This window comes from Candidatus Kryptoniota bacterium, assembly GCA_036567965.1.
GTDB lineage: Bacteria > Bacteroidota > Ignavibacteria > Kryptoniales > JAKASW01 > JAKASW01.
Genome location: DATCTN010000031.1, coordinates 1 through 57,671, shown reverse-complemented (window position 1 = coordinate 57,671; position 57,671 = coordinate 1). Strand labels below are relative to the sequence as shown.

Sequence of the window (57,671 nt, the reverse complement as noted above, 5' to 3'; positions counted from 1 at the left end):
ATTGCTGCCACCACAATCTCTTTCTTCATTTTGCAACCTTATTTTGTGCCGACTGTACCATGTTATATACTTCGTTAGCATTCTCGATTCTCTCGAGCGCGAATAAGTTTATTCTGCTCATTCCCCACAACGGACGATTTATGTAAGGCATGCCGGGATTCACACCGAAAGTGATTGTACCACGATGGTCGCCGTATAAGTCCAGGGACATTTCGGGAAGGCTTTTCAGGTTCAGGGCCTTCAATGATTGCCCGCCGAATCCGGTCAGTATGAGTACGCGCTGATCTGTCAACGCGCAGACGGTTTTCTTCCTGATCAAAACGTCCGAATATCAAATAGATTCCGAGAACAACAAAGATTCCACCGAACCCCAGGAAGAAAGCGGGCGCGCCTCCCTTATAAGCCGTATACTCCCAGAAGAATGCGAACCCTCCCCATGTCAAACTGAAAGGGATGAGGTAAGCATCAGATTTCCTGAGGAGGAATCCTCTCTGCGGTTTCCCTGTCCATACTATACTCTCCGTGGATAGAAGGAACGGCATGATCGCCTTTTGTTCCTCGTACTGCATTTGTCCTCCTTTCAATTCCTCCATTATGCAGCGGGTAAAACATGCGAGCTATCACTCGATCATGCGCCGGAGAGACTTCTTTCGCGCAATTAGCCCGCCGTCCCAGGTAAATTTAGTCGACCAAAATTTCACTCACAAACGCGCGTCACGTTGGTCAGGCACTTTCGGAGTCAACGAACCCGGCACATCCTTGGCGAGGTGTACCAGGTCGCCTGAGAAATGCGACAATCGGAAATGGCAATAATTGCTTTAGGCCGCTGTCAGTCAGAGGTAAGTGCGCTGTTTGTACGAACTAATTTACGCACGAACTCGACAAGCCGACCGCTCGCAACCGACGCGGAAATATCTTTGGGAAGGTCCGCGGCCATCCACTCCGTCCTCCAAACGTTCGCACGTCCAGGAGCAATCGGCTCGTATTTGCCCTGTGTTTCAATTTCAACATAATCAGCAACAGCGCTCACGTATACTGAAATCTCCGCTTCTCCGGGCGCGTGATCACGTGGCTTCGTGTCCTTAAATCTCTTTGCGAAAACTCTTCCGTCCAACACGTACGCCATCCAGCCTTCCGAGCCATCGGCAATACTAAGTTCGTTCTCATCGGGACGTTTCAGCTCATCTTTGTACCACACAATCCCGTCTTTCTCCTGAGTCGGTGCAGGACTGAAGTGCTTTCTCCCGATCCCTCCTTCACCTATCGGAAAGAAGAACGTCCCTCCTTTGTGAACCCTCGTAACCTCCCAAGGCGCGACACTGATATTCGAATCGGACTCATTGAGCATCCAGTATGTCATAACTAATTTTCCGCTCCCACCTGCGGTAATACTTTTTTTGAATTGCAGACGCGTCTGAGGATCCATCCCGCTTGAAAGCAAAATCGAATCTCCGGACGATACGACTGCATACGGCAGGTTGTCGAGCGCTGCCGGCGGAGGCCAGTTCCATATCGATTGTGGACTCGGCCATAAAGTGGAGCCGTAATTTTCCGGATGAACATCCTTGCCGGTGAGAAACTCATAGTCGGCAAGTTTGAAAGATACCGTTCTTCCACCGACTGTTGGATCGATCGTAATGCTGACGGGGCCCGAGACTATGTTGTAATGGCCCTTATCTGATGACACAACCGCAGCTCCATGTGACTGAGCAAATAGTTGACTTGCGGCAACGAAAATGGTTGCTGCAGTGAAACACGTCCGGTTTCTCATATTCGTTATCCGTTTTGGGTGAGCATGCAATGAAACGGATCTGAAGTCGCATAATTCATAACGCGGAATCGGCCCCTTTTGCTTTTGCGATCACTGTACCCCTGCGTGACTCCCGATTGATTCGGTCGAAGCAATAAACGATATTGGCATGCGGCCGGAGTAGGTTCCACAATGCTGAGAAGTTATCTCAAGAGCCGCTGAAGTTCAACGTGAAAAAACTTCAAGATGAGTAATTCAGAGACCCGACGAATGTCCGGAAAGTTGATAAGCGACGGCAATGGAGCGCGCTGGAATCTGCGACGCGGTATACTATGCAATCCGCAGGGTGAACTGGAAATCAGAAACACGAGGAGAGGTCGTATGAGGAGGTTGGATGTTGTTATCCAAACCGTGCTAGTTGCATTGATATTCCCGTTTGCGTTACGGGCGCAGACTGTAGATGATATCGTCTCGAATGCAATCATGGCACGGGGAGGAGCGGCAACAATAAGCGGAGTCCAAACGGAAAAACTCGCAGGGACTATATCTTTCGGCACTCAAAGGGAAAACGTCTTCGAAGTTGATCTGAAGCGTCCGGGCAGAATAAGGCAGCGTATTGAATTTAACGGGAAAGATTTCATAAGCGCCGCGGATGGTGTGTCCGGGTGGATCATAAATCCGTTCCAGGGCGACACGGTCAGGCCCATGACAAAGGATGAGGTGAAGAATTCCGCAAGCAGTGCCGAACTTGACGGCCCTTTTCTCAACTATAAAGAAATAGGAACGAGCATAAAACTTGCGGGGCGCGAGAACGTAAAGGGCCACGACGCGTACCGTCTGAACGTGACCATGAAAGACGGCTCCGAGCGGAGCGATTTGATAGACTGTAATACATTTCTTGAGCTCAAATGGGAGGGGAACGTCCTGTCGGACGGGAAAAGATACAAGGTCGAGTCTTATTTCAAAGACTACAGGAACATCAAAGGCATCATGATCGCCTTTGCGATTGACTCGGACACTCCCGGAACCGCACGGAGTCAGAAGATCAGGTTTAAGAGTGTGGAAGTGAACGGCGCACTTCCCGATTCCCTCTTCGCGCCGCCGCAACACAGATGAAATCACTAATGGACTAGGAACCCCGCAAGGATTACGGTGGATGAATCCCGATATTTTTTGCCTCTCTGAAATTTTATCAGTAACCTAGCCGGTGATTGCCGATCTCCGGGAGCGACCATGGCGGCGTGCGGATCCGCCCGACGAGTCGTTCTCCACAGCCTTCGCATAGCATACTTCTCTCCATTTTCCAAGTCTCAGCATGTCCAATTTGGTTACGACCGCTCGGCGGAATCGGGAAACCGTACGCGAATATGCTGCGAATAAACTCCAGCGTATGTGAAAAGCGCGCATTATCCCCATTTCTTACCTACCCGCCACTATTTAAGGAGAAATTTGCTCGTTACTAAACATTAAGAAACAGGAAGAAACTTGACTTAACATTAGAAAACCCTTATCTTACCTGCGTGGCATTGGCAGCTTAGCAAGAAAGGAGTCGTGTCATGTCAAGAATCGTTTTTGCCGACATTCTTCCCGGGCTTCAGAACAAGGATGAGTTCTTCGACCGGATCTTCCATGAGTCACATCCATGGGGCCGGATATTTAGTCTTACCTTGCTTTTCATCGTACTTACATTTTTCTACGGCGTCGTGATGGGCTGCTACAGCGGACCTCTCCAGGCGCTAACGGCGGGAATCAAGGTCCCTGCGATGTTCCTCCTATCGCTCTTGATTTGTTTTCCGGCTTTCTTTGTCCTGCAATTCATAATGGGTTCCACGATGAGGCTGTCGCACATGACTGTCATCATCCTGTCCGGATATGTCCTCATGGGTGCGATCATGGTATCGTTCACACCAATTGTGATCCTGTTCGTGCTTACGGGCGGCAATTATTATTTTCTTCAACTTTTACACGTCACCATTTTCTCGCTCTCAGGAATATTTGGAATGAAGATGGTCTTGGACGCGTTGAAGTTTTCGTGCGAACAAAAAAATATTTATCCGAAGACGGGTGTTGTTGTATTCAGATTCTGGGTTGTGATTCTCGCATTTGTCGGGATTCAGCTCGCATGGAACCTTCAACCATTTCTCGCGGAGAAGACAGAAGGATACAACCTGTTCAGAAAGTACAAGGGAAATTTCTACACCGCGGTGATTTACTCGTTACAACAGCTGACTAATTCGTCGGAGACCGGGAAGGTGTCCCCGGAACCGAACGGACATTACTTCCCTGACACCACAAAAGCAGTTAAATAAAATGTCGAAAGGGTTGACCGTGCCTGACGAGGAAATAATGACATTGGAAGACGTCGCGCGGTATTTGAAGCTGACGCCTCAAACTATCTATACGTGGGCACAGGAGAAGAAAATTCCGGCTGCGAAACTCGGGAAAGAGTGGCGATTCAAAAAGTCTGTCATCGACGAATGGTTCAACCAGCATATAGATGAGAAGTTTGGGCAGATAGTATCCAAAGCCGTCCTCGAGAGAAAAGACAAGGCTGAAAATCGATAACATCAGGTACAAAGGTGAAGGACCGGTATTTTGCGGGTAACAGCTCGGACTGGAAGATTCGAGTACACTAAAAGGCACGCGGGCTCTTCAAGCTGAAGGAAGTGAGCTCGACTGCTACCTGACTATTGTTCTGGGCATAGAAAATAATTGGGGTTAGAAGCTCCGCCCACCCTAGTTGTACGGTTTCAGCATTTTCAGCCGCTTCCACGGCAAACCAAGAAGTCGGAAGGCGGGGCTCGTCTCCTAACCCTCTTGCGCGCACTCATGGACGATAATGGGATACATTTGGTATTGCGGCCGCTTTCAACTTAATTCACTACCAATTCGGTAGCGTTCCCCCAATTCCGCCGTGAAGCTAAGAGTGATGGCCCTATGAATAGGTGATTCCAACTTCTTTTATTTCCGCTACCCTCACATCGGTGCACTGCAGTTTAGTCTCATCAAATATCGCTAAGTTTATTCCGCCCACGTTGAGTGAGCTCGCATACTCCACTCCATTGTAGCCCTTTGACTTTATGAATTCGCAAATATACTGTGATGGGAGATAGTCAAGTTCTGAATCGTATCTTCTAATTGGCTTTGACAACTCCTTTTCTAGCTCCTGAAGAAATTTCTCGTATAGCACATACTTCATAGGATCGGGTATCTCGAATGGGCTGACACCCTTGGTTTGTCTGAGTCTAATCACCTTGATGTCTTCCTTCAACTTGAATTCTGCCAAGGTGACAAAGTCGAGGTAAGAGGCTCTTACTTCGTAGACGGTTGTCTTTTCGTCGGTCGCTAGATACAGATACGGAATTCCTTTCGGATTAGCACGCCCTGCTTTGGACTGTTCACTCGGCGGTTTGCCCATATCTGATGCCGAAAAACCCTTGTTAGTAGAAATCCGCGCCCTGTAGAATATTTTTCCCGTGGAGTAGGTATGGGATTTGTTTTGTAGAATTTCATTTAAGAGGTCAACATCAATGTTGCTGCGAATAAAAAATCTGTTTTGGTTTACTATTTCACTCTTAAAATTCTTCCACGTATCCAGCAAAGTGCGGGAACCGTCACCAATCCTCGCCTTATTTATTACCGCACCATCAAAAATTCCCGCGGTTACCGCCTCTCCAGAGAAGATACCTCTTAGCAGTTCTTGAGCCCCATCGCCGGGCAAACTAAACGTATTCCAATCAGCCTGAATGGACTTGCCTAGAAGTGCGCTCCCTCCTGAGTCGGGTTGATAGAGGTTAACCAATGGCTGAAATTTCTCGGCAAGCTCTCTCACATCGATGAGTTTCACGCTTTTTGAGTTACAATAGTCGCAGTCGCCGCTTTCGGTTGAGTTGTACTCAACGTGAGAACGAAGCAGGATATCCTGAAAGCAATTGGGGCAGCAGTGCATCCCTAGGTAGTACTTAGATAGTCGTACACGAGTTCAAAATGATTTTGGATTGACAACTTCTTGACACTTCCTAATCCGGGGTAATCCTCATTTCTGCGCAGCCTCCGGAACTCCTGACAAGCTGCTGTCCTAAGTTGAACGCGGTCTATGAAAGTCACTAGTTTCTCCAAAGCTTCTCCGAATTTTCCGGGCACATCAGTTGTGTCCTCGTTACTGTCTGAGACAAAATGACGAATCCGAAACTCATCTTCCTTGTTCTTATACGTCAGATGTATTGCTACAGCATACGGCAAAAATCCAGATTCACTGAATTCTCTTCCGATCGTGACAAAGTCTGAAAATCCCGCATATCCTTCCTCAACGTAGAAGAGATGCTCATCACTAAAAAATTCGTCTGGCTCAGCCAAGTAATCAGCGTTGGTTCTCTGAACCCTGAATGGGTCAGAGAGGGTCGCTATGGGAAGCTTTGCTTTCTTTATTTCCCGAATGAATCTCTTACTAGTTATGGAGTCGCTAAGAACCACATACTTAACTTCTATCTTACCTATAAGAGTGAAAAAGTCCTCTTCTCGCTGAGGAAGTCCGTCACAGATAATAGTGAAGCCATCGGTCTTCATTTGCCCAATCATAGAAAGCGCCTCATTAAACCGAGTCTTCCCATTTATTACGAGGGCCGGTTGGTAATTCCGATATGAGCTCAGACAAGGACTAACGACTGCTGCAATCACTTCCTTTATGCCGTTAAACTCACCAACTTGAGGATTCAGTATAAGGTTGAAATTGTGCCCACAATCCCGCAATGATTCTATCGTTTTGATTAGGGTGAACGAGTTCTTAACCGGCTCAATTATCGGCGATATAAAACCCTCAGATTTGAGGGGACCCCCGAGATCTCTCAAAGCTATTAGTTCATATTGTTTACCCCGTAGGTACGGAAAGTACATTAATCTTCAGTTAAGGTTGATTTTCTCCCGAAGAACGTCGTGCAATCTCAAGTACTCTTCCTCATCAAAATCCAGACACCACCCGATGTACTTGAGTTGTGGAGGCAGACTTCGCGAGATGAAATAAGACTTTTGTTTTATCGTTCGCTTCTTGAGCTCACCGATAACCAAGTCATGCAGCTTATCAATTGGAATTTTGAGTATAAGATCCTGACACGTCCTATAATAACGTATAGCTGAAGTAGCCGGGACAAAATGGTAGTATTTTTTCACAATGTTCGTGAATTCATCTTTTCGAAGACACTTCATCATGGTATGCTGGTCTAAATGGCAACTCTCTTTTGCCTTACGAATGGTAACCAACTTGAAGTCCTTCGTCAACACGATTAAGCCCACGTCCTCACCAATTATTCTAAGGTATCTATCTTTCAGGCTATAGTGCGTTACTAGATAAGTTTCCTTGAACACCTTTCTATAGTCGGCTAGCTGGTGTGAAATCTTGGTCGGACTATCCAATTCCGTTTTGATCTCGAAAACTCTGCTCGTGCCGTTAAGCAACACAATGTCAGCTATCGATCTGCCTACTCGGAATTCATTCAAAAGCGTAGTTGAATTCACGCTATATTTCCCCAAGAGAATCTCATTCGCAATAATGTTCTTGTAAACGTACTCGCTCCTATATGCGCTCTTCAAGGTATTGTAAACATGAGCAAAGTATTGTCTAAAAGTAGGGCTGTTCCCATGGTTGTCAAGCGTTGAATCGTACTTTTTCCACTTTGAAACAACGTAGTTCTTGTCCCCGGCTCTGACAAGTTTATCGAACGTGGAATTAGATAAGATGATCGCGTAACTCCTAAGCCGGTCGGCGTCTCGCTTAATCTGTCTCAAGCGCCCTTTGCCACTTTTGATTTTCAAAACTCTTATGGGCATGAAACCAACAGAAGTCTTTTGGTATGGACAGTTAGCATGCCTTTACTCCGATTGCTGCCACAATTTAGGCTGAGCAAATTTCACTTGCAAACTTAGAGTGTTTTCTCACTGATCGTCCCCTCTTCTCCGTATCCTTGCAACTAAATCCTGAGCCCGGTAACTTGTCACGCAGACGGTCTCCGTGCGACCGTTCAAGAACTCAGGGCGGCCGGTCAGGTGGCGGAAATCAGTCAAAATTGATTCGCCCTCTTTCTTTTCAATAAAGTTGCGCCCTCATCTGTAAATCATTATATAGGGACCTATCAGCGATGAGAACCTCGAGCTCAAGTCGTATTGTGATCCAGATTGCGCTCCTGATTTGGGCGACAAGTACAGTGAGCGCTCAGGAAAAATTCGTCCTGACTCTCGATAAAGCTGTCGCGATTGCGCTCGAGAAGAACAGGGATGTTTTGATTGCCGACCAGGAGCGGTACAAAGCGGACGCGCAGGTTGCAGAGGCAAGATCGGGTGCATTCCCTCACCTTTCGGTCTCCGCGCAGTACATGCGGAACATCAATCTCCCGGTCATATTTCTTCCGGCAAACTCGCCGCCGTTCAATCCGACAAGTTCCACCATTTCATTTGCGATTGGATCAAACAATTCCTACCAAACCGGTGCCACCTTGACTCAGGCGCTTTTCAGCCGGCAGATCGGAGTCGCCCTCGACATCGCAAGCAATTACAAGGATTTCTCAGAGGCATCTTTCGACGAGGCGAAACAATCGGTAGTTCTCCAGGTGAAGAAAGCTTTTTACGGCGTCCTCCTGATGCAGAAGCTGGTCGAAGCAAACAAGCAGGGACTCGATGTGGTCAAGGCGAACTACCAGAATGTCCAGGCGCTGTACAATCACGGCAACGCAGCGGAGTTCGATTTGCTTCGCGCGGAAGTACAAGTGGCAAACACGGAGCCGGCCGTGATCTCCGCCGAAAACAACCTCCTCCTTTCGGTCAACGGACTCAAGAGCCTCCTCTCGCTGCCCCTCGACAGCAACGTCGTGATAGAAGGCGACTTTACATTCGCGGAAGTGCCGCAACAGGTTCTCGACGAGGGCGAACGCGAGGCGGTGACGACAAATCCCATGCTGCAGGAGCTTTCTTTCCAGGAGGCGATGCTGGATGAGAACGTTAGCGTCGAGCAGGCGGCTTACTTCCCTTCCGTATTTGCCTTCGGCTCCTACCAGTTCCAGTCCCAGGATAATACTTTTCAATTCAGTAATTACCTCTGGGCAAAGATTTTTAACGTCGGCGTCACTGTATCGTGGTCGATATTCGACGGGCTCGCTACGCCCGCTCGTGTTGAGCAGGCACGAGTTGAGTTGAAGAAGATCCGGTACACCAAACTGAAAGCGCAGGAAGGGCTTGCAATTCAGATCCAATCGGCCCGGTTGAAGATGGATGAATCGAAGAGACGAATCGAAGGGCAGGAGAAGAACATCGAGCAGGCGAAAAAAGCTGTGAGCATCGCGCAGACGAGATTCAAGAGCGGAGTCGGGACACAATTGGAACTCCTAGACACGCAGGTCGCCATGACGCTCGCAGAAACGAATTACGCGCAGGCGATTTACGATTACCTGGTCGCGAAGGCTGATTGGGATTTCGCAATCGGTAAGAGCAAATGAACCTTCCACAAGAAGACAGGTCAGATGAGCGTGAGTGCAATTAGTTTAAGTCGAACCATGAATAGATCATCGAGCTACAACTATTCGAACCGAGATACAGGAGGTTGAACTTGACGAGAAGAACAGACTACTCAAAAAGCATTTCGATAATACTCCTTCTCACAGCCATGATGGCTTCCGGGTGCAGGAAGTCTCAAAAAGACGACCAGTCGCTGAATGCAGGTTCCGCCTCGGCAATTCCTGTGGACGTTGCCGAGGTTCAGCGTCAGACAATATCCGTCGTCAAGCAATTCTCCGGAACGCTCGAGGGCGAGGAACAGGCAAATATAGTCGCGAAGATTTCTGAGAGAATAACTTCGATAGGCGTGCATGTAGGAGACGCAGTGAAGGCGGGCCGGGTGTTGATCGAGCTTGATAAGAGCGGCGCATCTTCCCAGTTCTATCAGGCGCAGGCAGGATTCAACAACGCGCAGAAAACATACGATCGAATGAAAGCCCTGTATAACGAGGGAGCAATTTCGCTGCAGTCGCTCGATGGCGCACAGACAGCGTATGAGGTTTCGAAAGCAAACTTCGAGGCGGCAAAGAGCGCTGTCGAACTCACGACTCCGATACCGGGAGTTGTCACCGCTGTTAACGTGAGTGTCGGCGACCTCTCGACTCCGGGGGGAGTCCTGATCACAGTCGCAAAGATCGGCAAGATGAAAGTCGATTTTGACGTCAACGAGGTCGACGTGTCGAGTCTGTCGGTCGGATATTCAATACAGGTCTATTCCGAAGCCAGACCGGATGTGAACGTTACAGGACAAGTGGTCCAGGTTTCCAAATCGGCGGATGTAAGGTCGCGCACGTTCCAGCTGAAAGCGGAATTCGACAATACGAAGGACAACTGGTTCAGGCCGGGGATGTTCTGCCGGGTGAATGTGTCGCTTTCATCCCGGGCAAGAACGCTCGTTGTTCCTGCAGCAGCTGTCCAGAGCGACGGAATAACCACGCGTGTGTTTGTCGTGCGAGGAGGAAGATCCTTCCAGCAGGTCGTCAATCCCGGGATAACCGACGGAAAGTATTTCGAGATCCTCGAGGGACTTTCGGATCACGACACGGTAATCACTACCGGCGCGACAAACGCTCGCGACAGCGGCTATGTGAACATATCGAACAAATAGAAATACGACACGGATGAAACAATTTCATATGTATCAATACCGTGAATCCGACCGACCGGTATTATGAGAATGATCCAGAGGAGCGATTCTTATCCATAAGGGATTAACTTCATGAAACTTGCTGATACATCGATAGAACGACCCGTGTTTGCCACGATGATGATCCTTGCACTTATAGTGCTCGGATTGTTCTCTTTCGTCAAGCTGAACATCGACCAGTTCCCCGACATCGACTTCCCTTACATCACCGTGACAAGTGTCCTCCCCGGCGCGGGGCCTGAGCAGATGGAGACCGATGTCACGAAAGAAATCGAGGACGCCGTCAACACCATCGGCGGGATCGACCATATAACTTCGATCTCGCGGGAAGGTGTGTCGTTCGTGATAATCCAGTTCAAACTCGAGGTAGAAGGTAAACAGGCCGCCCAGGACGTGCGCGAGAAGATCGCGGCTATACGTGCGGATTTACCTACAGATCTCGAAGATCCTGTTATCCAGAGAATCGATCCTGCGAGCCAGCCGATGTTCACACTTACCGTGTCAGGTCCGAGATCGCAAAAAGACATCACCACATTCACGAAGAACGTGATCAAGAAGCGCCTCGAAAATGTTCCCGGAGTCGGACGCGTTGACCTCGTCGGGGGAGCGGAGCGCGAGATTCAAATCGAAACGGACGCCTCAAAGCTTCAGGCGTACAACCTTTCAATACAGGATGTCATACAGGGTGTGGCCGCGTCGAACATGGAAGTCCCCGCGGGAAATCTGATTCAGGGACCGCGGCAACTTCTTCTCCGAACGATGGGCAAATACACCAACGTCGCAGACTTCAACAAGGTGATCGTTGCGACGCCCGGCGGAAAGGTCGTCCATCTCTCGGACGTCGCCGAGGTTATCGACGGCGTGAAAGAGCAAACAAGTCTGACACGGGTAAACGGAAAAATTGCGGTTGGTCTCAGCATCATCCGGCAATCCGGAAGCAATACGGTGCGCGTAGCGGAGGCGATCCAGAAACAACTCGTCAGCCTGCAGAAAGAAATCCCGCCCGACCTGAAGATCACTATCGCACGAGACAACAGCACGTTCATCGTGGAAGAAGTGAATGACGTACTCTTCGACATCCTCTACGGCGGACTTCTCGCCATCATAGTGGTCTATTTGTTCCTGGCGAACTTCCGATCGACACTTATCAGCGCAATTGCGCTTCCGACTTCAATTATCGCGAGCTTCATAATCATGTACGCGTTGAGTTTTACATTGAACATGGTCTCGCTTCTCGCGCTTTCGCTCGCGGTCGGACTTCTGATAGACGACGCGATCGTGGTTATAGAAAACATATTCAGGCATATGCAGCAGGGCGAGACACCGATAGAGGCCGCAAAGGCTGCCACCGCCGAAATCGGGCTCGCTGTCATGGCCACTACTTTTACGATCGTTGCCGTGTTTATCCCGATAGCATTTACGCCGGGTCTCGTCGGGCGGTTCTTCTACCAGTTCGGAATTACAGTTTCTGTCGCGGTGCTGGTATCCCTGTTTGTAGCGTTTACCCTTACGCCAATGCTCTCCTCCCGCTGGTTGAGCAAGGCCGATGAGGAACTCACCAACGAAGGCTCTGTCCTCAGGAAAATACTTTTCTATTTCAACCACTTTTTCCAGATCCTCAGCGAGCGATACAGAAAAGGAATAAGATGGTGTCTCGGTCATCGGAAAACTGTAGTCTTCGGATCGGTTGCAATCTTCGTGGCGAGCGTTTTCATAATGGGCATGCTGGGCACATCCTTCTTCCCCGAGACCGACGAAAGCGAGTTCAACATCACTGTTCACGCCGCACCCGGGAGCTCGCTGCAACAGACAAGCGATATCTCGGCACAGATTGAAAGCGTGCTGAGGAGACAGCCCGAAGTGATCAATGTTCTTACGACTATTGGAGCCGGAAACGATCCTGTGACAACGGGAAACATACTTGTAAAACTGGTGAAGAAGAACCAACGCAAGCGCGGCATCGCGCAGGTAATGAGCGACCTTCGCAGAGAGCTGCGGGCAGTGGCAGGCGTTAACCTTTCACTCGGGACACAAAGCGGACCGGGCGGGAACCAGAAGCCGGTAATCATGAGCGTGCGAGGCGACGACATGTCTACACTGAAACTCGTGGCAGACCGCGTGGAAAGCATCGTTCGTAATACTACCGGCGCAGTGGACATTGAGAATAGTCTCGAGACGACGAAGCCCGAGGTGAGAATCAGAATCGACCGCGAGAAAGCGTCCGATCTCGGAGTCAACGTGGCACAGATCGCCACTACCGCCAGGGCGCTTGTCGACGGTTATGTGGCGACAAAATACCAGGAAGGCGACGAACAGTTCGACGTGCGCGTACAGCTGAGGAAGGAAGACCGCACCTCATTCGAAAACGTCAACAATCTCACGGTCAAGAGTAACAAGAGTATGGGGAACAATCAGAACCTTCTCGTTCCGGTCAGTTACGTCGCCGACATCCAACAGAGCTCGGGACCGTCGCAGATCAACAGGTTCGACCGACAGCGGGAGATCCGTGTCGATGCGAACCTGTCGGGACGGCTCCTTGGAGAAGTCCTCGGCGACATACAAAAAAAGACGAACCGACTCGATTTGCCTCCCGGGTACAACGTAGGAGTCGTAGGCCAGGGCCAGATGCAGGCCGAGTCGTTCGCAAATATTTTTCTCGTCCTCGGTCTGGCGATCGTGTTCGTCTATATAGTGCTTGCCGCACAGTTCGAAAGTTTCACATATCCTTTCGCGATCATGCTGGCGCTGCCGATGTCTCTGATCGGGGCAACTCTCGGGTTGATCGTGTTCGGAAGCTCGGTATCGATGATGTCACTCATCGGCGTAATAATGCTGATGGGGCTTGTCACAAAGAACGGAATTCTGCTCGTCGATTATGCGAACGTTCTCCGCGACAGGGGTCAGGAGAGGACCGAGGCGCTAATCAATGCCGGCGCAACGAGGCTGCGACCGATACTCATGACAACGTTCGCCATGATATTCGGTATGGTGCCGGTAGCATTCGCGGTGAGCGAAGGGAGCGAATTCCGTGCTCCTATGGGCCAGGCGGTGATCGGCGGACTGATCACGTCGACACTGCTGACTTTGTTCGTAGTCCCTGTGGTCTATTCCATACTCGACGATCTGTCGTTCAAAAGAATGTTCGGTCTTGTTGGGAAGAGCAAGAGAAGTCAGGCAGAAGTCTGATTACTCAGACATTAATGGTTCGTAATGAGCTAGAATACAATCCGTGAAAATCCACCCCTCATGTCCTATCAGTGTCCTTATTCTTAGAAAGGGTGCAATATGAAGATAGCATTCCTTGTCAGTAACGATGTCATTTCCCCGCGAGTGATGAAGCTCCTCGAGGGCGCTCGCATCGATTACTATACGAAGTGGGAGCATGTCAAAGGCAAAGGCCACGGCACGGATCCCCACCTCGACACGAGAAGCTTTCCCGGTACTAACGTCGTATACATGATCGCGTTTGAACAGGAAGCATCTCTCGAGAAACTTGTCGACGGAATAAATGCGACCAACAAAGACATCCCTCGACCCGACGACCATATCAGATTATTCCAGGTACCCCTCGAACGGATTGTCTGATTACTCCCTGCCATATCAGGGAGACGTTCTACTTTTCTACACATCCGGAATCTTAAGCCCGCGCGAACTGTTGTAAATTCCGTTGGAGAGCTACAGGAGCACGTTAACAACAACAGTTCTACTGTGCGTCGGCGCAGTTGTCGCTTACGCACAATCCCTGAGATTTGAACATATTTCCCTTCAGCGGGGGCTTTCGCAGTCATCGGCATATTCGATAACTCAGGACAAAGAGGGTTTCCTGTGGTTCGGGACTGAGGACTGGCTTGGCCGGTACGACAGCTATTCATTTAAAGTTCTCAAGAACGGACTTTCAGACTTCACGTCCTCGTCGGGAAACTATGTCATCAGATTGATAGTAGATCGCGAGGGGATGCTGTGCGTTTGAACCTCTGCCGATGGTCTCTGCAAATATAACCCCCCTTGTCGGAATCAACGCAGAAAGATATATGTCGATCAAGGAATTGGCTTTGGTGAAGTAAATGTGGCGGTGACTGTCACTTTCAAAGTGACGGTCACATAATACTCGCATCGCACTCTAAATGGGAACTCTTAGAACTCAAAGTCCGTTTTTTAGATTTATAATCCGCTGATAACACCAAGGAATCATAACACTCTGCGGAAGACAGTCTTCCGACTGGAAGCTCATTTTACGATAATCTTATGGCTACAAAAGGAGGAGAGATGCCGTCTTTAATTAACACCTGTTTCAAATATGCTTCGCGAGGGTTGTTCGGTCTCGCGATTGTCATGTCGATTTTCACGATCGCATCAAGCTCGCAGACCCTTGATTCTAAATACTGGGTCCCGAACAACACGGTCAATTCAATTATAGTCGACGATGCTCACGATCTTGTTTACATCGGAGGCGACTTCGATTATCTGGGGCCGATCACAGGCAACTTCGCTGCGCTCGACCCGACCACCGGCTCAATCAACAGTAGCTTTCCGAAAGTATCCAGTATGTCGGGTAATGTCAACGCGGTCATCTCTGATGGCGCGGGCGGCCTCTTCATAGGAGGCTTCTTCTCGAAAGTCGGAAATGTTTCGATAAACAATCTCGCGCACATCCTGTCCGACGGTTCTGTGGACAACACATGGAACCCTAATCCGGATGACGGGGTGAGTTCCCTCGCGCTGAATGGCAACTCACTGATTGTCGGTGGATACTTTTCCAATATCGGCGGCCAGGCAGACGCAGACCTGTCGTCTGTGAGCGTCACGACAGGAAATGTAGATCCGACGTGGACGAAACCGAATTTGGACAACAGTGTCGCAACTATACTTGTTTACGGTAACAGGATCTACATCGGAGGCTACTTTTCAACAGTCGGTGATTCCTCGAGAAATCAACTCGCATCGCTCGATCTTGACGGCAACGTGAGGGCATGGAATCCAAGTCCATCGGGTGATTTCGGCTCTATAGGCGGACTGGACGCAGCTAACGGATACATTTATGTTGCGGGAAGTTTCTCCAGTATCGGCTCCCAGTCTGTGGAAGCCCTCGCGGAACTTGACACGACCGACGGCAACGCCACAAGCTGGAACACGCAGGATGTTTCCATCAGCGGGATTCCATATTGTCAGTGCGTGAAAGTCATCGGTGGGAATGTTTTCTTCGGCGGATCCTTCGACGCAATCGGCGACTCTACCAGGTACTCAATCGCCTCAGTTGACACAGCCAGCGCGCTACCAACCCGTTGGGATGCCGGACTTCTTCAGGGGAGCAGTATCCAGACAATTACCAACAACGGGGCCCAGATATATTTCTCCGGCGACTTCTCTTCCGTTCAGGGACAAACCCGTACACGTTTCGCGGATGTCGATACCAACGGGACTCTTCAAAGCTGGAACGCGTCCGCAAGCGATTACGCATCAGCCCTCCTTTATTACAGTGGAAAAGTTTTTGCCGGCGGGGATATGTACAGCTTCGGAGGAGTGCTGCGTCAGGACGTCGCAGCATTGAGCGAAATAACCGGCCAGCCGACCGGCTTGAAGGTTGCGTTTGATGACAATTCCCCCCAGGTCAGTGCGCTGGCACTCCATGACACGACTCTCTTCGTGGGCGGCGTGTTCCAATCCGTGGGCGGAAATGCGCGAGACGGATTTGTCACGGTCAGTGCGAACACCGGCGATGTCACCTCCTTCGACGCGAACCTTGCACCTGCACCGTGGTCGTATTACTCGGGTCAGGCTGATGTGATAGCTCTTAAGATTTACGGAGGAACTATTTACGTGGCCGGCCAGTTCGACAGCGCGGGAAGCGGTCTCCGACTTCCAAGAAACAATATCGCTGCTTTTGATGTTAACACTGGCTCGCTCAAATCATGGAACGCGAACGTGAACGGCGGCGCCCAGCCGTCTGTGCTTGCACTGGACGCGGGGGGAGGAAGTCTCTACATCGGCGGAGCATTCGCTGACCTGGGCGACTCTGCAAGAGTGAACCTCGGTTCGGTCGATACTGTGACCGGCCTCGCAACCGCATGGAATCCGATAATTGCAAACTCGAACGATTTTATTTACTCGATCGCCGCAGACGGTTCGACCGTCTACATCGGAGGTTCGTTCACGACGATGAACTCAGTGACGAGAAATTATGCCGCCGCAGTCGATATCGTATCGACCGGATCGCTGCTTCCCTGGGATCCGGATCTTTCCAGCTCCGCTGACGGGTTTGCCGTTTCCGGATCATTCATATACATGGGCGGATACTTCCAGACCATCGGCGGTCAACCGTTCAACTCGATCGGAGCGGTCGACAAGACAAACGGGAACCCGGAGAGCTGGAATCTGAATCTGGATGCTACCCAGTACGTCCAATGCATCGCGATATCGGACAAGCACCAGGAGGTCTTCTTCGGAGGGAGTGAAAGCCAGGTCCTGGGAGCAAGTCAGCCATACTTCGCTGCGGTGACAAATCCCTCAGATGCGTCCCTGCCTGTGCAACTCATCTCCTTTGACGCGCAATCGACCAAAGGCGCCGTGACTTTAAATTGGAAAACGGCGACAGAAGTGGGTGTGGCAGGCTTCAATCTCTACAGGTCCAGTGCTTCGGCCGGACCGTATACTCTCCTCGGTAGTTATTCGAGTAATAAGTCTCTTGCCGCGACCGGATCATCGTCGCGCGGCGCGTCCTACCACTTCGTGGACAATTCTGCCCAGAGCGGAAAAACTTATTACTACAAGATCGAGTCTCTGGACCTGAACGGAAGGTCGGCACAACTCGGGCTCCTCAAGGTCACCGTGGACATCCCGGAAAATTATGCGCTCTACCAGAATTATCCGAACCCGTTCAACCCGAGTACGACGATTCGGTTCGACCTTAAAGAGATGTCAACTGTAACTCTCGAGGTTTATAATGCGCTCGGACAAAAAGTATTTGAACAAAATTACGGAACGATGAACGCGGGACGATATGAAGAGAATTTAAGTCTCGGCGAGTTCTCGAGCGGAATGTATTTCTACAGGATCAGCGCGCAAGGAAGCACCGGCGACCAATTCACTTCGATCAAGAAACTGATTCTCTTAAAATGACGCGCGCGTTCTCGGCAATGACGTTTTCCTGGAAAACGTGTCCGGTTCGCTGAATGAGCGGCGGCAGGCGAGGTTCCATGACCTCGCCACGTGCTCTTGTACTGCTCGAACATTTTCATTCTCTCAGTGCGATTCGCAGGTTGCGATCGTATCTAATATCAATCAACCAGAGATGAGGTCCGGATGAAAAAATTCTTCAAGATTGCCGGGATAGTAGTTGGATCGATCGCCATTCTGCTGATTGCCGGACTTATATATTTCAATTCCGTCTATCCAAAAGCGGAACCGGTTCCCGCCATCAAAGTAGCCGCTTCGCCGGAGAGATTAGCGCGCGGCGAATATCTTGTCGGCCACGTCGCCGGCTGTTTGGATTGCCATTCCGAGCGCGATTGGACCAAGTATGGCGGCCCCGTCAAGCCGGGTACGCTGGGAATGGGCGGCGAAGTGTTCGATGAAGAGACCGCTGGGGTGCCGGGAGCCGTCTACGCTAGAAATATTACCCCAGCAGGTATCGGAGACTGGTCCGACGGCGAGCTGATAAGGGCAATAACAACCGGCGTCTCGAGAGACGGAAGCGCACTCTTTCCGATAATGCCTTATGGCGATCTAAATTATTTGAGACAGGAAGATCTTTATTCCATTGTCGCTTACATTCGGACACTCAAACCGGTCGAGAACAAGATTCCCGCGAGACATCTCGATTTCCCTATGAACATGATGGTGAAGATGATTCCCTTCAGCAGTTATAACCCCGGCCCACCGATAAGCCAGTCGGACACGGTCGCGTACGGGGAGTATCTCACGACGATTGCTTCCTGCAGCGGATGTCACACGCAGCTCGACAAGGGAGAACCGATCAAAGGCATGGAGTTCGCGGGGGGAATGAGCTTCACTCTGCCCGCCGGCGTCGTGAAATCTGGAAACATTACCCCGGACAAACAAACCGGCATCGGAAACTGGAGCAAAGCACAGTTCATCGCATTCTTCAAGAGCTTCTCGTCCGACAGTTCGCGCAACATTCCGGTTGGAGAAAACCAGTATAATACCGTGATGCCCATTACCTCATTTGCCGGAATGACAGAAGGAGATCTCGGAGCGATTTACTCGTACTTAATGAGCCTTCCGCCGGTTCACAACCAGGTCGTGAGATTCACCGCGAGAAAATAAAATCCCCGCTGCTGAGGAGGTTAGGTCGCGAACGAGCCGCACTTGCGTGAAGCAGCCAGGGATGCGGGAGCCTGCGCATTCGTCAACAAAGAGAATCTTTCTGAAATAAACCAGATTATAACTTCACGTAGCGCGAGAATGTGAACGCAGCGCTGATCTGCCGCAACCCCTCGACACGAAGCATATGGAGAATCAAACGAGAGAGGAATCCGGCGCCCCGGCTGACGGAGCGCCAGGAATCTCAGATGGGTCCCTACCACCCCATTCTTTTTCTAAGTGACGTGATATGTGCGACATGGTGCTTGCCGTGCCAGGCATACATCTGGAGGACATGTTCAAGTACGCTGATCCCGCCTTCGGGATGCCGGTAAGTCCGCTTGAAGTCTTCCGGCTTCATGCTTCTGAGGAGCGACACCCATCTTTTGTGGAGCGCTTCAAGCAGTTCCACCGACATTCTGACGTCGGCGGTCCTTGAGTCCGGCAGCTCTGCCCACAACTTCTGATCGTACGGCTTTATCGTCGGCTCGTTCTCAGTCAATGAAAGCTTGAACCTCACATATGCGTTGATGTGACTGTCCGGTAAGTGGTGCGCGACCTGCCGAGCCGTCCATCCCCCAGGCCTGTAAGGTGTATCGAGCTGCTCGTTCGTGAGATCCTTAACGGCCAGCCCGAGTGCGGCCGGCGCCAGTGCGATCTCGTCAATCAGTGTGTTCCGACCTGCGTCTGTAAGTGCCGCCTCGGGCTTGAACCGCCCGATCGGATAACTTAGATCTTCCATGTTTTTTCCTGCTCTCCTGTTCTTATTTACTTGAAACCCTGACGGGCTGTTCCACGGTAGCGCGGTCAACGCGCGCTATCTCTTCGAACAATCTCTTCAGTTTGTCTCGATCCAGTATACCAGCGGTCCGCACGCCGGTACACGCGTCTATTCCGAATGGGCGTACCGACATGACTGCAGCGCCGATGTTCTCAGGTGTAATGCCGCCCGCGAGAAATACCGGAACTCCCGTTCTTTCTACTATCTCCCCGCTGATTTCCCAGTTGTGAGTTATTCCGGTCCCTCCAAGTATCTTCGTGTTCGCGTTCGGCCTTCCGGAGTCGAGCAAGATGCCGTTGACGAAATCTTTTACTCTCATTGCGCGGTCGATACAGCTTTCGTCTTCGACATGTATGACCTGCACAATTTTGGTCGAGGGAATCTCGCGTCTCAGTTTCTCGTAAACGTTCTCTTCCACATAGTCGACGATCTGAATCGCGGTGGTAAGAGTGCGTCTGTAATGGCTGATGATATCATCGGCTTCCGTTTCGCTTGTAAGAAGAAAAGTCTCTACAGCAGGAGGCGCGAGCGCGGCAATTTCCCTGATCACTGAATCGCCTATGACACCCGGACCGCTCGGCATTTTCCCGACGAGCCCGATAGCGTCCGCTCCGAAGCCGATCGCGGTGCGAGCTTCCTCAGGGTTGGCTATACAGCAGATCTTCACACGCGTCCTGCTTCCTGTCTCCCGTCTCCTATCGTCGCTCTTCATTTCTGCACTACTGCTTTTACCCTGATGACACCGCTCCGCTTGAAGTACAATTTGAATTGGACTTTCTCCCCCGCCTTCAGCTCCTTCTTTACGTTCATTAACATCACATGGTAACTGCCGGGTTTCAATTCGAAGTCCGAATGCGCCGCAATTATTATCCTTGCAACGCTTCGCATCCCGCTCATGGAGTTTTCAGTATATGTCTCGTGGAGATGCGACATCTCGGCGAACGGCGCCTCGACATCATAAAGCGTATCGGCAAAGGCTGAGTTGTTGACGATCTTAAAGTACGCCGCACTCGTCATGAGCTGGGCCGCCGTTCGGACGTAAGCGTCTTCGATTCTTACCTTGCTCTGAGCAAAGGAATCAGAGGTGTGAATGCAGACAACTGCTGCGAGCAATGCCGCGAAGAAAATTCGCGATCCCGCTTGTTGCCGCCGGTGTTCTGTTTCCTGTCTTCGCCCCGGAGGTGCCTTCGGCGGTCTGTCTCCTTTCCTCATTTCTACTACTCCAGTTCTCTTATGTCCTTGACGATCTGCTGGAAGTCCAGCTCGCTTCCATTGTACTCGGCCCGATCACGCCCATCCTGGTCGACCAGGACGATCTTGTTCGAATGCGTTATGTAATATACCAATCCCGACTTGGTGTACGATGAGTCACCGGGGAAATATCTAAAGTCTACTTCGTCCAGGACAGAATCTATGTTCGCCTTCGTCCCCCAGAGGAAATTCCAGTCGTGGAACTTGATTCCACGTATTTCGGCATACTCTTTCAGGACCCGCGGCCTGTCCCTCTCCGGATCGAATGTCATCGTCACGAATTTCACGCCGCTGATCCCGCTCAATGAAAGTGTATCCTGGAGATGCTGAATATTGTTCGTCGTCAGCGGGCAAACGTCGGGGCAGTGTGTATAGACAAAAGACATCACAACGATATTTCCTTTGTAAGCTGATGGAAATTCGACGCGCGTGCTGTCCTGGTTGAGGAATGCGTAGTCCCTTCCGCTAAGGTCGGAAATGACCGGCAGCCTGCTGCATCCGGCAAGAAGGAGGAAAAGCGTGGGAACCAGTAGACAGGATAGACGTAGAAGCTTATTCGCCATTTCACCTTTTACCTTTCCACGTCTTTCTCGTTAGTCCTTTTCGCATCTTTACTGTTCTGCACTTCTCACTTTTCACTTTTCACTTTTTGCTTGCTGTCCGTTTTGCTCAGATATGATTTAATGTTTTTCGCCGCTTTCTCCCCGACAATTTTTGCGATTTCTTCGACTGACGCGTCACGTACATTTTTTACAGATCCGAATTCCCTCAGGAGCCTGGCTGCCTTAGTTTCACCGACACCTCGGATATCCGTAAGCTGAGTCGAGATAACCCGCTTCTCGCGGAGCGAACGATGAAAGGTTATCGCGAACCTGTGCGCTTCATCGCGAACATGCTGGAGCAGCTTGAGCGCTGATGTGGTCTTCGGGAGGAGTATGGATTCGCTTTCACCCGGAACGAAAACCTCCTCGAGGCGCTTGGCGAGTCCGATGATCGGCTGGTTTGGAAGTCCGATCCTTCTAAGCACTTCAACGGCGGACGACAACTGACCCTTACCACCGTCAACGACGACAAGGTCCGGCAGCTGACCTCCTTCCCGGATCGTCCGCGTGTACCGCCGCTCGATGACTTCTTCCATGCTCGCGAAGTCGTCCGGCCCGACGACGGTTTTTATTTTGAATTTCCGGTAATCGCTTTTGCGAGGTTTGCCGTCCACAAATACGACCATCGAAGCTACCGGATCGCTCCCTTGAATGTTTGAATTATCGAAACACTCAATTCGTCTCGGTGCCGCCGGAAGGTGAAGTTCGCGCTGCAGCGCCTGAAGTGTGTGGGGTATCGTTTCCTTTCCTTTCTCCTTCTGAATCTTCAGCTCGTCGAGCATGAACTTCGCGTTTGCCCTGCACATCCTGACAAGCTTGAGATCTTCGCCCTCAACCGGGACCATGACGGTCACCGCGCTCCCTCTTTTCTCCCTGAGAAGACCTTCGACGAGCTCGGGGTCGGACGGTTCAGCCGACAGGTACACTTCCGGCGGAACGTATTCTGCCTTGATGTAGTACCTCTCGATGAGGGTTTCGATCATCTCAGACTCCGAACGCCCGGAGACATTCGACAGATAGAAGTGCTGTTTACCGATCAGCTTGCCGTCGCGAACTTTGAAGATCACTCCGCAGCCGTCATCGTCTTCGCTTACTGTCGCGATTATGTCGCGTTCTATGAGCTCCAGCGAAACCATCTTCTGCTTTTCCGTGTATACCGTGATCGCGTCAAGCTTCTTCTTGGCCTCGCCCGCTTTTTCGAATTCGAGTCTTTCGGAATATCCCTTCATGTCCTCGGTCAGTTGGGCCATCAGATCGCGTGTCTTACCTTTGAGGAGTTTCTCGACCTGTGTTATCATCTCGTGGTACTCTTCGCGGGTCACCAGGCCTTCACACGGTCCGCCGCATTTGCCGATGTGATAATCGAGACATACTTTCCATTTCTTTTTCCGGACGCCCTCTTCCGTCAGCGGTAACCTGCAGCTCCGGATCTGGAAAATGTCGCGCACAGATTTCAGTGCGAAGCGCATCGTCTTAACGTCCGTGTACGGTCCGTAATATCTCGATCCATCCTGCCTGATTTTCCTCGTGACGAAAACTCTCGGGAACGGCTCGTTCGTGACGACAATGTACGGATAACTTTTGTCGTCGCGGAGATCGATGTTGTATCGCGGTTTCAGTTTCTTGATAAGAGTGTTTTCAAGTATCAGGGCCTCCATCTCCGTGTCCGTAACGATTACCTCGAGATCCGCCGCCTTCGAGACCATTGCCTTTGTCTTCGGATCGTGGTCATGCCCCACCTGGAAATAGGAGCGGACACGGTTCCTGAGGATCTTTGCCTTCCCGACGTAAATGACTTTCCCATCTGCGTTCTTGAACTGGTAGACGCCGGGCAGCCGCGGGAGACTGTCAAGTTTTTCCTTCAACTCGAAACCAATGTCGTTTACTTTTATGTCTTCGGTAGGAATAGTCATGGGGAAACCCAAACCACAAACGTCAAGAGAAAAAGTAAAAGTCTAGAATAAAAAGTCCATATGGCCGATTGTGGATTTGGCTTTTGAGTTGTAGTTTTGGCATTCGGTTTTTGATCCTTGAATTACTTTAGTTTTTCGCTCAGCTCAACGAGTACTCCTCCCGTCGTTCTCGGGTGAACGAACGCGATCAGGTGGCCGTCAGCTCCGAGTCTGGGCCGCTCGTCGATGAGCTGGAAGCCTTCGCGCTTCAGCCGCGCAAGTTCCGATTTGATGTCAGCGACTTCGAAACAAATGTGATGGATTCCTTCTCCGCGTTTTCTGATAAAGTTCGCGATCGTCGACGATGGATCCGTCGGGCCTGCCAGCTCGAGACGCGATTCTCCCACCGGGATCATGCCCACACGGACCTTCTGATCGGGGACCTCCTCGGTTTGCTCGACCTTATTCCCAACGAGAGTCTCGAACGCCCGCTTAGCGGTTTCAAGGTCGTCTACCGCAATTGCAATGTGACTTATCCTCAGAAAACTCATTGATTCCTCTCTTGTTTAGGGACAGGCAAAAAAATTTAAAGAATTTCGGAACGAATGTCTATGCAGGCGTGAATACAAAAACGGTCGCCGGAATCCGGCGACCGCGAATCTTATCGGAATGTCGGATGATTAGTCAGAAAGGAAGGTCGTCCTTGGTCTCTGCAGCGGACGGCTGCTCGTTCTGGATGGTTTCTTCTTTCTCACCTTCGGGACGTGATCCAAGCATTACAAGATCGTTGACCACGATCTCCGTGACATATCGCTTGTTCCCGCTTTTGTCCTCGTAATCCCTGTACTGAATTCTCCCTTCGAGGTAGACTTTCCGTCCTTTCTTCAAATATTCGGCCGCGATCTCCGCAAGTTTTCCCCAGACTACTATGTTATGCCACGTCGTCCGCTCCTGTGGGTTCCCCTGCTGGTCTTTCCATTGCTCGTTTGTTGCAACACTGAATGTGGCGACCGCTGATCCGCTGGGAGCGTATCTCAGCTCCGGATCTTTCCCTAGATTCCCAATCAGAATGACTTTGTTTACGCTCTTTCCTGCCATCTTCACTCCTTTCCTGGCCTCCGGAATCACTTTTCGCAAGCATTCCGTGGACAAACTTGATTCTGAACTAAAGTGAAATTAACAGGGGAGGATGTCTATTTCAATCCGATCCCGAAGGATTGCGTCGTGTGCCTGTCGGTCCATGTTTTTTCCCCTCAACCCTCCGGACCAGAATTGCCTCACCTTTTCAGCGACATCTCCCCTGTCGATCAATCTACGGCCCGATCCCGAATTCGGACGCGACCTTCTTCAACGCGTCGTATACTTCCCTGAAGTGGTCTGCAAAGACCATTATCCTCTGCCTGTCGAATTTCCCCTCCTTGTTCTTCTTGCTCTCGGAGAAAATCAAGTACTTCGATCCGGTCTTAGCTTCCTTCACATCGAGAAAGTACATCCTCCCATTTCCGGCGGGAATCCTGATCCCGTCCGATTCTTCTTTACCCATCTAACCCTCCTTTTGTTTTCGGCCAGCGTTCTTTCCGGAAACCGATCTCATCCGTGTCCTCCCAGTGCCCAATCCGGTTTCTTCCGCACGACCCGTTTTGCTATCTCATTATGAAACTAAATTTGACTCTCTAAAAAGTCAATTCGATTTTTACTTTTGCTGAAATTTTCATCCCCCGTGCAATCTCGTTCCATCGTCAAATCTCTTAATCGGTAATCGACAAGACAAAATCAGAGGATCCACTTAAGACAAAGAAAAACGTCCGGGCAATTTGCTTCTCTAATTGCAGCGTGCCGTGGCATAACATATATTCGTAAACGAATTCGTCGCAAGACGAAACAGAGATTCGATATAAGAACCAGAGGAGTATCTAAATGAAAAAGCCTTCTACTTTCCAGACCGTCGTCATGATGTTCATCTTTACAGCATCCGTTTACGCACAAACATCACAATCGACTTACAGCGTGGTCGACAGGATCCATTTACCTGGTGAAACCTTCTGGGATTATTTGAATATCGATCCTGCTTCCGGAAATCTTTATGTTTCACGCGGTACAATGGTACAGGTCGTAAACATCAACAGCAAAAAACTTGTCGGCACAATTCCAGACACGAAAGGTGTCCACGGCATAGCTCTCGCCGCCGATCTCGATAAAGGATTTGTGAGCGACGGTGCCGATTCGTCTGTCACCGTTTTCGACATGAAGACTCTATCGGTAATCGAAAAGATAGCGGTGACCGGGCGCGACCCTGACGCAATACTCTATGATCCGTTCACACATCGCGTGTTCACCTGCAACGGCAGGTCGTCGAACTCTACCGTTATCGACGCGAAGACCGACAAAGTCATCGGGACGATACCCCTGAGTGGCGGACCCGAGTTCTGCGCATCAGATGGAGCGGGAATGATATACATCAACATCGAGGACAAGAGCGAAATCGACGCCATCGATCCCGCCGCGATGAAAGTTGAGCATGTCTGGCCGCTGGCGCCGGGGGAAAGCCCGAGCGGGCTTGCTTTAGACGCGAAGAACCACCGGCTCTTCTCCGTGTGCCACAATAAAGAGATGGTGGTGTTGAACGCGCTTGACGGGAAAGTCATTACCGCGCTTCCGATCGATGGACGGGTTGACGGAGCTGCGTTCGACCCAGAGCTCATGCGCACCTTCAGCTCAAACGGCGAAGGGACTCTCACCGTTGTCCAGGAAGTAAGTCCTGACAGCTTCACGGTAATCCAGAATCTTCAGACACAAGTCAGTGCGAGAACAGTAACGATAGATCCGGTTACACATCATCTGTACCTCTCGGCAGCCGACTTCAACCCACCGCCGCAGGCGACCGCGGACAACCCGCGCCCGAGACCTTCCATGAAGCCGAATTCTTTCGTGGTTCTGGAAGTCGCTCCTGCAAAGTAATTTGTCCGAAGGTACACCCGCCAGTACGCCCTCAGCCTGTCTGTGGTTCAAACCGCCTAAGGGCCGAATCGGTTTCCTATTTACCCTGCACAGTTCGTATGACGAGGAAGACGGTCGCCGCTACCGAAGCAACTGCGCCAATCGTACCGATAATATCTCTGGTGATGTCCCAGGTATGATCACGCGAGAAAATAGGTTTGCGAGGCACGAATATAAAATCGCCGGACTCCACTTTGGTCTCAGAAGGGGTAAACCACTCGAATGTTCCGACGGATATCACTTTTACTTCGCCATTCTCGGCCCCTTCGGTAAAGCCCCCGGCTGCGCGTATGTAGTCGTCAATTCTCCAAGTCGGATCAAAGTCGATGTAACCGGGAGAAGCGACTTGCCCGAAAATGTATATTGAATTCTTGTCGGGGGGAACGTAAACGATGTCACCTGACCTCATGATCACGTCATACTTCGTTTCGTGATCAACAAATAGTTTAACAAACTCTACTGACACGCCAGCGTTACTGGCGAAGGCCTGCGCCTCCTGCAACAGATATGGAAGATCTTCCGAATACAGATTGCTCGCCCTGAAGAGCATGGAGACCGTGTCCACTTGAGCGGGGACATTCGTACTTCCGAGTTTAACCACACCTCTGAACAAACGCGCCCCGCTCAGTAAAGCATGTCGAGTGAATCCGCCGGCAAGATCTACTAACGTGGTCAGCCGCGTCGAGTCACGGGATATCGGATAAAGACCGGGCTTATTCACTTCGCCCAACACCCAGACGAAATAATCGTTGATCTTGGTTCGAACTACTGGAACCACCACACGGCTGTTGACGGGCAGCGGCTGCTCTAGTACCGAAGAGTCCCGCAGGTCGACCGTATGATAATCAAATGACGAGCCATTCATCGTTATGACCTCACCATGTCCGCTATCGGCCAACGCGGTCAGCCCTTGTGACAATTCGATGAGGTCCTTCACTCTATCGCCGGGAACGTACTCGAAGTTGCCAGCCATCTTCACCTCGCCCGAAATGCTGATGCTCCCAGCTTCGAGGTTTTCCCTTGACACAACAATGGCATCGCCGTTCTGCAAGTAGGGATCCCTTGACACATCACCGGCATCGTAACATTTGAGGAGATCGACGTTCTCCGATGTCCCGTCTCTGTGAATCAGTCGAATGTTCCTGAGCGAGAACTCCGGCAAAACGGTGCTCGTGTCCGCACTGCTCTTGGGCATGTTGGCGAGCATGAACGCACGGTCAACACGGTCAAAAGACGTGACGGTGTACCTTCCCGGCACCTTCACCTTCCCGGTCACCATCACATAAAATGAGCGCGGATAGATAAGCGTCAGCGTGACGGATGAATTCCTGAATTGCTTGCTCAAGGCGGTTCTCAGATTACTCTTCGCATCGGCCAGTGTTCTCCCCCCTACTCGAATGACTCCATATCCCGGAATTATCAACGATCCTTCCGGTGTCACACTGAGATTATAAGAGAGCGGTGTCGCCCCCCATATCCCGACATTCGTTACATCGCCCGGACCTAACACGTAACTCATTGTATCGACAGGTGCGTCGTACGGCGGCGGCTGTACCACCATAGCCTGGCTCTGCAGGCTTCGAAAATAGTCCGCGCTCGACGTGAACATATTTGAGGTCATCGAGGGGATTTGCGTCGACGACGTTCCTTGTTGGAGAGGATTCGTGGAGGTTTGCTGTTGCTGCTGGGGCAGCAACTGGGCAAACGAAGAAGCGGCGGTCAGATAGAAAACGAGCGCTGCCAGCCCGAAGCGTTCAGGCCTAAACGGATTTTTCATATTGGGCATTATACACGATCATAATTGAATATGAATAATAGTAAGAAAGAAAATCGGTTTACTCAAGTGACATCCAAGTTAATGAGATCGTTTTACCGGAAAGAGAATTATTGGTAAATTGATCGCATCGAGGACCGAATAATCATGTATGAGCACAAAAGCGAACCACTCGCTCCATTCCGAACGTTCCTTCGAAGGGTCGCCCGGCACGGACTTATTGCACTTGCCGTTGTCATAGTGTCTCTCGTGCTGGGTATTCTCGGCTATCATTTTCTTGAAGGGCTCGGCTGGATCGACGCGATTGTGAATGCCGCAATGATTCTCGGGGGAATGGGCCCCGTGAACGAACTGCGCACCGACGCTGGGAAATTGTTTGCCGCCGCTTATGCACTATTCTCGGGAATAATCTTCCTCGTCACGGCAGGGATTCTGTTCGCGCCCGTCCTTCACAGGTTCATCCACAAGTTCCACCTGGACGAAAGCAAGCGTTGAAGCGGGTACCTCACGACTGGTGACGGACATTCCGCGGCTGGTCGCCGGAATGTCGGACTGATTTCCGTCTGCGCCGGCTCGTCTCCGTGCAAACACCCCTCTTATTGTTTATATTTTATCACAGATGAATTCAGCACTTCACGTCAGGAGAAATTGAAATGAAAATCGGCTTGAATAAATATAGCTCGCATCTTACTCAAAGAATTTCACAGGTCGCTTCACAGGCAATGTTGTACGGAATCGGCCTGAAGGATGAGGACATGAGCAAGCCGCAGGTCGGCATCGCGAGCATGGGCTGGGAAGGTAACACCTGCAACATGCACCTGAACGAGTTGGCCAAAGTCGTGAAGGAAGGCGTACGAGACGCAGGAATGGTTGGTCTCATCTTTCACACGATCGGTGTCAGCGACGGGATTGCGATGGGCACCGAGGGAATGAAGTCGTCCCTTCCCTCGAGAGAAATCATCGCGGACTCCATTGAGGCGGTAATGCGCGCACAGTGGTACGACGCAAACATTTCGATCCCGGGATGCGACAAGAATATGCCCGGCTCTTTGATAGCCATGGGAAGACTCAATCGACCGAGCCTCATGGTTTACGGCGGGACGATCAGGGCTGGCCATCTGAACGGGCAGAAGCTGGATATAGTTTCGGTTTTTGAATCTTATGGTAAGTACATCGCCGGAAATCTCAAAGAGTCGGAAATGTACGAAGTAGTGAAACACGCCTGCCCCGGTCCCGGAGCCTGCGGCGGAATGTATACCGCAAACACAATGGCAACTGCGATCGAAACGCTGGGGATGTCTTTGCCTTTCAGCTCTTCACTCCCGGCCGACAGCGATGCGAAGAGAAAAGAGTGCCTGGCCGCCGGTAAAGCTGTCCTCAATCTCCTCGAGAAGGATCTGAAGCCCCGCGACATCATGACAAGACAGGCATTCCTGAACGCGATTACACTCGTCACCGCCTTGGGCGGGTCCACTAATGCCGTGCTTCATCTCATCGCCATGGCAAAATCCGTAGGCGTAAAGTTGAACATAGATGATTTCCAGATGATAAGTAACCGCGTTCCCTATATTGCAGAGCTGAAACCGAGCGGCAAATTCGTCATGGAAGACATCAGCGACATTGGGGGAGTACCCGCAGTTCAGAAGATGCTTCTCAAGGAGGGCCTCCTCGACGGTAATTGCATCACCGTAACTGGGAGAACTCTCGGAGAAAATATAGAGAAGGTCGCGGATCTCAAAGCCGGACAGAAAATTATTCATCCGATTTCGGACCCGATAAAGAAGACCGGGCATTTACAAATCCTTTACGGCAATCTTGCAAAGGAAGGCGCGGTCGCAAAAATTACGGGCAAGGAGGGGGTCAGGTTCTCCGGACCGGCAAAGGTTTTCGATTCGGAAGAGGAGACTTTGAAAGCTCTCGAGGCAAAGAAGATCGCCGGAGGCGACGTCGTCGTTATCCGATACGAAGGACCGAAGGGTGGGCCGGGAATGCGTGAGATGCTCACGATAACTTCTGCCATAATGGGCGCCGGACTGGGACAAAGCGTCGCACTAATCACCGACGGAAGATTTTCGGGAGGCACGCACGGATTCGTCGTCGGCCACATAACTCCCGAAGCTCAGACCGGCGGAGTCCTCGCAGTGGTGGAAAACGGCGATCGGATTACAATAGACGCCGAGAAGAATACGATCGTGCTCGATGTCCCCGAGCACGTGATAGCGGAAAGACTGCGGAGGTGGAACGCTCCGCCGTATCGGGCGACGAGCGGAATGCTCTATAAATACATCAAAAATGTTTCGTCTGCGTCCGAAGGATGTGTAACGGACGGCATTTAATTGTTAGGGTCGGCCGTATGATCATCCGGAAAATGATTTGTCAGAGATCTCCATTTTGTTCAGCGGCGTCTGAACTAAATTTGCGAGTATTGCCATGAACCTGGGCCAGTTGCTTCACGAAAGAATGAACGAAATTCTCACCGAAGCCGAAGCTTCGCTCTCAAGGGCGCATCTCACCCACTATGAGAAAGCCGGCGAAGAACACAACCGGCAAAAATTGAAAGCGCTCTTCGTGCTTACGGTCCGCGCGATCTCGGAGAAGAACCTCGGACCAATGCTGTCCCATTCCGAAGAAGTAGCCCGCGAACGCTTCCGCGAGGGGTTCGACCTCTCGGAAGTGCAGACCGCGTTCAACGTGCTCGAAGAAGCGACATGGAAATTTATCATGAAGAACCTTCCACCCGCGGATTATGGCGAGGCGATAGGTCTCGTCAGCACAGTCCTCGGCGCAGGTAAAGATATGCTCGGTCGGACTTACGTTGCACTCGCCAGCAAATCAAAAGCCACATCGCTCGATTTACGGTCACTCTTCGCGGGCACTTACTAAAACCTCTCGCCTGTAGTACGACGTGTCAGTCTCGGGGCGTGCCATGATGCAGGGACCTCGTTGGATTCCATAGAAGTCGCCCCTGTTTTACCCGCCTGTTCGCTGCCTTAGCTGTTCACTCTGTACGGCAATCACAATCCAGGACGAATGCATCGATCTGATTATTAAACCTAATAGAGTTTCGTTTTGTTATTTGATTCAGCGGCACAATGCGAAAAGAGATATTAACATCATGAAAGAGAGAAAGAAGAAAATAATCGTACTTGGCAGCGGTTTCGCTGCGCTAAGCATCGTGAAAAGAATAGATCCACGTTTTTTTGAAGTGTCAGTTGTGAGCCCGAGAAACCATTTCCTTTTCACTCCCCTCTTGCCGAGCACAACCGTCGGAACGATCGAATTCAGAAGCATCATCGAGCCGGTCAGAACCGCAAAGAATGTCAGGGCAGACGATAAGTCGTCCGGCAATTTTTACCAGGCAAACTGTACCTCGGTGTCTCCGTCTGAAAATACCATTGAATGCGAGAGTGTCCAGAATAGGGAGAAGTTCAAATTGGATTACGATTACCTGGTGATCGCGGTAGGCGCTGTGAACAACACATTTGGAATCCCGGGCGTGACGGAGCATGCACTGTTTCTTAAAGAGCTATCGGACGCCCGCGTCATCCGCGGACGGATAATACAGAACTTCGAGGAAGCAAGCAGTCCCACTGTATCTCTGGAAGAACGGAAGAGGCTTCTTCGTTTCATCGTTGTCGGCGGCGGTCCCACAGGCGTCGAGTTTGCTGCGGAGCTGAACGACTTGGTCCGCGAAGACTTGATTAAATGGTACCCCCGACTCGTTCAGGATGTTGAGATCACACTCCTCGAGGGAACAAAACAAATTCTCAGCGCGTTCGACTCGCGACTCGGCGAGTACGCAATGAAGATATTTCGCCGCCAGAGCATCGATCTACGGTTCAACTCTCCGGTGAAAGAAGTGACGAAAGATTCGATAATCCTTCAGGACGGAACCTCAATTAGTTGCGGGATGGTGGTGTGGTCGACGGGAATAGGACCCACAGACCTCATTCAGTCTCTCCCTTTTCGGAAAGGACGCGGATCACGCTTGTTGACAGACGACTATTTGAGAGTCGGAGAAGCGAGAAATATTTTTACGGCTGGAGACTGCGCAACTCCTGCGAGCCAGAGCATACCAGCCACTGCTCAGGCGGCGCAGCAGGAGGGAAAATATCTCGCGGCGCAGCTGAACAACATCGCGAAGGGCAAACCTCCGTCGCCATTTGAATACCGCCACCTCGGTATGCTCGCATATATAGGCAGCAGGCGGGCGCTGGCGGATTTACCCAACGTGAAGGGGAGAGGGTTCGGTGCGTTTCTCTTCTGGAGATCTGCTTATCTGACAAGGCTGGTCAGTTTAAAAAACAAGGTCCTCGTCCTGTTCGACTGGCTAAAAGCTTCAGTGTTCGGCAGGGACATAAGCAGTTTCTGATTTTCCCGCCGGAGCTTGACATGCCGGCCTACAACCCGCTAAATCCGTTATCTACCGTATGTTTGGAAATGATTTTCCAGAGTGGCATTTTGGAAGGCGCGCCATGAAGCGCTTCTGAAACAAGTCGATCAACTGGCCTGGAATGGACAATCCGAACATAACGAAGGGAGAGAGACGTGTCGGCAAAGACGCCGGCGCACTAAAGCGGCTGCTTGGGAAGTTGTCGTCCCACGCGAACCTGGTCGTAATTGCCGTCACGATACTTGCGATTGCCGGTCTGTCGGTGGGAACCATCCTCGCCTCCAAAGACCTTGAGCGAAGATTGCTCGAGACATTTTTCAGAACGAACAGTCTCGTCTCCACGACGACCGCGTCTCATTTCGGGGATTACCTCGAGAGCCGCGCGAACGGAGTTCGCTCCCTTACGGGAGTGCTTGCATCGGAAACTTCCCCTGCAAAGAAAGTCGAAGACATAGACGGCTACTTCGAGTATGTCAGGACACAACACGTGGTAGCGATCGTCCTTCTTTCCCCCGACGGAGTAATAACTTATTCAACCAGCAAGCAATACTCGGGGCGCGATTTCTCGGAAACAAATTTCTGGAATTATGTCAGGACCACGAAGAGCAGCGTTTCATCCGAGCTTCTCTCGAATCCAAAAGAAGAATTATATCCGGTATTACCTTTCGTGGGAAGCTCCGATACCACAAATAGAATCTTGATCGGGTCGCCGATCTTTTCGCCTGTGAAGAACGGTTCTGTGAAACTTGACGGCGCAATCGCGTTTCTAATAGACCAGTTCCAGGTTGTACCACCTCCCGCCACAGGTCCCACCGGCTTTCCGGACACGACAATGAGAATCGCCATCGGTGTACTCAGCAGATCCGGATTTCCTTTCATTCATCTCTGGTCGAATGACTCGATATGGAACAAGCAGAGCGTGCGTGCGCTTCAGCTGAAAGGTCGACCGGCATGCTCTTCGTGTCACAGACAGGGTGATATATACTCGATCCTCGGCGGAACCACACAACTTGGTACAGGACTGGTGAAGTCGGAAATGCCGCAACCGGCAAGCGGCGAATTCCTCTGGTCGTCCTCCCCTCTGAGCTCAACGAAGCTCAAGATGCAGGACAGTCTCTGGTATGTCGTCGTGAGTGCGGACCGCGGACCGGTACAGGCATCGGTGATCTCTTACCTCAAGGGTTCGCTGATCCTTATGTCTTGCGGAATAGTTCTTCTCGTGGTCATTCTCAGCCTCGCGTTTTACGGGCAGAGGAAGAATGCGCTTGAACGTCAGCACATGCTTAACCTGGAACAGGTCGCGGGACTGCGGGGACAATATGAAGTCCTGATAAAGAATTCAAACGACGGCATCTATGTCTTATCGGAAGACAGGATGGTGTTCACAAATAAAAAATTGCAGGAGATGCTCGGGTACACGCCCGAAGAGTTTTCGCGAATGGACTTCTCCAATCTTGTCGCGCCCGAAAGCAAGGACACGATCGCAGAGTGGGAGAGGAAAATAAGCCGCGGGGAACAGACGGACAATCGGTTCGGGTTTGTGGCGCAGTCGAAGGACCGCAAGAAAATTCCGGTCGAAGTGAGCCTCACACAAGTCCAGCTTGAGGGAAGAACCAGCACTATTGGGATTCTCCACGACCTGACGGAGCTAACTGCTCAGAAACAGCTGTTCGAAGATCTCTTCAGGAGCGCTCCTATCGGCCTCGCAATGTATGAGAATTTCAAGGTAACAAGGATTAACGACGCTGCCGTCACACTCCTGGGGTATGAAAGTCCTGATGAGCTGATCGGCCTCAATGTTCTAAGCGTGATTCATCCGGAGGATCTTGCCGTTGTTGGTCAAAGAGTGAAGCGTGCAGTAGAAGACCACCTCCCCGCCCCGCCGCTCGAGGAGCGGTTCGTGAAGAAAGATGGAACGGTCATTCACGTTCTCGTTCTTTCACGTCCGGTGATCTATGAAGGAAGAGATGCTATCCAGATCGCGTTCGTTTCTCTGGAGGACCGCAAGAAGCTCGAAGGAAATCTTGCCCGCGAAGCCGCGATGCAGGAAAGAGAGAAAATCCGGCTGAGCACTCTTCTTCAAAATCTCGAAGAAGGAATTTTGTTCCAGGGACCCGATGGGATGATTGAATTCGCAAACGCAGAGTTTTGCAGGATATTCGGCTTCGATAGCCCGCTGCACCTCATCGGCAAGCCTTCGAAAGAAATTCTTGCCCTTGCCGCGAACCGAACAAAATATCCGGAAGAATTCGTAAAGCGAGCGTCGAAGAACGTCGAAAACAAGGAATATGTCAGAAGCGACAGGCTCGAGTTTGCGGATGGACTGATCGTTGACCGCAGCGCACTCCCCATTGTCGACTCAGACGGCAGTTACCTCGGTCGGGTTGGAGTCTTCCGCGACATCACCCAGCGCGAAGAAAAGGAGGAGACAATCAAACGGCTTCAGAGAACCGAACTCCTTGGCAGGCTCGCCGGCGGGATCGCACACGATTTCAATAATGTGCTGGGGATAATTATTGCCAGCCTCCAGATGATGATGAGAAAAGCGGACAACCTGAACGTCGTCCAGGAAAACTCACAGCGAGCGCTCTCAAGCGCCATCCGCGGGTCGGAGGTTGCGAAAAGACTTCTTCAATTCGTGAGATACTCCCCCGAAACATTCAAGGATTTCTCCGTCAGACAAATCATTGAAGAAACGGTATCAATTATCAAGCACACATTCGAAGAGAATTTCATCGTTCAAACAGAATTCATAGTCAATGACGCGACCGTGTATGGTTCCGCAGGTGACATCCAGCAAGTGCTGATCAACCTCGCCAAGAACGCGCAGGATGCGATGCCCGACGGCGGAACGCTCACGATTTCTCTGACAACAGCCGACAGGAAACAGATCGAGAAGAAACTCGGCGGCACACCCGCCGGCCGCTACGTGCTGTTGATGTTCCAGGATACAGGCCAGGGAATCGAAGCAGACAAGCTTGAAAAAATATTCGACCCGTTCTATACGACAAAGGACCTCGGAAAGGGGACCGGCCTTGGCTTGTCGATCGTACAGACGATAATATCAGCGCATAACGGTTTCATAGAAGTGAACAGCCACAAAGGTGCAGGAACCACATTCTTCATTTATCTCCCGATGAGCGAGAAGGATGTTCGTCCCGGAGAAACGGTGCCGGTCGAGATGGGAGACGCAGCCAGATTAGCCGGAAGCAAAACCGTTCTCGTGGTCGAGGACGAGCTGGCACTCAGGGAGCTTGTGTGCGAGTTTCTATCCGACAAGGGATTCAACGTGATAAGTGCGGCGGACGGAGACGAAGCATTCAGGACCTTCACGAACCATCCCGAGATATCGCTGGTGCTGACAGACCTCGGTCTGCCCAAGATGCCTGGCGACAAATTAATAGTGAAGATAAGATCTGCGCGTCCTGAGGTGAAATGCGTTCTCGCGACTGGCTATCTCACCCCTATGGCCGACAGCGCGATGTCGAATCTCGACGTGAAGATGATTATGAAGCCGTACAACCTTACGGCGATCTTCAACCTTGTTGCTGAAGAGCTGGCGTAAGTATCCCTATCTCTTTTCAATTCCAGGCATTCATCCTTCTGCTGGATTTCCCCATTCCCGTCAACAGGGCCGTCGAAGCAGACACGTTGATTCCATTCGACGACGTGACTCCGCGATTCCCATCACTTCCATGACCGGCCTCGTTATTAAAACGGATTCAAAGCAGAAAAGGCGGGCAAAAAGATCGAAGGGCTTCTGAATCTCAGAAGGGCGAATAAATCCCCTCTCTTAGTAATTGGAAAGATATTTTCCGAGTTCCCATGGAGTCACTTCAAGGCGATAGTCGTCCCATTCGAGTCGTTTGGCGTTGACGAATCGATCGTATGTGTGGGCGCCCAGCGCTTCGCGGATGACCGTATCTTTCTCAAGTTCGGCGATCGCCTCTTCAAGCGATCCGGGGAGCACGCTCAGCTTCGCTCCGCGCTGCGTGTTCGCTATCAGATATAAATCTTCTTCGGTAGCCTCCGGGACCTTCAACTCTTTCCTGATACCATCGAGGCCAGCCGCAAGCATGACTGCGAATGCAAGATATGGATTGCAGCTCGGATCAGGGCAACGAAGCTCGATCCTTGTTGACTCGTGAGTGTGGGCGCGCGGAATCCTGATAAGTGCCGACCGGTTTATCCGACCCCAGCTTATGTAAACCGGAGCTTCGTAACCGGCGACCAATCGCTTGTACGAATTGACAAGCGGGGCGAGTACGGCCGACATTCCCCTCGCATGTGCAAGCTGACCGGCAATAAAATGTTTTGCCATCTTCGAAAGTCCGTGAGGATCACCAGGATCGGAGAACGCGTTGGAACCGTTCGCTTTATAAGTCAGGCTCTGGTGAACATGCATGCCGCTGCCGTTTATTCCGCGCATCGGCTTCGGCATGAATGTCGCATACAAACCTTTTTGCTGCGCAAGTATTTTCACGAGCACGCGGAACGTCACCGCATTGTCCGCGGTCTTAAGTGCGTTTGAATATCTGAAATCAATTTCATGCTGACCGGTGGCGACTTCATGGTGCATCGCTTCCGCTTCGATGCCGAATTCGTAAAGCGCGTCGGTTATCTGCCGCCACAGACTGGTCGCAACCATGTCGACCGGCTGATCGAAGTAGCTCGCACTGTCCTGCGGATTGGGCGGAACAAGACTACCGTCAGGCGCGGGCCTGAGGAGGAAGAATTCCAGTTCCGGTCCCGTATTATAAATGAATCCCATTTTTTCCGCTTCGCCGAGAACCCTTGCAAGGACAGCGCGCGGATCGCCGATGAAAGGCTGACCGTCAGGAGTGAAAACATTGCAGATCAAACGGGCAGTCGCTTCGTTCCCCGCCAACCACGGAAGCACTGCGAACGTCGACATATCCGGTACGAGATACATATCGCTCTCGGCAATTCGAGCAAAACCCTCAATCGAAGATCCGTCGAACCATATCCCGTGATTTAGTGTAGCCTCAAGCTCCTGGACGGGGATCGTGACATTCTTAACTGCCCCGACTACGTCTGTAAACTGGAGGTCGATAAACTTAACGCTGCGCTCTTTTACTTGAGCCAGCAGCTGCTCGGCTGAAAAACTCTTAGACTGTTTTGTCATTTGTGAAATGTCTGCAAAATAAATGCGAGGATAGTCATTGCGACGAGTAGCAATATGGCTGACCCGATGGCCAACACGGTTGGAGACCGCCAGACCGGCGCAGCCGCAGCTGGACCGGTCGAGCGATCAAGGATAGAGATATCCACCGCGTCGAGATGATCGATATCGCGAAGGAGGGCATGCATGTCTGAATACCGGTCATCAGGATCGAGCTGTAGACATCGCGCAACGACCGCGGCGATCTGCGGCGAGATCCCCGGAAACTTTCGGTCCATTCGAGGAATGCCACCTTTCAGGTGTTGTGCCATGACCGCGAGCGTATTATCGCCGCTGAATGGAGGAGCTCCCGTTAAAAGCTCGTAGAACATTATACCGATGGCGTATACATCCGTGCGCTGGTCGCCGCGATGTCCTTCGATCTGTTCGGGTGACATGTAATCCGGCGTTCCGGCTGCGCTGCTGAGGTTCGCGTATGTTACCCGGTGCGCACCTCTCGTAAGTGCCAGTCCGAAATCGAGCACGACTGGCTGGCCTTCTGGTGTAATAAGAATATTATCCGGCTTCAGATCGCGGTGGATTATTCCGTGATCGTGACAATGCGCCAGCCCGTCGGCGATCTTTCTGATCAATCTCAGAGAGTTTTCTGGAGACATCGGTGCCGAATTCGAAATAAGGTCGCGCATAGACTGTCCGTCGATCAATTCGGTGACAAGATAAGGAGTGTTGTTGAAGTTTCCCGAACCGAGTCCCCTCTGTATCGCCGGATGGTTCAGCGTGCGCATGACTTCAAGTTCCCGCTGGAAGCGCTCGTACTGTGCCGGGTCGCCGATCGACATAGTGTCGGGAATTTTCAGGACGACCTCATTTCCGCTCAACAGATCGTATGCGCGATAAATATCGCTCATCCCGCCCTTCGCTATGTGTGCGCGGATTTGAAAGTGGTCGAATTGGTCGCCGATTTGGAGCATTGATAATCCCAACACAGTTTCCGCAAGTTTCATTTTCCACTCATGAATGTTTTGCCGCTAAAAGTTTTTTCAAAATAAATTTGGTGCTTGGTGCAGATTTCGCTTGCCTGTAACTTGCGGTTGAAACAATTCCCACAAGTCTACTAAACAAAGCGCTGAAAAGCAAAATTCCGTCAAATGAAGCGTTTTCCCGATAATGCGAGCGGCAACTTCGAGAAAATTCATTCACTCTCCTATCTGTTGAAATGAATAAGCGCGTGTCCAAATCTTCGGGTGAAACTTTGCGGCTGCCGGAATAGCAGCCGCGAACGGTTCGGAAAATGTTCAAGATTAAATGTCGTAATAAAGTATGAACTCGTAAGGATGCGGACGAAGTGCTACCTGCTTTACCTCTTTCATCATCTTGTACTCGATCCAGAGTTCGATCAGCTCTTCGGTGAACACATCGCCGCGCAGGAGAAACTCGTGATCGTGCTCGAGCGCCTTCAGGGATTCTTCCAGAGATCCTGGAGTTGACGGAACGTTCTTGAGTTCTTCCGGCGACAGGTCGTAAATGTCTTTATCGAGCGGCTCTCCCGGATCGATTTTGTTCGCGATCCCGTCGAGTCCCGCCATGAGAAGAGCGGAAAACGCGAGATAAGGATTCGTCGACGGATCCGGCACGCGAAATTCAACCCGCTTTGCCTTCGGACTCTTCGAGTACATCGGAATTCGCACCGAAGCAGATCTGTTTCGCTGACTGTACGCGAGATTTACGGGAGCTTCGAACCCGGGCACCAACCTGTGGTATGAATTCGTGGTCGGATTTGTGATCGCGCAAATTGCAGGCGCGTGTTTCAATAAGCCGCCGATGTAATAAAGCGCCATCTCGCTGAGGTTCGCATAACCGTTTCCGTAAAACAGCGGCTTCCCGTCTTTCCACAGGCTCTGGTGCACGTGCATCCCGGAACCGTTGTCTCCGAAAAGGGGCTTCGGCATGAATGTGACCGACTTTTTGAACTTGGCGGCGACATTCTTGGTAATGTATTTATACGTCATCAGGTTATCTGCCATCGCAAGAAGCGAAGAGAACCGCATGTCGATTTCAGTCTGCCCAGCCGTGGCCACTTCGTGGTGATGCACCTCCACATCGATTCCGACTTTCTCCATTGTCAGCACCATCTCCGACCTGATATCCTGCAAGCTGTCTATCGGTGCGACTGGAAAATAACCTTCTTTGGTTCGTGGACGATAGCCGAGATTTTGCTTGTCGTTCCTTCCGCTGTTCCACATCCCCTCTTCCGAATCGACCTCATAAAATCCCGAGTTCACCGTCTGGTCGAATCTTACGTTGTCGAAGATAAAGAACTCCGCCTCCGGACCGAAGAAGGCGGTGTCTGCAAGACGGGTTGATTTAACGTAAGCTTCCGCCTTATGCGCGACGAATCGCGGATCACGGCGGTAAGGTTCGCCCGTTACCGGATCTTTCACGTCGCAGACGATATCGATCGTCTTGTGTGTCGTGAAGGGATCGATGAAGTATCTCTCCGCGTCGGGGATCAGGACCATATCGCTTTCGGAAATGTTCTGGAATCCGCGGATACTCGATCCGTCGAATCCAATTCCTTCGTCGAACGAGTTCTCTCCAAGTTCAGATGGCAGGATAGAGAAGTGCTGCCATTGGCCGGGAATATCGGTGAACCTCAGATCGATTATTTCCACATCGGAATCTTTGATAAAACTCAAGAGCTTCGCGGCCTTGGAGCCGGCTGTCTTTGTTGCTGTTGGCATTTTTTCCTCCAATGTTTGATGAATTTGACTACTCAACCCGTCCGGCTCTTCCCCCGCGGGTCACGCTTTTGGAAACAGTCGAGACCGGTTCTCCTTGTATATTCTTCGTACGTCCTCGCCCCGGACTATAATAGTCGAAGCAAGATTTCCTGTCTTCTTCATTTCACAATTCGCCGAATGAATTTCGGAAATGACCACTTCGAAGAGCTAATCTCGGTATTTGCTGAAAGGCGGCGGAGGAAGACGGTGACAATCGAAAGATTGTCGTCGCTGTTCCGATCAAGCGCAAGATCAATTATCCTCCTGCTCAACGCTTCAGGCCCCGGTGATGACTTTGACAAATCGGCGAACTCGTGATCTTCAATCACCGACCAAATTCCGTCAGTGCAAAGTAGTATTGTGTCCTCCTCGTGTACCGCGACCTTAGAAATATCCGGTTGGACGAAAAGACCGAGTCCAAGACTCTTGCTCAGAACAGAGCGCTGGCTGTGAGTCCGAACCTTATCAGGCGACAGGACTTTCATGCGTACCATCTCGCCGACGCGCGTGTGGTCATTGGTAAGACACCTGGCTTCGTTCTTCCGTATCAGATACGCGCGGCTGTCGCCGACGTGTCCGACGTAAAGATCTCGCCCGACGATATTGATGGCGGTTAGAGTGGTTCCCATCCGTCCCGCGGCCATTCGCTGAGCCGCCTGATAAACACTGAGATTCGCGTTTTGAATGCTGACCCGAAATTTCTGCAGAGGTGATATGCCGTTCGTGGCGTAGAAAGTTTCGAAAAAAGTTTCAAGCGCGAGCGTGCTGGCAACTCCTCCATGGGCGTAGCCTCCCATTCCATCTGCGACACCATAAAGGTGTCCGTACACACCGGTGAGGCGCGGGTCTTCGGAATCGCACAGCCTTACGGCGTCCTGGTTGTCTTCGCGGACTTTTCCCGTGTGACTTAGACTGTACGAATCTATTACATTCTCCTCGGCAGGGGACATCTGGATCGCTTGCCCCGACCGAAAAGGGAAGAGACCTGTGGAAGGATCTCCTCCCGGGCCGGGTTTCTTTTATTTACTTTGCGGATGTTTGCTGTTCTAACATGCTTGGCAAGATTGCCCTGCCGACTCTTCGGCTGTTCCAGACCAGGTAGAAAGCACTCACCCCTCCCCAACCGCCTGCGATCCACAAAGCTATTTTGGTAGCGTCTGCCGATATACCGGGAGTAGTAAGTCCGATCACCACAACTGCCACAAGCATTCCGATGTTTCCGATCAAACCAAGGAAAGGAATCATTCCATGTTTGATCTTGTGGAATTCATTCCGTCCCACAAACGACACGAAAGTGAGCGCACAAATGAGGGCATACAGTGCGAAGGTCCCGATATTGGATGCGAGCGTTATTCCGGTCAACGCCGTAACATTCAGGACGCCGATCGCTCCGATGACTGCCGAGACCCCGACAAGCACCCAGACAGCGACGTGCGGCGTTGCATACTTGCCGTGAAGCGCTCCTATAGGACCGGGCATTTCTTTATCCTGTGCCATCGCAAAACTTATTCGAACTGCCGTGTTCATTGCGGCAAGTGTAGTACCCAGAACGGCAAGTGCGACGGTGATCGCCACGATAATCATGAGTGCGAACCCGTTTCCTCCAAGCATGGCGTCGCCGATTTGACGCGTAAGATCTCCAATCGGAGCGCCCGAAGCAGCTGCCGCATCCATTCCAAAAAGCTTCGTCCCATCTGCTCCGACGTACGCGAGTTTCTCGGAAACTGCGTAGTTAGCGGCGAAGTATTCGAAGAGGTACGCAAATAATCCCTGGATGACAAGAGCGAGGATGACAGCTTTCGGAATATGACGCTTGGGATCGATCGCCTCGCCCGCGAGCGAAGTGGAGGACTCAAATCCCACAAGAATTAGAATTGCAATCGTAGACTGAAACAACATTGCTGAAAAATTGTGAGGTAGAATCACCGACGGACCGTTGCTGTAAGCCCAGTGGGTAGCATGGAGCGGATTCGTGAGGCGAAACATTATCGCGAGTATGCTGAACCCGATGAGCGAGACAAGTTGAATGACATTTATAGCGATCGCGACATTCGTCGATCCGGTTATTCCGCGAACTGCAATTATCCCGACCAGAATAGCGAAGACCACCGCAACCGCGATCTGCATCGGGATTGAAAGATTGACATTGAACTGGCTGAATATGTAAGTGACCAGGACGGACATCATAGCGACCATCACTCCCGTATAGACCCAATAGAACAGGTGTGCCGCCCAGCCTGTAAGGAATTTTGCAATCCTGGCAAATCTCTGGTGAGATTTTTTTTCTCGATCTAGAAAAGCCTTCTCGGCGAAATAGTAAGATCCTCCCGCGCCTGCTTCCGGGTATTTTCTTGCCAGCTCAGAAAAAGCGATAGCCGTTAAGAAGGCAATGATCAGCGCGACAAAGATACCGCTCCACATATCGGTCGCGCCGCCTGTATTTGAAGCCTGAACCTGATACGTTATCCAGAGAAACGCGCCCGGAGCAATTAGCGCCATCGCGTTCACTGTTACGCCCGTGAGGCCGAGTGTCTTCTTCATCGTAGGTTTAGTTTCTGCCATCTTTTCCTCCCTAGGTTGTATTAATTATCAAATCACTTATCTTGAAACCTTCTCGTAAATCAGAATGACGTCACCACGCCGACCGTGAGAGTGGGCTGGGAATTCCTGTTCGGGAATGGCGTGCTTGCCGAGACGAATGCTTTTCCGTTCGCGAAATCGTCACGCGCCTCTATCCTCAACATGAGCGGACCCCATGGACGGTATTCGTACGTCAGGGTCACTTCCTTGAATGTTGCTTTCGGCAAGAAGACGCCGGTAGTGTAATCGAACGGGTCATAATAGACTTCCCCTCTGGCTGCGACATCCGATTTTGCATCGAGAGCGTATTTGGCGTATATCGCCACTCCCTTCCAGAGATTGAGGAAGCCTCCTACTCGCTCCTGTCCGTAATCTGCGTCTACTGCCAGGGAGAGATTATCTCCGAGCGCTTGGCCTATGATTATCTCTCCGACATCTTTCTTGCCGTATGGAGCTCCGAAGGGTTGTTCGAACCCGCTCATGCCGCTCAAGATTATGCTCGTGCTCGATGACGGGCTGTAGGTTAGTCCCAATCCGACAGACTTCGAATGATTGTTGTCTATTGTAGTATTCCAACTATTAACGATATGAAGCGCGACGGTGAATGTGCTTGATACCGGGTAGGTGAGTCGCATTCCCGTGTGGTAGTATGGAATAGCGAACGCGAAAAGATATGACCGGCTGTAGTTCCAGTTACCGTTCGACTCTATAACCTCGTTCCCCATCATAGTTACAAACTTGCCAAGGTCCACCGTTAGCCCCGACCCGATCGGCAGAACGGCCGTCAGGTAAGCTTGCTCGACCAGGTTAAGCGTGCTTGTGGCCGCTCCCGTCGCTCCTGTAAGAGGGTTCGTAAGTCCCTGGACTATGTCGTTGGCCGTACCGAATCCGACGTCTACACGGAACCCGACGGGCTGGGCTTGCTCCTGGACGGTCAGTTTTGCCAGACTGAGACCCAGCTGGTTGTCATATATGTCGAAGTTCCTGAAATTGTTTAGCTGGTTGGCGGGGCTGTTGAAGTTCTTTGAGTAATAGACATCCACCAGTGCGTTCCATGTTATCTTCGGAGTAGTCGTAGTCGTTGAATCCGCGGCTTCCAGTCTCATGGGAAGGAACGAGATGGCCAGTGCGAACCCGCAAATTAGTTTTTCGAAATATTTCTTGGCGAGAGAGGTTGGCCTTCTAGTCATACAGCGCTCCTCACCGATTGCTCGGTTCTTGATTCGAAGACATTCTCTATCGACTGAGGTTTAGCTGTACCCTCGGTTTTCTCCATTTGTCGCCTCTTTTGTTGGTTTTAGCTGATTGAAAATCTATAAAGATAATAGGCCTTATTACCATATTAATTAATCAATTATAGCCAATTTACAATACTAATTAAGTCCGAGCGTCCGATTTTGTCAACTAATTTCGACGACATATCTGGTGCTTTCCTTAAAATGTGAAGTGAAGCCCCGAATTTTTCGTCCATTCTTAAGATTTTAAGGGCAAACCAGAACCAACCGTACTCCCCCGGCGAGAAAACCTAACAAGAGATCGCGGTCAGTTTCTTGCTAATCTGCAGCCTTGAAATTCGTAAACGCGTACAAACTTACGATTACAAGGTCTTCCTGCAGTCCTTGTGTTCCTTGGTGGAAATTTGTCGACATGTCTCAGCACGGGTTAGACGAACCACTCATCCGCTCATTCCGCTTCTGCCCTCTCCGCGCTTTCTCCCCCGTCGTTTTTTTTTCAGGTTCTTCTGGTAAGAGAGGCGGGCACAATTTCTCAGGCAGCTACAAATCCCTGTACCATCATTTTGACATTTGAAAATCCATTCCTATTTTTCTTACGTCAGGAGCAGGGAGTACTGCAAGGAGAGCCGGGTAAATTAGAATACGGATGGCGGGTATGAAGCTAAGAATTTTTCTTTTCGCATGTTCAATGACGGGTGTATGTTTTTCCCGGTCCGTCAGAATCAACGAACTAATGTACGCCCCGTCGGGCGGAGAACCGGAATGGAAGCTAGGCAGACACCACCAAACGGTGATTTCGTCATAGAAACGCTAGGATTACATCCGGAAACTGTCACTCTAGAGGGCAGAGTCTGGTATACCTTCAGGGCCTTCGCTAATAAGAGCAGAATGCCTTATTCAACTGTTGTTACTTGGACTAGACGAAGGAAACTGGATTCGACGGAACTCTATGGCTGCAAGTATGTGGTGGAAAAGATAGAGACCAAATCTCGAACTTAGATATTACCGCCTCATCTAGTAACGAAATTGACGCCGGTGCATCAATCAGGGCAGGTCAGAGTTAGGGCCCAGCGATCAGCTAGGTCGTGGAAACGGTGTAACCAAACACGGAGACCATCAACAACAATGGCAAGACCCTATTCACTTTCTGACTGTTCTCAAATGTGAAGACAAGGACATGCGCAGCCATCATTACTTAAGCTTGGGAGAGACCGTTAGAGGTGAGTGTGGTTCTCGAGCCGAATACGCCCACGATAACAATATCGTAGAAAGAAATCAGTGCTCCCTCAATCAATTGGGCATTCTTCTTTATCACCACATCATAAGACTCTTACCGTGAACTACCCAAAACAAAAAAGTCCCGCCACGATTTCTCGAGACGGGGCCAGAGTAAAATCAATGTATGTAGGTAATTAACTAAACAACATCGGTCTTTTGGGGTGATGCCTTCATGTCAGCTGATCCTTGCAAGGGGTCAAAAGCCGCCTCCGGAATAGCGACTCTCAATATCTTGTCTAAGCCTTCAAGCCTAATTATGAAGTACTTCTGATTAAGTACCTCGACAAGCTCCCCTACCAATCCCGCCAAGGGACCAACAGTTATTATACCCTTCAGTCCGATTTGGGCGGAAGATAGGATGCCGACTTTGTCGGGGCAAACGTCAGTGACTTTTCGAATTGCATCGATTTGCCATTGCGGCACGACGCTTGGTTTTCCGCCTGAATTAAGGAACTTAACTAATCCATTCAACTGGTAAACGAGGTTTCTCTGACCCTGTGTAAGTTTCACGAACAGATATGAGCTGAATAGGGGTACCCAGACTCATTTTCTCCTGTCACTCCATTGGTGCTGTTAGACTTCAGAGCCTGCCATACAGAAGCGGGGGTAAAATTAGGAGATGGAATTGAGTAGATTAGGCAGGAAAGGAGAAGGGCCATGGGAGAGAAAGAAGAAGCAGGAAGTTTAGTACGGGAGATAACGGAGGACCCGTAAGAAATACTCGAGTGAAGAGAAGATCCGGATAGTATTGGAAGGACTTAAAGGAGAGACGGGGATAGCGGAGCTCTGAAGGAGAGAAGGGAAAAACACGAATGTTTATTACAAATGGAGCAGAGACTTCCTTGAAGCAGGAAAGAAGAGACTCCAGGGAGATACAGAACGGGAGGCGACCATCGGAAGGAAAGGACACCAGATGATCCGATGGCCGCCTCCATCTATCACTGCAGAAGGAGCAATTCTTCTGCCGCAAGCCCCTCTCCTTAGGTAGAGCGAGTTCCATCGGGCCAAGCTTGTCAATAATCTCCTCGATTTTCCAGCCGAAAATCCCGCGAACGCCTGGTTGAGGTACCTGAAGAGATTGCCCTGGAGCACGTAAGTGCTGGTGAGAAACGATACCACGAACTTGTGGAAGAGATGGTCTACATGGTCCCGTTCCTCTTCATTTTGAGTCAGCATTTCTTCTGTCAACTTACCTCGACCTTTGATTTTCAATAAATTCCAAACCTAGCAATTTGGAAAGTCTTTTTGTTAGAATGACTAGATGGAGAAGAATGGGAATCAGACGAGGAAGCACTACAGTCTTGAACAGAAGGTGAAGATTCACCGGGAACACCTGGAGAATCAGATACCGTTGAGCGAGCTTTCGGAGAAGTACGGGATCCCTGTGAATGACCTCTACCACAGGAAGAAGAAGCTCTTCGAAGGAGCGGTGGAGATATTCCCGTCAAAGAGAATACCAAGATGTCATCGGAGGAAAGGAAAACGAGCGTCTCAAGCAAAAGCTGAAATCAGATGGCCGACTGACACCGGAGCTTGTGAAAGAGAACATCAGCTTTAAAAAAACTCACGTGGCGAGATCTAAATGGCCGCTGGGTTGAACCGGATATACATGATGAGATGTTAAGCGACACCGGGCTCATGCAACAGAAGACAGAAACAAGGAGCAGGACGCCGATTGACTGGATCGGGGCAAAGGATCTATACGAGCACACTTTGGGATAAAAGAGAATGCAACCCGTCCTCAGCAACGTAATAGCCATCTCTTGGCAGAAGCCTCACTCAGGCCAAAAAGCTGTCAGTTTGCTATGCTTCTAAGGCAGGAATTGCCCGCAACTTAAATACCGTCTTGTACTTGGCGGTGCTGGCACTCGGTATGTCGACGGATGTTGCAGGCGCAATTCCTTGCACTCAGAAGGAGCATATGTCGATCCAAAAAAGGTCACACTCTGTTCAGTAGATTATGTGAGTTCGGGGGGCTGTAAGTCAAAAGCGATTTCTAGATGGATGTATTCTTAATCGAGCGTGACTTCAAATCGGGAGTTCTATTCTTGGTGCGACAGAACAATGGGTATACAGCAGGTGTTACTAAATCTCCATTGATAAACGAGACTACGATACCAAACTAAACCAGTCTACCTCTCTAATGCCCGCCTGACTTCATTCGATTTCCGCAGAAGGCTAATATCTGTACGTTCATATCATGGCAGAAAATTGAACCGGGTTTTGTTAGATCTACATGTATGGGTACAAGGTTACCTAATCTCATGGAATGTCTCCAACTCCTGGGAACCAGTGGTTCAAATCTTACACGATTCGCAATACGCTGAGAGAGAACCATCTAAGGATTCTGAAGCACCAATTGGCTCGAATAGAGAATCTGGAATTGTAACTTTCAAAACTTGGTCGAGTCCTTCGATTCTAATTATGAAATGACGTTGGTTTAATATGTCAACGATTTCGCCGCGCACCCCAGTAAGAGGGCCTCCAGTTATTTTTCCCTTCAAACCGATGCAACTCGAACTAAGAGACTCAACTTTGTCAGGATAATACTCAGTGACTTTTCCAATTGCATCAATTTGCCACCGGGGGACAATACTCGGTTTTCCGTTTGACGTCAGGAATCTCACAAATCCGTTTAATTGATAGATGACGCCCCTCTGATTGCTAGTGATGTTCACAAAGACATAAGAGCTAAAAAGCGGAACATCGATCCATTTTTTCCTGTCACGCCATTGATGCAATTCCCTTCTGAGTGGAAGAAACGATTCAACCCCCCATTTCGTCAACGAGTCATGGGCTTGCTTCTCGTGATGTGCCCTCAAGTAAATTACATTCCACGATTTTTCTCCCTCGCAATTGCAGAGGAGACCTTTATCAGAATGCATTGGCATTGTGACCGACGACATCGTGTTGTCCTCCTTCTTCAGGTTGTTTTGTGAATGCATATGCGAGTTTTACCGCTCCAGACATGAGACGTTAAGAAAGCAAAGCGCCACTGCTGTATCGTCACGGTCCTGCCCCAACATCGGCTTTGCGTTGATCTGCCATATCCGTCACTTCTTGCATTGAATCAACCCGCATCGTAATGATCCTAACAGAAAATGGAATCTACGTTCAATGTCTGGCTTCAGTCCATGTGACAGACTCTCTCCAAAGGGATTGAGACTGGGGATGACCCAAGATTTGTTTCCATAACGCCCGCCGTGTATTTCCGCCATTTTCTCGCTGTCTGGTCAGCGCCCAAACCTTGAGATAAGCCTCCACCCTCCACGCTGCTCCGTCAACTGTGGTTCCAATCTGCTTCATGAATTCTCGCCTCGGCTTTCGCTTCGCACTGTCCTCACGTAACCCGAAGTTTAGTGCGACTTTATGTCTGATCATAAACCGACTCCTTTATGCATCCAAGGTTTGATCACAAGGCAGTTCGGAATAATGAGGTGGTATTTAAAGAGGCCGGGTGCTCTTGTGTCTTCAGTCATGAAGCCGTTCTCGAAGAGGACATAATTCGAAAAACAGATCGAAAAATCACTTCGTCAATCTGGCGCCCTGGAATCTACAAATAATCAGCAAATTCTTACAACTGGAAGTCCGAGCAACATACCTAACTTCGCGATCCTTCCGGCGATATTCCCTATGCCGATCGCGCAATGATGTGCGGGTCCTTGCTTAGACCATCGATTAATGAATTCCCGCGCTCCTATGGAGAAACGATAACGACTGTTGGTGTTGCCAATCTCCAGCACTGGGCCGGGTACCGATTCTCCTTCGGCAACGAGCAGGAAAAGGCCGTCTTTGCCTTCAACTAACGACAATAGCGTGACTGGTCCATTCTTCACGGTCATCTGAATCGATAAACCTCTGCCAGGTTTACCGTGGTACACGGGCAGCGGAACCAGCTTTACGCGCCCTTCAGCAATATTAAAGTGCGCTGGACCATCATGACCCAACAATACAATATCATCATTGAAATCCATGGCGTAAAATTCAGAGAACGACCCTCCCACACCAAACGCATCCATTATCTTCATAGCCTGAGCATTCTTCACTTCACATTCGCCGGCAACGGGAACATGCCTGCCGGTTAGAAGGGTATTCCCGGCAATCATGGAAGTCACGATCTTTTCGTATTCGTTCCCGGAAGTCCCTTCATAATAGTATGCCAAGGAACCGAGACCATGAACCCTCACAAGTTTATCGAGTGCAAGTGATGTGCGAGCCGCACGTTCAAGCTCTTCAAGTCCGCACTCTGGTGACACCTCAAATTCTGTTTGAAATTCCTCGGTTTTTTCTTTGACTTTCGCTTCAGTAATTTCGTCGCGATAATTCTTCAGTTCGCACATTTCCAAAAGTTCAATGTGGGTGCCAAAAGCGGACGATTGTTGGGTCAGGTCAGTGTAGACATCAAGCATTCCGTTGTAGTAGTGTCCAAGGATCCCGAGATTATTGGTACGCATAACATCAGCCACTCGGGCTGCTTCAATCCAACCTGTTATTTCGTCCCAAGAAAACTTCTCTTGCAAATAACCGGACACAAACTCGTAACGAATACCCGAACGATTGAATACGCTGGCTATTTCCGGGACTGAGCAAGCCTGACAATGGGCCAGCCATTCACCTGTCATCTTGCCGCGATCACCCATTTGGTTAAAGGCGACATAATCAATTGCCGGTACAGGTTGAAGATTCAGAATGATTACCGGGACCCTTGCATTCAGCACCGCAGGCAACACGACAGATGAAAGTGCATACGTAGATACGTGAAGGAAAATTAGTGATACGTCCTCCTTTCTGAAGAGCTCACCTGCAGAGCGTGCTTTTTCGACGGTATCTACCATACCAGCATCCACAACCGCGACATCCTTGTTACAGGATATTCGATTCAAAATCGTTTCTCGGTACCCGTTAAGTCTGGCCAAGAGTCCTGGGAACTGAGCCCAGTAGGTACTTAGACCCACCGAGAAGAGTGCGATTTTTGTCTTATTATCCATTGGGGCTTCCATATGAACCGAACTTCATTGCAGCCTTTATCATTTCTTTGACCGTTTCTGTCGACACATCTGCCTGAACAATATGAGCAGGTGCAAGCAAATATCCTCTGCCTTCACCAAGGATTCCTATTCTGCGTTTTATCTCCTTGCGTATCTCTTCAACATCGCCCCTTGGCAGCAATTCCTGTTGATCAATCCCGCCAAAAAAACAAATCCGGTTACCGTATTTATCTTTCAGCTCTCTCGGATCGGAACCGGGAACATTCGGCTGCACAGGATTGTAAACATCAACGCCGATCTCTATGAAGTCATCGAGCAGTGGAGCGACAGCTCCATCCGAATGCATGATGATAATAATATCCGGATTCTTTTTCTTTAATTTGTCAATTAACCTTTTGTGACGCCCCTTAAACATGCGTCTCCATATATCCGGAGCGATAAGCATTGATGTCTGACTCCCCAGATCCTCCCCAAGCCAGATGGCGTCGACACCAGCTTTCACCAATTGTATTGCAATTCCCGTGCTCCACGCTTCAACGCGATCGTTCAATCTATCCACCCAAGGTTCCTCAGATATCATCGCCATGAGATACTTCTCCAATCCGGTAAGATGCCAGGCCATTTCGAATAGCGTAATCTCCACATCTCCAATGACAAAATAATCCTCTCCGTACTGTTCTATGTCCCGCTTGGCCTTGTCGAATCTTCCCGGAGCATATGGATCTGGAAACGGGTACCTGTCTATATCGCCGACTGTCTCAGCATTATCCAGCGGACATTTCACTACTTCGACATACAGCGGAGTAGGTTTCATATAGAGCCCAAACTCGTTTTTCGCAATATTATCTCCGATTATTTCAGGCGAATAACCTCTTGCAACTGTTCCGCCGACAACCACGACATCACTCCCTAATTTCGTGCGGATTTCGTTCGCGGATATTCTATAAGTGAGATCCTCATAATACGACAGCGCGAAATCGGGTTCCATCCCCATTTCCTTTCCGAAGCTCTGCGTAAGTTGCCTGCATAAGTCAAATTCAATCGGTACCCTGTCCGGAAGCCCGTCTTTCTTTTTCAGAGCTCTTGAGACCCGTTCTTTGGAATTCATTCTGACGTGCCCCCTTCTGCAGAAATGATATTGCTAAGCCAATACCAAAATACTCGCGGTTTAACTGAATCAGGAGGAGTCTTGAATCCTGATTCCAGTTGGGAATACCACCTGGAGTTTTCCCGCCCTCCCATAAAAGGATACTGGGCAGCTAAACACAGTAGAGACACCATGACAAGGATACGTTTCATCTCTCACTTCGGACCATGGTGTTGTGAATCCATCCATTCCTTCGCAGCCCTGACAAACGGACTCTTCGAACTATGCGAGACTGCAAACGGGGAATACCCGGATATTGGATTTCCTTCGATACCCCAACCAAAAACAGTTAGAAGGACTGCCCCATGATCGAACATCGATTTGAAATAACTGTAGGCCTGCCCGAAACTGCTGTCTACCCCCCTGCCATATCCCTCTGCACAGGCAAAATATCTCTGCCCACTGTCCGCTTTCCTGATATCTGAGACCAGTGTGTCTAAATTGTACCAGCAGGTTACAGGTGATAAAGTGAAACCCGGAATACTGTAGTTGTTTACGGCTGCCCACATCGGGGGGGAAAATGTTGTGTGAAGGTTTCGATCAGAAGACATAAACCCAACCATGTGTGTGAATATCTTCTGCTTCGGTATTCCTGCATTGTGGACCGTCCTTGCAAGAAGTTCAGAGTAATCGTGGATTACCGTATCGAGAGCGAGACGATTGTAAGTCGTATAACTCTTCAAGTACAACGAATGGTAACCGTATTCAGTTGCTTCCCAGGCTTTCATCGTATCGCCCGTCACCACATCGACAGGTAAGTTGCCGGGCTTCACTTTCAGTATAGTGTCGTTTAAGGAATAATCAGGTATGTGGGTTTCCCATCCAATCGCCATGCCCGCAAAAAGATATTCCTTGCCTTCCGCCATTAACTTGTTATATCGTTTCACAAGCGGATCAAGCACACCGTTCTGCAGTTGACTGACCACGAAATTCCGAAATCCCGGGGACTGATAGCATGGAAATGCTTCCGCATGAGTCCAATGCCCCCAGTTAAACCAGAAATAGGCAAGTCTCCCGTTGGACTCGCCTCCCCAGCTCTCAGTGTCTTTAGGAAACGCTGTCCATTCGCACCATTCAGGGTTCATGTAGAATTTCGGAGTCGCACTATCGCCAAACGAATTTGTATAGTTGTTGCAATCATCAATTTGGAAATACAACGGGACATCGTTCGCTTCTGCTACATCAAAAGCCGCATTGACTTCGTCTCGCATCTGTGCGACAGACTGCGTCAAGAGCATGGGACCGACAAGTCCAATCGCATACTTGTACCTGCTGTCCTTCTTTATTGGACCAAATAAATGCCGCAACTCTTTGACGTAACTATAGCGTATGTCGGCATCTTTTCCGCGGTTGGATTTGTCCATCTGCCGATAAGGTGTGTTTGTCAAGAAGAACACTATATACTTATCCTTTACACCTTTGGCAGCATTAGTTTCATCCGACTTCTGCCGCGCATAGGAGGAAATCGAGGCGCATAACAAAAGAAGGATGGTCATGGCAAGTCGCCGCGAACCCATTCTCCTGGATTCACTCCTTGACTTTCCTTGCGGAAGCAGGCTTAGACTGTCTTTTGGCATTTGTCTCGACCCTCCTTTTCCTTTTATGATGAAGCGGAATGACGCTCTTCGAGCTTGACTCAAATGACAAGAATTTTTCGAAGGCGTAGCTGTTCCGTAGATGGTGGGAATCTCTATGTCGTCGTCAATGAATTCAATGGAAAGGAATCCTATTATCGCTTGACGTTTATGATCCAGCCAGCATCAATAATCCTAATCCAAACGCGAAGAATACAAACATCGCTATGATTAGAGAGCTGGTACCTCGCGGAGCATTTCTGAACTCCTTCCATATAAAGACCCCCCACAAAGCAGCAACCAGGGTTGCGCCTTGTCCCAGGCCGTAAGAGATTGCGGGCCCCGCTTTTCCTGCTGCGATAAGATTGAGTGAATTGCCAAGTCCCCAAATCAATCCGCCTAACACTCCAACCATATGAATTTTGAATCTGCCTTTGAAGAATTCCGTATAGCTTGTTGGTTCCCCTTCAAATGGTTTCTTAATTAGAATGGTGTTGAAGATAAAATTGCTCAAGAAGATTCCGACTGAAAAGACAAAGACCGCCGTGTAAGGCGTCATTTTACCAGCAGCGGGATTTACAAAATCATTCAAATCCATGGATGCGGCTATAAAGCGGTAGAAGAAAGCCATCAACAATCCTGCGACAACCGAAATTGTAATTCCTTTCGAAGACGCTTTTTGAATATTGGTGCTCTTCTTCCTGTAAGCTATGGCATTAAGTATGATCGCAACTGTTACCAGGATAACTCCAGCGAACAGTAAAACGGGGTCCCCTTTTTCTGCCGCAAAATAGTTTATCATGACACCTAACACTAACGCTATGCCTATTGCTACCGGGAACGCTACAGCCATACCGGCGATTGCAATAGCAGCAGAGAACAGAATGTTCGCAGCATTAAAAATGATACCACCCAATAATGCACTGCCGATATTCAAATGGCTCGCTTGCGAGAGATCCGTAAGGAAAGGACGACCCTGTCCTCCTATACTGCCTAAAGTGAAAGCAAAGATGATGGATAACAGCAATATCCCTGTGACATAATCCCAATAGAAAAGCTCGAATCGCCAGGTTTTGCCGGCTAACTTTTGAGTATTAGCCCATGAACCCCAACATAGCATAGTAACTATGCAGAAAAGAATCGCAATGGGATAGCTCTCTACAATGTACATTTTTCCACCTCATCAAGTTTGGTTTGAAAGGACCTGGACCCGAATAATTGCTCGAAAGTCATTAGATGGTTTCGCAAGGACGAAATTCCTCGTTGCGTTTTAGGTTAACACGGTACTGGTAGACCTTAAGGGCATTGTCGTGTCTAGAACCGTGAAGTCAGTCCGTGCTTACCCCCTTGGAGAAGGGATTTAATTTACAGACCTGGGTGAGTAAGACCAAGAATACGGAAAACGCCGCTACCTTTTGAAGTTTCACTTGTCGCTTGCCCGAGCTCATTGAGAACGAAGTAACTGACATTCTGCAGGTTAGGATCTCCGGAGCCTAGAGCGTTCCTAAGTTTTAGTGTTCGTTCAGCTCTCGTCGATACGGTGCAGATGATTGAGCACCTAACCGCGTTACAGAAATGGCCGACGCCCGACAGGCGAAAGCGACCGCATCTCTCAATGGACTTCCCTCTGCCAAGGCCGTTACCAACGCGCCGTTGAATATGTCTCCGGCTGCAGTCGTGTCGACAGCAGTCACTTTGGGGGCCGGAATTAAGTCCACCTTGTCGTGATCCAAAACTAATGCGCCCTGGGCTCCCAAGGTTATAATCACGATCTTTACCCCTCTATCATGAAGAACCCGCGCGGCTTTCTCCGCCGACTGGATGTCTGCCACACGAACACCGGTAAGAGTCTCTGCTTCCGTTTCATTCGGAGTCAGAATTGAGGTTGCCCTGAGAAGCTCATCCGTCAATGGGTGGGCCGGCGCAGGATTCAGGACCGTCATCACCCTGCTGGAGCTAGCAACTCGGATTACATGTTCGACCACATTGATAGGAATCTCCAATTGGAGCAAAACTATTGCTGCAGCCTTGATGGCGTCAACGGCATCACCTAAATCGCCGGTCGTCATTGCGCCATTTGCCCCGGGAGCTACCGCGATGCAGTTCTGTCCGTTCTCGTCAATAAGAATGAGCGCAACTCCCGACGGGTTATCAGCATCTGAGAGGACATTGCTGGTATTGATTCCTTCGTCCCTAAAAAGCTGCGCTGATTTGTTCCCAAATACATCGTTGCCGGTTTTGCACACGAAAGTAACATTGCCGCCCAAGCGAGCAGCAGCAACGGCCTGGTTGGCGCCTTTGCCTCCGGGATTCATGAAGAATTCGCCCCCGAGAACAGTCTGGCCGGGAGCCGGTAAGTTTCGCACTTTGATCACCATGTCGGTGTTCGTGCTGCCCACTACAACTATCGAACGTCTGCTGTCTTTCTGCATACCTTCACCTGATGAATTTACCTTTTAGAATTTCTCGAGTTTAAGTCGAGACTGGTCATTGAAACGGATAAACTTCGCCTCGCCTCTTTCAAGTTTTACATTCACTTTATTTCCAAGGCCACGTTGCTCCAAGCCCGTTTTGCCCCATATCTCGAACTGCCGGGAACCGTATATATCAATTCGTACGTCGGCTCCCTTGCCGAAGCTTGCATTGGCAACATAAAGACCCTTCCCATCTTTACTATCCATGCAACCGACTACCACACTCCCATTTCCAGATATATTCTTGAGCGGAGAGTAGTCGGTTCTCACATAGTCACCCTTCAGAGCATCCAAAACATAGCGAGGAGGGTGATACAGGAATACGCCGACATTTTCGAATTGTGAGAAGGCCTCATCAAATGCGTGCATTTCAAAGTTGCATTGTTTCACCACGTTGTATTCAAAGGTCCTTTTCCCATCCGACGCGATTGGCGCGTCTTTCCATTTCTCGGGACCCTCACCTTCATCATACGTATTCCTGTAAGGAAAGGCTATTACTCCTCTTCCACCAAGCGCAAAAGTCATGTTCATCATCCATCGATATTCGAAAAGGTTTGGCGCCGGCTTATCCAAATAGCCCCACGATTGTATCACATTCCAAAACGGGATCTTAGCCCGGTACGCAGCCTGACGTATAACGGACAGATTAGACATGAATCTGAACAGGTCCTTTGAGCTCCTTGAGTTTCTGACGGCCCGGGTAATGGGATAATGGTCGTAGCACAATACCTTCGGCCTCACGATGCGAACGTACTCAGATACATATTGTTCATAAGAGCTGACGCCCAGTTGCTCCGTGGTAGCATAGTTAGGAAACAGGTTTGCTATTGCGAATTTACCGGCCGGCATGATTGTCTCGCAGGCGTTCTTTATCCCCGCAAGCTCCTTGAAATCAGCGGCAGAAGGTTCATCCTTCATAATTAATCCAGTAAATGCAGTCGATCGCGTCAAATATTCCAAGGGCTTCGCCAAGCTGTCATCGGATCCCCCGTAGTACCCGGAGGGCAACCAAGCGACCAATTTGATGCTGTCGGCTTCGCATTCCTTCAGTATCCAGCTGTCCCTCGTTTGATCACCAGACATCCTTATCACTGCCTGATTAAAGCCGGTCTCCGCGTACTCTCTCATTGCAGCTGTTACATCATCGAGGCTCGTGACCCGATATCCGTCGAGAACGCTGGCCGCTCCAAGAACGACACTAGATGTGTTCCTTCCATCTTCTTGTGCATCGTCGGATCCGATAAGGAGTATCGAGGCCGTCACCAGGAGGGAGACAACTAGTATTTCGCCCGCGAACTTGGTTCGTTTAATCATCGATCTAAAAATTCGCTCTAGAAGAAACGAAAATCCTATGCCAACAAGAAACATTTCAATCAGACTTGACTTCCATAAGCACAAAGAGGTGCGGCTTAGTTTGGCTGGTGCATCATCAACTTGTTGATTATCTCCTGTACCTCTTTTGCACTTGCGCGCGGAGTCAAATAATACTGTCCATGCCCTTTGTAGTCCCAGCCGTTCGATCCGTCGTCATGAATAATTATCTTTCCGCTCCTCAAGTTGAATAGCGGCCTGTACCCTTTCACGGCGACCAATGCTGCCACTTCATCCCAACTCATCCTGCCCAGAGAGTCTTCTGGTGATTTTGGAATGCATATGCTAAACACATCTTTCACCGGATCATTCTTTATTCTGTCATCCTTTGTCAAGGGTAAGCCCGTTTTAATCTCAACGCCAATCTCAAAACCGTCAAACACAACTGGGGTTGGCCAATTGTTAAACACTATCTTCGATGATTCGCTATCGGTCGATAAGTTGTATTCTTTCCCTGACGGAAATTTCCCCGCCATGCTGACCAACAGTTTCACCTTTCTCTTGATCAATTCTCTCCCTGAGAGAGGCGAGTATTGGTCCCGCCCGGACTTCAGTAGATTCGCCAAGTTTGTCAAAAAGCCTTCCGTCTCTACAACCACGCTGTGGTCGGGTTGCTTTGCCAACACTTTTCGGTATATTTCAACTGCATCCGGCAC

The 57,671-nt window shown here is 50.2% G+C and carries 48 protein-coding genes and 2 pseudogenes (1 of these 50 running past the window's edge); 18 read left to right on the top strand and 32 right to left on the bottom strand.

Annotated elements, in window-relative coordinates; all coding sequences use genetic code 11:
- From VIS48_15215 to VIS48_15205, 3 genes are all read right to left on the bottom strand, one after another.
- Positions 1 to 29, bottom strand: the start of a protein-coding gene (locus tag VIS48_15215; GenBank protein ID HEY9167501.1) for a hypothetical protein. Its footprint begins 499 nt before the window's first position; only the first 29 of its 528 coding nucleotides appear in the window; it begins with the start codon at positions 27 to 29; its stop codon lies off the left edge, out of view.
- The gene (locus VIS48_15210) at positions 26 to 319 is read right to left on the bottom strand and encodes a hypothetical protein (GenBank protein ID HEY9167500.1); all 294 of its coding nucleotides are present in this window, start codon (positions 317 to 319) and stop codon (positions 26 to 28) included. The genes VIS48_15215 and VIS48_15210 overlap by 4 nt, the downstream gene beginning before the upstream one ends.
- A 510-nt stretch (positions 320 to 829) precedes the next feature.
- Positions 830 to 1,687 (bottom strand): hypothetical protein, encoded by an 858-nt coding sequence (locus VIS48_15205; GenBank protein HEY9167499.1) that lies wholly within the window; start codon positions 1,685 to 1,687, stop codon positions 830 to 832.
- A gap of 444 nt (positions 1,688 to 2,131) precedes the next feature.
- On the opposite strand from VIS48_15205, the gene VIS48_15200 reads away from it, so the two are divergent.
- The 3 genes from VIS48_15200 (at position 2,132) to VIS48_15190 (ending at position 4,315) form a co-directional block, all read left to right on the top strand.
- Entirely contained in the window at positions 2,132 to 2,866 is a 735-nt protein-coding gene (locus VIS48_15200; protein HEY9167498.1) for an outer membrane lipoprotein-sorting protein, read from the top strand.
- Between the two features lie 440 nt (positions 2,867 to 3,306).
- Positions 3,307 to 4,059, top strand: a complete 753-nt coding sequence (locus tag VIS48_15195) for a hypothetical protein (GenBank protein HEY9167497.1) — start codon at positions 3,307 to 3,309, stop codon at positions 4,057 to 4,059.
- Position 4,060: 1 nt separating this feature from the next.
- Positions 4,061 to 4,315 (top strand): helix-turn-helix domain-containing protein, encoded by a 255-nt coding sequence (locus VIS48_15190; GenBank protein ID HEY9167496.1) that lies wholly within the window; start codon positions 4,061 to 4,063, stop codon positions 4,313 to 4,315.
- 370 nt (positions 4,316 to 4,685) lie between these two features.
- On the opposite strand, the gene VIS48_15185 is transcribed toward VIS48_15190, so the two are convergent.
- The 3 genes from VIS48_15185 to VIS48_15175 all read right to left on the bottom strand — a co-directional run bounded on the left by VIS48_15185 (position 4,686) and on the right by VIS48_15175 (position 7,531).
- The gene (locus VIS48_15185) at positions 4,686 to 5,597 is read right to left on the bottom strand and encodes an RES family NAD+ phosphorylase (protein HEY9167495.1); all 912 of its coding nucleotides are present in this window, start codon (positions 5,595 to 5,597) and stop codon (positions 4,686 to 4,688) included.
- Between the two features lie 104 nt (positions 5,598 to 5,701).
- Positions 5,702 to 6,643 (bottom strand): sce7725 family protein, encoded by a 942-nt coding sequence (locus VIS48_15180; GenBank protein HEY9167494.1) that lies wholly within the window; start codon positions 6,641 to 6,643, stop codon positions 5,702 to 5,704.
- 6 nt (positions 6,644 to 6,649) lie between these two features.
- A complete protein-coding gene (locus VIS48_15175) occupies positions 6,650 to 7,531 on the bottom strand; it encodes a sce7726 family protein (GenBank protein HEY9167493.1) in 882 nt (293 codons plus the stop codon).
- A 350-nt stretch (positions 7,532 to 7,881) separates the two neighbouring features.
- Here VIS48_15175 and VIS48_15170 point away from each other — a divergent pair, with 350 nt between their 5' ends.
- The 7 genes from VIS48_15170 (at position 7,882) to VIS48_15140 (ending at position 18,719) form a co-directional block, all read left to right on the top strand.
- Positions 7,882 to 9,231 (top strand): TolC family protein, encoded by a 1,350-nt coding sequence (locus VIS48_15170; GenBank protein HEY9167492.1) that lies wholly within the window; start codon positions 7,882 to 7,884, stop codon positions 9,229 to 9,231.
- A gap of 110 nt (positions 9,232 to 9,341) precedes the next feature.
- Positions 9,342 to 10,397: an efflux RND transporter periplasmic adaptor subunit gene (locus VIS48_15165; protein ID HEY9167491.1), complete on the top strand. Its 1,056-nt coding sequence runs from the start codon at positions 9,342 to 9,344 to the stop codon at positions 10,395 to 10,397.
- A gap of 111 nt (positions 10,398 to 10,508) precedes the next feature.
- Positions 10,509 to 13,622 carry an efflux RND transporter permease subunit gene (locus tag VIS48_15160; GenBank protein HEY9167490.1) on the top strand — a complete coding sequence of 1,038 codons (3,114 nt, stop codon included), beginning with the start codon at positions 10,509 to 10,511 and terminating at the stop codon, positions 13,620 to 13,622.
- Between the two features lie 99 nt (positions 13,623 to 13,721).
- Positions 13,722 to 14,021, top strand: coding sequence for a PG0541 family transporter-associated protein (locus VIS48_15155; GenBank protein ID HEY9167489.1), 300 nt, complete (start codon positions 13,722 to 13,724; stop codon positions 14,019 to 14,021).
- An 82-nt stretch (positions 14,022 to 14,103) separates the two neighbouring features.
- The gene (locus tag VIS48_15150) at positions 14,104 to 14,406 is read left to right on the top strand and encodes a two-component regulator propeller domain-containing protein (GenBank protein HEY9167488.1); all 303 of its coding nucleotides are present in this window, start codon (positions 14,104 to 14,106) and stop codon (positions 14,404 to 14,406) included.
- Positions 14,407 to 14,702: 296 nt separating this feature from the next.
- Positions 14,703 to 17,552 carry a T9SS type A sorting domain-containing protein gene (locus VIS48_15145; protein HEY9167487.1) on the top strand — a complete coding sequence of 950 codons (2,850 nt, stop codon included), beginning with the start codon at positions 14,703 to 14,705 and terminating at the stop codon, positions 17,550 to 17,552.
- Between the two features lie 183 nt (positions 17,553 to 17,735).
- Positions 17,736 to 18,719 carry a cytochrome C gene (locus tag VIS48_15140; GenBank protein HEY9167486.1) on the top strand — a complete coding sequence of 328 codons (984 nt, stop codon included), beginning with the start codon at positions 17,736 to 17,738 and terminating at the stop codon, positions 18,717 to 18,719.
- A gap of 253 nt (positions 18,720 to 18,972) precedes the next feature.
- On the opposite strand, the gene bstA is transcribed toward VIS48_15140, so the two are convergent.
- From bstA to VIS48_15100, 8 genes are all read right to left on the bottom strand, one after another.
- The gene (gene bstA / locus VIS48_15135) at positions 18,973 to 19,497 is read right to left on the bottom strand and encodes a bacillithiol transferase BstA (GenBank protein ID HEY9167485.1); all 525 of its coding nucleotides are present in this window, start codon (positions 19,495 to 19,497) and stop codon (positions 18,973 to 18,975) included.
- A gap of 22 nt (positions 19,498 to 19,519) precedes the next feature.
- Complete coding sequence (locus VIS48_15130) at positions 19,520 to 20,248, bottom strand: phosphoribosylanthranilate isomerase (protein HEY9167484.1); 729 nt, start codon at positions 20,246 to 20,248, stop codon at positions 19,520 to 19,522.
- The gene (locus VIS48_15125) at positions 20,245 to 20,748 is read right to left on the bottom strand and encodes a copper chaperone PCu(A)C (GenBank protein ID HEY9167483.1); all 504 of its coding nucleotides are present in this window, start codon (positions 20,746 to 20,748) and stop codon (positions 20,245 to 20,247) included. The genes VIS48_15130 and VIS48_15125 overlap by 4 nt, the downstream gene beginning before the upstream one ends.
- 5 nt (positions 20,749 to 20,753) lie before the next feature.
- The gene (locus VIS48_15120; protein ID HEY9167482.1) at positions 20,754 to 21,350 is read right to left on the bottom strand and encodes an SCO family protein; all 597 of its coding nucleotides are present in this window, start codon (positions 21,348 to 21,350) and stop codon (positions 20,754 to 20,756) included.
- 65 nt (positions 21,351 to 21,415) lie between these two features.
- Complete coding sequence (gene uvrC / locus VIS48_15115; GenBank protein ID HEY9167481.1) at positions 21,416 to 23,302, bottom strand: excinuclease ABC subunit UvrC; 1,887 nt, start codon at positions 23,300 to 23,302, stop codon at positions 21,416 to 21,418.
- A gap of 122 nt (positions 23,303 to 23,424) precedes the next feature.
- Positions 23,425 to 23,832, bottom strand: coding sequence for a methylmalonyl-CoA epimerase (gene mce, locus VIS48_15110; protein HEY9167480.1), 408 nt, complete (start codon positions 23,830 to 23,832; stop codon positions 23,425 to 23,427).
- A 133-nt stretch (positions 23,833 to 23,965) separates the two neighbouring features.
- Positions 23,966 to 24,379, bottom strand: a complete 414-nt coding sequence (locus VIS48_15105; protein ID HEY9167479.1) for a single-stranded DNA-binding protein — start codon at positions 24,377 to 24,379, stop codon at positions 23,966 to 23,968.
- 214 nt (positions 24,380 to 24,593) lie between these two features.
- Complete coding sequence (locus tag VIS48_15100; protein ID HEY9167478.1) at positions 24,594 to 24,824, bottom strand: DUF3276 family protein; 231 nt, start codon at positions 24,822 to 24,824, stop codon at positions 24,594 to 24,596.
- 374 nt (positions 24,825 to 25,198) lie between these two features.
- On the opposite strand from VIS48_15100, the gene VIS48_15095 reads away from it, so the two are divergent.
- On the top strand, positions 25,199 to 26,239 hold the full coding sequence (locus VIS48_15095; GenBank protein ID HEY9167477.1) for a YncE family protein: 1,041 nt from the start codon (positions 25,199 to 25,201) through the stop codon (positions 26,237 to 26,239).
- A gap of 76 nt (positions 26,240 to 26,315) precedes the next feature.
- On the opposite strand, the gene VIS48_15090 is transcribed toward VIS48_15095, so the two are convergent.
- The gene (locus VIS48_15090; GenBank protein ID HEY9167476.1) at positions 26,316 to 28,064 is read right to left on the bottom strand and encodes an SLBB domain-containing protein; all 1,749 of its coding nucleotides are present in this window, start codon (positions 28,062 to 28,064) and stop codon (positions 26,316 to 26,318) included.
- Positions 28,065 to 28,199: 135 nt separating this feature from the next.
- Between VIS48_15090 and VIS48_15085 the strand changes: the two genes are divergently transcribed.
- From VIS48_15085 to VIS48_15065, 5 genes are all read left to right on the top strand, one after another.
- Complete coding sequence (locus VIS48_15085) at positions 28,200 to 28,547, top strand: hypothetical protein (GenBank protein HEY9167475.1); 348 nt, start codon at positions 28,200 to 28,202, stop codon at positions 28,545 to 28,547.
- A 158-nt stretch (positions 28,548 to 28,705) separates the two neighbouring features.
- Entirely contained in the window at positions 28,706 to 30,388 is a 1,683-nt protein-coding gene (gene ilvD, locus VIS48_15080; protein ID HEY9167474.1) for a dihydroxy-acid dehydratase, read from the top strand.
- A gap of 94 nt (positions 30,389 to 30,482) precedes the next feature.
- Entirely contained in the window at positions 30,483 to 30,935 is a 453-nt protein-coding gene (locus VIS48_15075) for a hypothetical protein (GenBank protein HEY9167473.1), read from the top strand.
- Between the two features lie 232 nt (positions 30,936 to 31,167).
- Positions 31,168 to 32,424, top strand: coding sequence for an FAD-dependent oxidoreductase (locus VIS48_15070; GenBank protein ID HEY9167472.1), 1,257 nt, complete (start codon positions 31,168 to 31,170; stop codon positions 32,422 to 32,424).
- Between the two features lie 142 nt (positions 32,425 to 32,566).
- The gene (locus VIS48_15065) at positions 32,567 to 36,010 is read left to right on the top strand and encodes a PAS domain S-box protein (GenBank protein HEY9167471.1); all 3,444 of its coding nucleotides are present in this window, start codon (positions 32,567 to 32,569) and stop codon (positions 36,008 to 36,010) included.
- 228 nt (positions 36,011 to 36,238) lie between these two features.
- Here the strand turns inward: VIS48_15065 and VIS48_15060 are convergent, their stop codons facing one another.
- The 8 genes and pseudogenes from VIS48_15060 to VIS48_15025 form a co-directional block, all read right to left on the bottom strand.
- On the bottom strand, positions 36,239 to 37,591 hold the full coding sequence (locus VIS48_15060; protein HEY9167470.1) for a glutamine synthetase family protein: 1,353 nt from the start codon (positions 37,589 to 37,591) through the stop codon (positions 36,239 to 36,241).
- Positions 37,588 to 38,592: a serine/threonine-protein kinase gene (locus VIS48_15055; protein ID HEY9167469.1), complete on the bottom strand. Its 1,005-nt coding sequence runs from the start codon at positions 38,590 to 38,592 to the stop codon at positions 37,588 to 37,590. The genes VIS48_15060 and VIS48_15055 overlap by 4 nt, the downstream gene beginning before the upstream one ends.
- A gap of 36 nt (positions 38,593 to 38,628) precedes the next feature.
- Positions 38,629 to 38,784: a hypothetical protein gene (locus VIS48_15050; GenBank protein ID HEY9167468.1), complete on the bottom strand. Its 156-nt coding sequence runs from the start codon at positions 38,782 to 38,784 to the stop codon at positions 38,629 to 38,631.
- A 105-nt stretch (positions 38,785 to 38,889) separates the two neighbouring features.
- Entirely contained in the window at positions 38,890 to 40,329 is a 1,440-nt protein-coding gene (gene glnA, locus VIS48_15045) for a type I glutamate--ammonia ligase (GenBank protein ID HEY9167467.1), read from the bottom strand.
- Positions 40,330 to 40,487: 158 nt separating this feature from the next.
- The gene (locus tag VIS48_15040) at positions 40,488 to 41,318 is read right to left on the bottom strand and encodes a protein phosphatase 2C domain-containing protein (GenBank protein HEY9167466.1); all 831 of its coding nucleotides are present in this window, start codon (positions 41,316 to 41,318) and stop codon (positions 40,488 to 40,490) included.
- Between the two features lie 73 nt (positions 41,319 to 41,391).
- Positions 41,392 to 42,930 (bottom strand): APC family permease, encoded by a 1,539-nt coding sequence (locus VIS48_15035; GenBank protein ID HEY9167465.1) that lies wholly within the window; start codon positions 42,928 to 42,930, stop codon positions 41,392 to 41,394.
- A gap of 59 nt (positions 42,931 to 42,989) precedes the next feature.
- Positions 42,990 to 44,138: a porin gene (locus tag VIS48_15030; GenBank protein ID HEY9167464.1), complete on the bottom strand. Its 1,149-nt coding sequence runs from the start codon at positions 44,136 to 44,138 to the stop codon at positions 42,990 to 42,992.
- A 1,461-nt stretch (positions 44,139 to 45,599) separates the two neighbouring features.
- A pseudogene (locus VIS48_15025) lies at positions 45,600 to 45,983 on the bottom strand (hypothetical protein).
- Between the two features lie 178 nt (positions 45,984 to 46,161).
- On the opposite strand from VIS48_15025, the pseudogene VIS48_15020 reads away from it, so the two are divergent.
- Positions 46,162 to 46,353: pseudogene (locus VIS48_15020) on the top strand (transposase).
- Here VIS48_15020 and VIS48_15015 read toward each other — a convergent pair.
- Complete coding sequence (locus tag VIS48_15015) at positions 46,281 to 46,673, bottom strand: hypothetical protein (GenBank protein HEY9167463.1); 393 nt, start codon at positions 46,671 to 46,673, stop codon at positions 46,281 to 46,283. The pseudogene VIS48_15020 and the gene VIS48_15015 sit on opposite strands and share 73 nt — an antisense overlap.
- A 49-nt stretch (positions 46,674 to 46,722) precedes the next feature.
- Here VIS48_15015 and VIS48_15010 point away from each other — a divergent pair, with 49 nt between their 5' ends.
- Positions 46,723 to 47,019 (top strand): transposase, encoded by a 297-nt coding sequence (locus tag VIS48_15010; protein ID HEY9167462.1) that lies wholly within the window; start codon positions 46,723 to 46,725, stop codon positions 47,017 to 47,019.
- A gap of 1,556 nt (positions 47,020 to 48,575) precedes the next feature.
- Here the strand turns inward: VIS48_15010 and VIS48_15005 are convergent.
- From VIS48_15005 to VIS48_14970, 8 genes are all read right to left on the bottom strand, one after another.
- Complete coding sequence (locus VIS48_15005) at positions 48,576 to 48,842, bottom strand: hypothetical protein (protein HEY9167461.1); 267 nt, start codon at positions 48,840 to 48,842, stop codon at positions 48,576 to 48,578.
- Between the two features lie 182 nt (positions 48,843 to 49,024).
- Positions 49,025 to 50,449, bottom strand: coding sequence for an L-fucose/L-arabinose isomerase family protein (locus VIS48_15000; GenBank protein ID HEY9167460.1), 1,425 nt, complete (start codon positions 50,447 to 50,449; stop codon positions 49,025 to 49,027).
- The gene (locus VIS48_14995) at positions 50,442 to 51,347 is read right to left on the bottom strand and encodes a uroporphyrinogen decarboxylase family protein (GenBank protein HEY9167459.1); all 906 of its coding nucleotides are present in this window, start codon (positions 51,345 to 51,347) and stop codon (positions 50,442 to 50,444) included. The genes VIS48_15000 and VIS48_14995 overlap by 8 nt, the downstream gene beginning before the upstream one ends.
- 404 nt (positions 51,348 to 51,751) lie before the next feature.
- Positions 51,752 to 53,173: a hypothetical protein gene (locus tag VIS48_14990; GenBank protein HEY9167458.1), complete on the bottom strand. Its 1,422-nt coding sequence runs from the start codon at positions 53,171 to 53,173 to the stop codon at positions 51,752 to 51,754.
- Positions 53,174 to 53,339: 166 nt separating this feature from the next.
- Positions 53,340 to 54,341, bottom strand: a complete 1,002-nt coding sequence (locus VIS48_14985) for a GRP family sugar transporter (protein ID HEY9167457.1) — start codon at positions 54,339 to 54,341, stop codon at positions 53,340 to 53,342.
- Between the two features lie 340 nt (positions 54,342 to 54,681).
- Positions 54,682 to 55,602: a ribokinase gene (gene rbsK, locus VIS48_14980; GenBank protein HEY9167456.1), complete on the bottom strand. Its 921-nt coding sequence runs from the start codon at positions 55,600 to 55,602 to the stop codon at positions 54,682 to 54,684.
- Between the two features lie 24 nt (positions 55,603 to 55,626).
- Positions 55,627 to 56,958 carry a hypothetical protein gene (locus VIS48_14975; GenBank protein ID HEY9167455.1) on the bottom strand — a complete coding sequence of 444 codons (1,332 nt, stop codon included), beginning with the start codon at positions 56,956 to 56,958 and terminating at the stop codon, positions 55,627 to 55,629.
- Between the two features lie 95 nt (positions 56,959 to 57,053).
- A partial coding sequence (locus VIS48_14970) for a nucleoside hydrolase (GenBank protein HEY9167454.1) occupies positions 57,054 to 57,671 on the bottom strand: 618 nt, incomplete at its 5' end.

Excerpts from the sequence above, each read along its gene's own strand:
- VIS48_15200 (HEY9167498.1), top strand. The coding sequence starts at position 2,132 with ATGAGGAGGTTGGATGTTGTTATCCAAACCGTGCTAGTTGCATTGATA.
- VIS48_15195 (HEY9167497.1), top strand. The coding sequence starts at position 3,307 with ATGTCAAGAATCGTTTTTGCCGACATTCTTCCCGGGCTTCAGAACAAG.
- VIS48_15190 (HEY9167496.1), top strand. The coding sequence starts at position 4,061 with ATGTCGAAAGGGTTGACCGTGCCTGACGAGGAAATAATGACATTGGAA.
- VIS48_15180 (HEY9167494.1), bottom strand. The coding sequence starts at position 6,643 with ATGTACTTTCCGTACCTACGGGGTAAACAATATGAACTAATAGCTTTG.
- VIS48_15170 (HEY9167492.1), top strand. The coding sequence starts at position 7,882 with ATGAGAACCTCGAGCTCAAGTCGTATTGTGATCCAGATTGCGCTCCTG.
- VIS48_15160 (HEY9167490.1), top strand. The coding sequence starts at position 10,509 with ATGAAACTTGCTGATACATCGATAGAACGACCCGTGTTTGCCACGATG.
- VIS48_15155 (HEY9167489.1), top strand. The coding sequence starts at position 13,722 with ATGAAGATAGCATTCCTTGTCAGTAACGATGTCATTTCCCCGCGAGTG.
- VIS48_15145 (HEY9167487.1), top strand. The coding sequence starts at position 14,703 with ATGCCGTCTTTAATTAACACCTGTTTCAAATATGCTTCGCGAGGGTTG.
- VIS48_15140 (HEY9167486.1), top strand. The coding sequence starts at position 17,736 with ATGAAAAAATTCTTCAAGATTGCCGGGATAGTAGTTGGATCGATCGCC.
- bstA (HEY9167485.1), bottom strand. The coding sequence starts at position 19,497 with ATGGAAGATCTAAGTTATCCGATCGGGCGGTTCAAGCCCGAGGCGGCA.
- VIS48_15130 (HEY9167484.1), bottom strand. The coding sequence starts at position 20,248 with ATGAAGAGCGACGATAGGAGACGGGAGACAGGAAGCAGGACGCGTGTG.
- VIS48_15125 (HEY9167483.1), bottom strand. The coding sequence starts at position 20,748 with ATGAGGAAAGGAGACAGACCGCCGAAGGCACCTCCGGGGCGAAGACAG.
- VIS48_15120 (HEY9167482.1), bottom strand. The coding sequence starts at position 21,350 with ATGGCGAATAAGCTTCTACGTCTATCCTGTCTACTGGTTCCCACGCTT.
- uvrC (HEY9167481.1), bottom strand. The coding sequence starts at position 23,302 with ATGACTATTCCTACCGAAGACATAAAAGTAAACGACATTGGTTTCGAG.
- mce (HEY9167480.1), bottom strand. The coding sequence starts at position 23,832 with ATGAGTTTTCTGAGGATAAGTCACATTGCAATTGCGGTAGACGACCTT.
- VIS48_15105 (HEY9167479.1), bottom strand. The coding sequence starts at position 24,379 with ATGGCAGGAAAGAGCGTAAACAAAGTCATTCTGATTGGGAATCTAGGG.
- VIS48_15100 (HEY9167478.1), bottom strand. The coding sequence starts at position 24,824 with ATGGGTAAAGAAGAATCGGACGGGATCAGGATTCCCGCCGGAAATGGG.
- VIS48_15095 (HEY9167477.1), top strand. The coding sequence starts at position 25,199 with ATGAAAAAGCCTTCTACTTTCCAGACCGTCGTCATGATGTTCATCTTT.
- VIS48_15090 (HEY9167476.1), bottom strand. The coding sequence starts at position 28,064 with ATGCCCAATATGAAAAATCCGTTTAGGCCTGAACGCTTCGGGCTGGCA.
- VIS48_15085 (HEY9167475.1), top strand. The coding sequence starts at position 28,200 with ATGTATGAGCACAAAAGCGAACCACTCGCTCCATTCCGAACGTTCCTT.
- ilvD (HEY9167474.1), top strand. The coding sequence starts at position 28,706 with ATGAAAATCGGCTTGAATAAATATAGCTCGCATCTTACTCAAAGAATT.
- VIS48_15075 (HEY9167473.1), top strand. The coding sequence starts at position 30,483 with ATGAACCTGGGCCAGTTGCTTCACGAAAGAATGAACGAAATTCTCACC.
- VIS48_15070 (HEY9167472.1), top strand. The coding sequence starts at position 31,168 with ATGAAAGAGAGAAAGAAGAAAATAATCGTACTTGGCAGCGGTTTCGCT.
- VIS48_15065 (HEY9167471.1), top strand. The coding sequence starts at position 32,567 with ATGGACAATCCGAACATAACGAAGGGAGAGAGACGTGTCGGCAAAGAC.
- VIS48_15060 (HEY9167470.1), bottom strand. The coding sequence starts at position 37,591 with ATGACAAAACAGTCTAAGAGTTTTTCAGCCGAGCAGCTGCTGGCTCAA.
- VIS48_15055 (HEY9167469.1), bottom strand. The coding sequence starts at position 38,592 with ATGAAACTTGCGGAAACTGTGTTGGGATTATCAATGCTCCAAATCGGC.
- VIS48_15050 (HEY9167468.1), bottom strand. The coding sequence starts at position 38,784 with ATGAATTTTCTCGAAGTTGCCGCTCGCATTATCGGGAAAACGCTTCAT.
- glnA (HEY9167467.1), bottom strand. The coding sequence starts at position 40,329 with ATGCCAACAGCAACAAAGACAGCCGGCTCCAAGGCCGCGAAGCTCTTG.
- VIS48_15040 (HEY9167466.1), bottom strand. The coding sequence starts at position 41,318 with ATGTCCCCTGCCGAGGAGAATGTAATAGATTCGTACAGTCTAAGTCAC.
- VIS48_15035 (HEY9167465.1), bottom strand. The coding sequence starts at position 42,930 with ATGGCAGAAACTAAACCTACGATGAAGAAGACACTCGGCCTCACGGGC.
- VIS48_15030 (HEY9167464.1), bottom strand. The coding sequence starts at position 44,138 with ATGACTAGAAGGCCAACCTCTCTCGCCAAGAAATATTTCGAAAAACTA.
- VIS48_15010 (HEY9167462.1), top strand. The coding sequence starts at position 46,723 with ATGGAGAAGAATGGGAATCAGACGAGGAAGCACTACAGTCTTGAACAG.
- VIS48_15005 (HEY9167461.1), bottom strand. The coding sequence starts at position 48,842 with ATGATCAGACATAAAGTCGCACTAAACTTCGGGTTACGTGAGGACAGT.
- VIS48_15000 (HEY9167460.1), bottom strand. The coding sequence starts at position 50,449 with ATGGATAATAAGACAAAAATCGCACTCTTCTCGGTGGGTCTAAGTACC.
- VIS48_14990 (HEY9167458.1), bottom strand. The coding sequence starts at position 53,173 with ATGCCAAAAGACAGTCTAAGCCTGCTTCCGCAAGGAAAGTCAAGGAGT.
- VIS48_14985 (HEY9167457.1), bottom strand. The coding sequence starts at position 54,341 with ATGTACATTGTAGAGAGCTATCCCATTGCGATTCTTTTCTGCATAGTT.
- rbsK (HEY9167456.1), bottom strand. The coding sequence starts at position 55,602 with ATGCAGAAAGACAGCAGACGTTCGATAGTTGTAGTGGGCAGCACGAAC.
- VIS48_14975 (HEY9167455.1), bottom strand. The coding sequence starts at position 56,958 with ATGATTAAACGAACCAAGTTCGCGGGCGAAATACTAGTTGTCTCCCTC.